Here is a 57,671-nt window from a genome sequence, read left to right as displayed (position 1 = left end):
TACCAAATTTAACAATATATTTTTAACATATAACGTAACTAAGGAAATTATATTATTTTTGGTGAAAAAATTTTCTTTTATGGAAAAATTTCTCCCGTTCACAATAAACGATCTCGCTAAAGTCACCAACCATAGAAGTGGAGAAATAAAATTTGGAGAAAAGATGCTCACAGTTCCTGTTGGAGCTAATCCTATCTCATATATCAAAAACACTGAGGCTAAATATGTTTTACTAGGAATTCCTGAAGATATTGGAATCAGAGCCAATTTTGGAAGACCGGGTGCTGCTTCTGCCTGGAACGAAGCCATCAAAAGCATTGCCAACATTCAGCACAATCGTTTTTGTAAAGGAAACCAAATTGTCGTTTTAGGACAAATCAATGTCATAGAAGAGATGAAAGAAGTAGAAAATCTAGACTTTCACAATATTGATGACCGGGTTAAGCTAAGCCAATTAGTTCAAAAAATAGACAAAGATGTTTCGCATATTATTTTTAGTATCGTTAAACTGGGTAAAATTCCAATTATCATTGGTGGCGGGCACAACAATGCTTATGGAAATATAAAAGGAACGGCACTTGCCAAAGGAAAACCCATAAACGCCATTAACTTTGATGCGCATTCTGATTTTAGAATTTTAGAAGGACGTCATAGCGGTAATGGTTTTTCGTATGCTTATGAAGAAGGTTTTTTGAAAAAATATTTTGTCTTTGGACTACACGAAAATTACACTTCCAAAAGTGTTTTAGATATTATCAAAAAAACCGAAGACCGAGTTCGTTATAACACCTATGACAGCATCAATATTCGAAAAGAAAAGAACTTCAATCAAGAAATGATTGACGCCTTAGAATTCATCAAAATGGAGTCTTTTGGAATTGAAGTCGATTTAGATGCCATTCCCAATATTGCCAGTAGCGCTATGACACTAAGCGGTTTTTCGGTAGAAGAGTTACGCCAATTTGTTTCCTTTTTTGCTAAAAATAAAAATGCCAGTTATTTACACATTTGCGAAGGAGCACCTGATTTAGACGTAGACAAAAACAACCATCTAATAGGAAAATTGATTGGTTACCTTATTACTGATTTTATAAAATCAAATTCAAATAAAAATAGCATTTAAACCGGATATAATTTTATAAAACATCTTTTATCGACACCCAATACAAGCAATAAATTAGCATCAAGAATAATAATACTATCTTTGCACCACTTATCGCTGTAACTATTACAGGATAATTAATACCAAACTTATGTTATTCGAAGATTTATCACTTTCAAAAAGTATCCAAAAAGCCGTATTTGAAGAAGGCTATACTAACCCTACTCCAATTCAAGAACAAGCCATTCCACTAGTATTAGCAGGAAATGATTTAATAGGCTGCGCACAAACAGGAACCGGAAAAACAGCCGCTTTTGCTATTCCAATAATCCATCAATTGCACCGCATTGTTGGTTCATCAAAAAAACCAAAACAAATTCGTGCCTTAGTAGTTACTCCTACAAGAGAATTAGCAGTACAAATAGGTCAAAGTTTTGAAACTTATGCCAAATATACTAACCTTACACAGTTAACCATTTTTGGTGGTGTTTCACAAAATCCGCAAGTGGACACACTTAAAAAGGGTATCGATATTTTAATTGCTACACCAGGAAGATTATTGGATTTACACAAACAAGGATTCATTGATTTAGACCATTTACATACATTAGTTTTAGACGAAGCGGATCAAATGCTGGATATGGGATTTGTAAACGATGTAAAGAAAATTGTGAAGTTGACTCCTAAAAACAGACAAACTTTATTTTTCTCGGCAACAATGCCAATTGCCATCAGAGAATTAGCCGAAATGTTTTTGACTAATCCTGAAACCGTAACTGTTTCTCCTGTTTCATCAACAGCAGAAAAGGTAGAACAACACGTTTATTTTGTAGAAAAAGGCGAAAAGAGAAACTTACTTTATACTTTACTGCAAAATGAAAATCTTAGTGATGTTTTAGTGTTTTCGAGAACTAAACACGGAGCGGATAATGTGGTGAAAGCATTACGCAAGAAAAACATTGCTGCCGAAGCCATTCACGGAGACAAATCGCAAAATGCCAGACAAAGAGTTCTGGATGCTTTTAAAAACAAAGAAGTAGGCGTTCTTGTTGCGACAGATATTGCTGCCCGTGGTATTGATATTGACCAATTGCCTTATGTTATCAATTTTGATTTACCTAACATCCCAGAAACTTACGTACACCGAATAGGAAGAACAGGACGTGCCGGAAATGGAGGAATTGCGATCTCTTTTTGTAGCAAAGACGAACATGGTTACTGGAAAGATATCCAAAAACTAATCAAGGTCGATGTAAAAACCATTACTGATCATCCTTATCCGTGGCACGCTGGAAGCCCCGATAAAATTGAGGAAAAACCTAAAAATTCAAATAGAAGTGGTGCTGCTCATAAATCGAGAAAATCTGAAGCTTCTAAACAAAATAAAAAACGTTGGTATTAACAACCAACGTTTTTTAAAAATTTTATTTCAATCGTAAACTGGTTCTAAAAACTATTTTACGATTGTTTTTTTTACATCAAAACTGATTCTTTAAGAAGAACAACCTCATTTATAGTCTTGAATAATTGTTTAGAATCAAAAGGCTTACTAATAATATCATCAAAACCTGCTGAGATTGCTTCTTCGGTCACTTCCTCTTTATCAAAAGCTGTTAAAGCTATTATAGCTGTTTTTATTTCTCTTTCACGAATTAATCGCGTGGTTTCAAAACCATTCATACCGGGCATATTAATATCCATTAATACCACATCAAAAGTTTCTGAATCTAACATTTCTAAAGCTTCTTTTCCAGAAGTTGCAGTTGAACATTTATAATTAAATTTTTCAATTGTCTTTCGGGTAATCAAAAGATTAATCGTATTATCATCCACAACTAAAATTTTAAAAAACTGACCCGAAGACATATCGACCTTAATATTATTGATTAATGAATTTGTTTTTACTATATCATTTTCAAAAGCAATAGTAAAATTAAAAGTAGTTCCTTTTCCTAATTCACTTTTTAGATAAATGGCACTATTAAACAATTGCAAAAGCTGTTTTACAATAGACAAACCAAGTCCTGTACCCTGATAATCAATTTCTTTTCGACTAACTTGAACAAATTTTTCGAATATTTTATCTTGATTTTCTTCTGCAATACCAACACCGGTATCCTTTATGCTAAATTCAATAAAATAAAGTTTGTCTTTAACGTCAACCAAATCAGCCTGAATAGTTACTTCTCCATCATGTGTAAACTTCAAGGCATTACTAACCAAATTAATAATAATTTGAGAAAACCGTAATTTATCCCCTATCAAGTATTCCGGAATGTTGGGATCTATTATGACATCAATGGTATTATTGTGTTTTTTAGCCAAAAATGATAATGAATTTTGAATCAGATCAATTTCATCACCAACATTAAAAGTCATTTTTTCAAGAACAATTCTGTTCTCTTCAATTTTATTAATTTGCAAAACATCATTTACTAATGCTAATAAGTATTTTGCAGAAAACTTAAGTGATTTTAAATGCGGACTATCAGTTAATTCTTTATGTTCATCCACTATCATATTAGTAATTCCAATTACTCCATACAATGGTGTTCTCAATTCATGAGTAATGGTAGATACAAACTGGGATTTTAACTTTGAGGCAACTTCTGCTTTTTCTTTTGCAAGTACTAACTCTTGGTTTTTATTTACTAATTCAAAATTTATTGCTTTCTTAAAATTATAATTTCGATAAAGTGAATAAATTAAAAGCAACAATATAATTAAACTAATAATCAACAAAACAGAAATGGTTTTGGTTTTTACTAAAACCTGAGATTGAAAATCATTTTCTGATTCAATTTCATCAATTTTTCTTTTATATTCATCAATTTCTATATTAATCCCAGCAATATTAGCTTTGTTCAACTTTACTGCGTCATCAATCTCGTGTTTGACTTTATGATATAAATTTAAATTAGTATAAGCGTTTTTATAATCGCCCTTTTTAAATAAAAACTGAGAATACTCTTCAATAGCACACGAATAATCCGACTTGTTACTAGCTGATTTCCCTAACGCTAAGGCTTTCAAAAAACAAGATTCCGCTTTCTTAAAATCGGATAAATAATTATAATATATGCCGTTAAGCATATTCAAAATCACTAAATTAGGCTGATTGTCAAACTCTTGATTTTTATTGACAAAATTCAAATAAGTTTTTCCTTTTTGAAATTCGTTATTATCAAAATAAGCCCAGGCCAAATTTAACTTAGTCCTGTAAACCTGCTTTAAATCAGCTTTTTTCTCACTTAATCCTAATGACTTTTGATAATAAAATATCCCTTTATCAAATTCCTTTTTTTCAAAACAATAAACATTTCCTAAGTTGTTGTATAGCCAATATTTTATGGTATCGTTAGCTGTTTTAGTGGCATAAATAAGCCCTTTTTTATAATAAAATATTGCTTTTTTAATTTCGTTAAGTTCCTCGTAATTCTCTGCAATAGTATTATAAGATTTAGCTACTAAAACATAATCATTAATATTAAAAGCATAGTGTAAAACAAGACGAGCCTTGGTTAAGGATGAGTCATATTTATAGTCACGCAAATATTGAGAGGCTTGTTTTGACAACAACAACATCTCTTTCTTTGAAGCCTGATTTTTTTCAATCGTTGGCTGACTCAAAAGAGGTAAGGTTAGTAATAAAAAAACAATACGTATCCAATACATAATCATAATATTCTTACCAAATATAAGAAAAAAAATAATCGATTATCAATCATTTTGTAAGTTAAATTACAAAAAAATCTTTTTACTATTACTCAACTAAAAAAGCAATTAACAATCTCCTGCCTAAAAAGTTAAACTGTTTTTAAATTATTCTGTTATTCCAATATAACTTCTTCATCCTGCTCTTCCCATTTCCCTATTACCGATGCCGCCAAGGCATTCCCTAAAACATTTGTAGCACTGCGAAACATATCACAAAAATGATCAATTGGTAATATCAAAGCAATTCCCTCAATCGGAATATCAAACATTCCGCAGGTTGCAGCCACAACCACCAAGCTCGCTCTTGGCACTCCTGCGATTCCTTTGCTGGTAAGCATCAACACTAAAAGCATCGTCATTTGAGTTCCTAAATCCAAATGAATGCCATAAGCCTGAGCAATAAAAATACTTGCAAAGGTCATATACATCATGCTTCCATCCAGATTAAAAGAATAGCCCAACGGTAACATGAATGAAACAATCCTGTCTTTTACACCAAAACGTTCTAGTTCTTCTGTAAGCTTAGGAAAAACAGCCTCACTACTTGTAGTTCCAAAGGCAATTATCAAAGGTCCAATAATTCTTTTAAGTAAAATTGTCATTCTACTTTTGAGAAAAACATAGCCAACTACTATCAATACAATCCAAATAGAAGAAATACCAATTAAGAAAGAACCAAAAAACTTAAAATAAGTAATTGCTAATTCCTGAAAATCCCTCACAGCAAATACACCTGTAATAGCACCAAAAACACCTATTGGAGCAAACTTCATGACGTAGTTGACCATCTTCAGTACAATATGGGAGGTTTTATCTAATGCACTGACAACCGGTTTTACATAGTCTCCCAAAGATGCCGCAGCTAAACCAAAGAAAATAGAGAAAATAACAATTTGTAAAATTTCATTGGTAGCCATTGCTTCAAAAATACTTTTAGGCACAATATGCTCTATAAAATTTTCGAAAGATATATTTTGTGTTTTTGCGGTTACTTCTGAAACAGAAGCCAAATCAATGTTTGACAAATTAAGTCCTACTCCGGGTTGGAGTACGTTTACAAAAAACATTCCCAATAATAAAGACAGGAATGAGGCCGTAAAAAACCACGCTAACGATTTTACTCCAATTCGCCCAACCGCCTTAACATCACCTAATTTTGCAATTCCAACAACCAAGGTGGTAAAAACCAAAGGAGAAATAATCATTTGAACCAACCGAATAAAAATGGTAGCCAGCATTTTTATTTTGCTGCTGAATGATTGAGCCGCATCTGCCGCAATTGAATTGTGAATAATAACTCCTAAAACGGCACCACAAAGCATTGCAATTAAAATTTGGAAAGTAAGATTTCCTAAAAGTGATGGTTTTGGGGTTCTGTTTTGCGTCATTTTATCTGGCTTTAAAGTTAAAATCTGGACAAAATGTACAAAAAAAAGGTGAGTATAATAAAAATTAATACTTCACCTTTTTATAATTATTATATTGTTAAAAAACAATATGATTATTTCGATAATATCGCTTATTAATATGTTTTATTTATCAAATAAAAATCAGCTAATACAATTGCTGCCATAGCTTCAACAATTGGCACTGCGCGAGGCACCACACAAGGATCATGACGACCTTTACCTGTCATCTCGGTAATATTTCCTTTATTATCTAATGATTCTTGTTTTTGCATGATAGTAGCCACAGGTTTAAAAGCTACACGAAAATAAATATCCATTCCGTTGCTTATTCCTCCTTGGATTCCACCAGAAAGATTAGTTCTTGTAGTACCATCAGCATTGTATAAATCATTATGCTGGCTTCCTTTCATTTTAGAACCCTCAAATCCACTTCCAAATTCAAAACCTTTTACCGCATTGATAGAAAGCATTGCTTTTCCTAATTCGGCATGTAATTTATCAAAAACTGGTTCTCCAAGTCCTACAGGTACATTTTGAATCACACAAGTAACTACACCACCTACAGTATCTCCTTCTTTACGAATTTGTTTAATGTAATCTTCCATTGTCGCTGCCATTTCTTCATCAGGACAACGCACCGGATTACTTTCTATTTTAGAAAAATCCAATTCCTGATAAGGCGTATCCAAAGAAAGAGGACCTACAGCCGAAACATAGGCATTTATCTTGATTTCAGATAGCATTTGTTTTGCAATTGCTCCCGCTACTACTCTACTTGCCGTTTCACGAGCTGAACTTCTTCCACCACCGCGATAATCTCTAAAACCGTATTTTTGATCATACACATAATCAGCATGACTAGGTCTGTAATTATCTTTTATATGCGAATAATCGTCTGACTTTTGATTGGTATTTGGAATGATAAAACCAATAGGAGTTCCTGTAGTTTTTCCTTCAAAAATTCCAGATAAAAACTGTACATCATCTGGTTCTTTTCGTTGGGTAACTATAGCTGATTGTCCCGGTTTTCTTCTTGACATTTCTAGTTGAATGGCATCAAAATCCAATGCAATTCCCGATGGGCAACCATCAATTATTCCTCCTAAAGCTTCACCATGTGATTCTCCAAAAGTAGTTATTCTAAATAGTGTTCCGTAGCTATTTCCCGCCATTATAATTAATTTTGAACAAAAGTACCATTTTAGTTTTAGCTTTAAAAATTAATGATTTAAAGATTTCAATCTTAGCTGAAAAATAGCCACTTTGTTTACAAACAACAACTCATTTGTTAACCTTATCTTTAAGATGAATTCACACTGAAAGACTTAATTTGCAAAACAACAAATTAGTAAATCAATTGAAAAAAAGAAAAGTTGAAGTAGTTGTAATCTCCGATGTTCACCTGGGAACTTATGGAAGTCATGCCAAAGAATTATACAACTATCTATCGTCTATAAAACCTGAAATTTTAGTATTGAATGGCGATATTATTGATATTTGGCAATTTAGAAAATCCTATTTCCCAAAATCTCATTTAAAAGTAATCCAAAAAATAATAAGCTTTGCTTCTAAGGGAACTAAAGTCTATTACATTACCGGAAATCACGATGAGATGCTTCGAAAATTTACCGAAATGAATATGGGGAATTTAGTCTTAGCCAATAAAGTGGTCTTAGAACTGGACGATAAGAAAGCTTGGATTTTCCACGGTGATGTTTTTGATGCATCAGTAAATCATGCCAAATGGATTGCAAAATTAGGTGGTTTAGGTTATGATTATTTAATTCTGATTAACCGTTTCTTTAACTGGTGTCTAAAAAAAATAGGCCGGGAACCTTATTCATTTTCTAAAAAAATAAAAGCCAGCGTTAAAAAAGCGGTGAAGCATATTTCGGATTTTGAAGAAACCGCTACCGAATTAGCCATCGAAAACAAATACGATTATGTATTATGTGGTCATATTCACGAACCAAAAATCATCAAAAAAGAGAATAAAAATGGTTCGACTATCTATTTGAATTCTGGAGATTGGGTAGAAAATTTAACTGCTTTAGAATACAATAGAAAAAAATGGAAATTATTTCGTTATCAAGAATCAAAATACATAGAAACCGAAAATCTTGAAGAGAAAGAAGAACTTACTGGAGAACAACTAATTGCCTCTATCATCCTTTCAAAATAAAGGAGATTAAGTGTCTTACATTTGATAAAATGTGGGAATTATATAAAAATATATAATTATATAGTAAACTTTCCGTTTGATATAAGTTGTAGATTTGTAAAACAACAAAACTTTATTTATGAAAAAAATCATTTTATCAGCTTTTATGCTAATGGGATTAGCATTCAGCACACAAGCACAAGAAATTTCAAAAAATGCTTTAGGTTTGCGTTTAGGAGACAATGACGGTTTTGGGGGTGAGATTTCATACCAAAGAGGATTGTCTGACAACAACCGTTTAGAATTAGATTTAGGATGGAGAAACAACAACAATGTTGATGCTTTCAAATTAACAGGTATTTACCAATGGGTTTGGAACATTGACGGAGGCTTCAACTGGTACGCTGGTGTTGGTGGAGGTTTAGGAAACTGGAACTATAAATACAACAACGTAAGTGATAGCGGAACTTTTGCTTTTGTAGCAGGTGACCTTGGTATCGAATACGGTTTTGACGAAGTTCCTATTTTACTTTCTTTAGACATCAGACCTGAATTGTATTTCAACTCTAATGATAATTTTAGAAATGACAACTTTGGTCCGGATATCGCTTTAGGAATTAGATACCAATTCTAAATTTAAAAAGAGTACATAAAAAAATGCCACTATTTCTAGTGGCATTTTCTATTTTACAATTATTTCTTTTTTCGAATTAATCTTAACTACACTATAAGGATACGTAATACTTTGTGTTAGCATAGCTCCTGCTTCGGGTGTGATTTCTTTTACTTTAATTACAATGTTTTTTTCGGTTTCTACAACACTATCAACCGTTATTCCATAACCTCCTGTGGGTTTTTCGCCCATATTCAATACTATAAAATTAGATTGCTGAACATCATTAGTGCTTATTTTACCTTTTAACTTTTCATCATTAAGCAACATTTTAATTTCTTTAGGTTCTGAAAGAATTTCATAGAAATTAATATTGGCTCCACCATCATTTTGCTGTAATAAAACTTCATACAATGGTTTATTAGTACTTCCTTTCTGTGTTGTACTACAAGAAAAAAGCACTAAAACTATCACTAATGAAAGGATGCTTTTTTTCATTTTTTTACAAATGTCAATTAAGAATTTAATCATTATGAGGTTTATTCAAATGTTTGGCTTTTTTGGTGTATTTCTTAATCGCTTTGTCGTAAATATCGATATACAAAGGCAAAATATGTTTAATATCGAACTTTTTAGCTACTGATAGAGCATTCTCTTTGAATTGAGCCAAAACAGTATCGTCTTTCAGGATTTTCAATGCGTTTTCGGCCATTTCATCAATATTACCTACTGCACTTAAATAACCTGAAACTCCTTCAAAATTTACTTCAGGCAATCCTCCTGAATTACTTGAAATAACCGGAACTCCCCAAGCCATAGCTTCCAGAGCAGCTAATCCAAAACTCTCGGTTTCTGATGGCAATAAAAACAAATCAGAATTACTTAAAATCTTATCAATTTCATTACTGTTTCCAAAGAAAATCACCTTATCTAATATACCTAATTCGTGGCATAACAATTCCGCTTTTTCCTTCTCTGGTCCATCTCCTACCATTAATAATTTGGCTGGGATTTCTTGTTGAATTTTATAAAATATTTTAATAATATCCGGAATTCGTTTTACTTTTCTAAAATTACTAATATGAGTTATGATTCGCTCTTCATTTTTAGCAATAAGCGAACGCTGACAAGGCATATTAAAGTCTTTCACATTTTTATCTAACTCAATAAAGTTCGGGATAACATGAATGTCTCTCTTAATTTTGAATAAATTATAAGTATCGTCTTTTAAACTTTGAGATACTGAAGTCACCACATCTGATTTGTTAATGCTAAAACTAACTGCAGGTTTGTAGTGTGGATGATTTCCTACCAAAGTGATATCCGTACCATGCAGTGTTGTAATCATAGGAATCTCAATTCCTTCATCTTTGAGCATTTGCTTAGCCATGTAACCAGCATAAGCATGAGGAATTGCATAGTGTACGTGCAACAAATCTATTTTATAGAGTTTTACCATATCGACTAGTTTGCTCGACAAGGCTAATTCATAAGGTTGATAATGAAACAATGGATATTCAGGAACATTTACTTCGTGATAATGCACATTAGGATTTAATAATGCCAAACGCACCGGTTGGCTATAAGTGATAAAGTGAACTTCATGTCCTAAACGAGCCAATTCTAAACCTAATTCCGTAGCGACAACACCACTTCCTCCAAAGGTTGGATAACAAACAATTGCTATTTTCATCTGTAATTTTTAATACGACTAAATTAATAAAAATAAGATTGTCTTTTCTTAAAAGAAAACTAAAACTGGCTTCCTATTTACTTGTTGCTGTAGTGTCTTCAATCGCCTCATAAATAACGGATTGAATATCTTCCCGAATATTTTCTTTTGATAATTTATTGGCCGATTCATTCGGAAAGGTTCTATTTGAAAGAAAAACATATACAATTTCCTTGTCCGGATCAGCCCAAGCCATCGTTCCTGTAAACCCCGTATGACCAAAACTAGTCATTGATGCACAGCCGCAAGTAGGACCTGAATCCCCTAATTGTGGTTTATCAAACCCAATGCCTCTCCTATTTCCCTGTGAACAATAATAGCAGTTATTAAAATCGTTAAATGTCTTTTCAGAGAAATATTCTTTCCCGCCATAATTTCCTTTTTGCAAATACAACTGCATCATTTTAGCCACATCCATACTATTCGAAAATAATCCTGCATGTCCACCAATTCCACCTTGCATGGCAGCTCCCAAATCATGCACATAACCTTGAACGATTTGGTGTCTGAAATAAGTATCCACTTCCGTAGGAACAATTTTGTTTTTATCTATTTTCCCTATTGGATTGTACATGGTATTATTTAAAGCCAACGGTTTAAAGAAATTTTCATAGCCCAGAACATCCAGTTTTTTTCCTGTTTCATGCTCTAAATAAGCTTTTAAAATCATGAAAGTAAAATCACTGTACTTATATTCCTTCTTGGGTAACAATTTACTATCAACAATAATTTTTAAAATAGTATCCTGATAATCTGTTCTTAGGTATAAACTATCTGCAATTTTTATAGAGAAATTTTCGCTGCTTACTTTACTATAATATTTATCTAATGGATTTCCGTTTTTATCAATGGTATTTTTATAAAATGGATACCAGGCTTGCAATCGGGCGTAATGCGACAACAGCTCTTTAAAATAAATATCTTTTTTATTCGAATTCTTAAAAACAGGCAACATCGAATCTAAGGTAGTTGCCATATTCAACTTTTTCTCATCATATGCTATCATTACATTCGGTAATGTTCCTATAATTTTAGACAACGAAGCCAAATCATAAATATCTGAATTAGAAACTTTTATTTCTTTGTCATAGGTATGATAACCAAATGATTTTTGATAAATCACCTTTCCTTTTCTAGCTACAAGAATTTGCATTCCGGGAGTCATTCTCCCGTTGATTGCTTTTTGTGCAATAGCATCTATTTTAGATAAAATCGATGGATTCATTCCGACATTTTCTGGTGCAGTAAAACCCAAAACATTTAATTTTTCGGTTGTTAATCCAAAATTTTCTTTATCACCAGAATAAGCAGTTACAGGTAACTTTCCTTTGGCAGCTATAGCTCCAAAAATCAATTCAGCTGAAACGACTTGGGCAACAGCACTATTTTGATAAGAAACAATTAATCCTTTTATAGCACTAAAATCCTTGATAGACAATAAAGAAGAAGGCGATGCAAATACATCTAAAATGACCTGATTGTTTTGAGCTAAAAATGCAATTTTATTTAATTCTTCTTCAGATAACTTTTGTTCAGTCCATAAAGTATTCGAAGAATGATAACCAATAATTACAGTTGAAAATCCTTTTAATTTTGCCTGTAAACTGTTTAATTTTTCATCATTAAATTCGGTTATTTCGGTATATTTTCTAAGTGTTTCTACAAAAGAATCATTAGAAGCATCTCCTAATTTCACATAAGCGATTTTCTGATTTTGAAGATTTTTTAATGGTAAAACCGAATTGGCATTTTTTAAAACCGCAATTGTATTTTCACACCATTCATATTGTAAAGCTTCCGTTTTTGCTGTATTCAAGTTTTCACACAACTGATTTAATTCGTCAACAGACAAATGTGGTACTTGAAATTCATCAGTTACAGCCTTGGTAGTTAGGGAATTTTTAGACACAGTGACTGCCTGCTTATTCTTTTTTGTTGTACTACAGGCAGCTACAAAAAAAAATAAGACATAAAGAAGTAAAATCCTGATGTCTATATTTTTCATAAAGAATATTTTATTTTTAAAAGAAACGACTGTGCCAGCTGTCCATTGCTGGTACTTCCCAAGACTCGTTGTATTCTTGAATATTGTTAATCAAGTTATTAAAAACAATCGTATTTTCAGTAACTGCTTTGTCTTTTACCATTTTTTTGAAATCAATCAATGGTTTATGAGCAATATGTTCTCCTAATTTAAAAGTTACATTCATTTTATCCAATAAATCAACCTGGTACTTTTGTTCTAATTTTTGAATAAAAACTACCGAAGCATCAATAGAACAACCTGTAGCAGCCTGAACTTCTTGATTTACGGCAATAATTATAAAACGATTGTATTTTAATTGACACGAAGCTTCTAAACTGGTACCGTGTGCAGCCCACCCATTAAGAAACGATTCTAAGTCGGCTTCGATTTCAGAAAATTCGGCATCCGAAAATTTTCTATTTGATTGATAAATCCAAATTCTGGATTCTTCCGGTAAATTTTCAAATGGAACGTACATAATATATTATTTTATTTTTATTAAACTTAAAATGAGGAAACCATACCAAATCCTAGTTGTTTTCCATCATAATAAGGAAGAAATACTGATTTTCTATTTTTATGTTTTTTAGATGAGAACAATTCGTTTACGGTAGGATACAACCAATAAGCTGCTTTTGCGCTAAGAATTCCAATACCTGCTCCTGCTACAACATCAGTTAACCAATGGCGATTATTATAGATTCTAAAAGCTCCTGTTCCAGCTGCAACGCCATATCCTGCAATTCCATACCATGGTGAAACATCTTTGTATTCCTGGTACATTAATTCAGCCCCCATAAAGGCTACTGCTGTATGTCCTGAAGGAAAAGAATCAAAACTGGAACCATCAGGTCTTTCTACCTTAGTTGTCTTTTTTAGAGTCCCTACGGTTATCCCCATAATTAAACTGGAAGTGGCAAGAATAATTGTTTTGTCTCTAAGATTATTTTTTCCCTTGATTCCCAAAGCACTTAAACCATATATGGATGCTACAGGTAAATACAGAGTAAAGTCATCTATAGTAAACTTTTTATCAATATTTTCATTAACCTCTTCTCTAATTTCTGAATTGACAGATTTTAAAAAATCACTTCCAAGACCTATTACTCCGTAAGTAATAAATACCGCAGGAATAATTAATTGTTTCTTATTGAATTGTAATTGTTCCTTAGGTTTTATCTCTAAAGTATCTGCTTTTTTTTCATCAGAATTAATTTGAGCTCGCATAACAAAACTCAAAAGTAATAGTAAAAAGAAAACAGATTTTTTTAAAATCATTTTTAGTTCTTTAATTAGAGACCAAATCTACAAATCCTGTGCATTAGCAATCAGTTCAGCGATATCCATCACTTTTACTTCGCCTTCTTTTTCTTTATTCTTAATCCCATCCGTCATCATCGTATTGCAAAACGGACAAGCAGTAGCTATAATTTCCGATTGACTAGCAAGGGCATCTTCGGTTCTTTCGATGTTTATTTCTTTATCTCCTTTTTCAGCATCTTTAAACATCTGAGCTCCTCCTGCTCCACAGCACAAACCATTAGCTTTAGAACGTTTCATTTCGACCAATTCTACATCTAATTTTTCAATTAAATCACGAGGTGCTTCATATACTTTATTGGCTCTTCCTAAATAACAAGGATCATGAAAAGTTATTTTTTTCCCTTTAAACTGACCACCTTCAATACTTAATCTTCCGTCATCCAATAAGGATTTTAAAAACTCTGTATGATGAACCACTTCATATTTGCCGCCTAATTCAGGATATTCGTTTTTTAATGTATTAAAACAATGTGGACAAGCGGTAACAATTTTTTTAGCTTCATAAGCATTAAGCACTTCGATATTCATCATGGCTTGCATTTGAAACAAAAACTCATTTCCAGCTCTTTTTGCGGGATCTCCAGTACAACTTTCTTCGGTACCTAAAACTGCAAACGAAACATTGGCACTATTTAGTATACGTACAAATGCTTTGGTAATTTTTTTGGCTCTATCATCAAAACTTCCTGCACAACCTACCCAAAATAAAACTTCCGGTTGCTTTCCTTGAGCCAGCATTTCTGCCATTGTAGGTACTATCAAATTTTCTGACATTGTTTTATCTTTTTTTCAAAAAGCTAAAAAGCAATTTGTAAGTGTTATTCATTTTATTAAACTAAATCAACAATTAGATTAGTTTTCGTTCTTCCAATTCAATCGATCTTGCTGATTGTATGGCCAAGGTGCTCCATTGTTTTCTACATTAGTCATCATGGAATTCAAAGGCATTGGTGCAGCACTTTGCTCCATTACTAAATAACGACGCATATCCATAATAATAGACAACGGACTAATACTAACCGGACATTCCTCAACACATGCATTACAAGAAGTACATGCCCAAAGTTCTTCGGGAGTAATATAATCATTCAATAATGACTTATTATCCGGTACAAAAACACCTTTATTGGTATCAATATTTTTACCCACTTCCTCCATTCTGTCACGGGTATCCATCATAATTTTTCGAGGTGATAATTTCTTACCCGTTACATTAGCCGGGCAAACAGAGGTACATCTTCCACATTCAGTACAAGTATAAGCATTAAGCAATTGTACCCAATTTAAGTCTTGTATATCACTGGCTCCAAATTTTGCATGAACTTCTCCTTCCGGAGCAGCAGGAGCAGCAAATGGATCTACATTAGGATCCATCATCATTTTAACTTCTTTGGTAACAGAAGCTAAATTATCAAACTCTCCCAGCGGATTTAAATTAGCAAAATAAGTATTTGGGAAAGCTAATAAAATATGAAGGTGCTTTGAGAAGTACAAATAGTTCATGAATACTAAAATCCCAGCAATATGCAACCACCAAAAAATTTCGTAAAACAAGGCTACCAAATTACTGTTTGTTCCATTAAATAAAGGTTCCAGAAACTGGCTTACAGGAAAAGAACCTGCTGTTATAAAATGGGAGTAACCTCCGGGAACATTTTGCAAATGCAAATCGGAAGCATTCATAAACAGAAACAAGAACATTAATGTGGTTTCAAAATACAGGATATAGTTAGCATCCTTTTTAGGAAATCCATTCAAATCAGAATTTATAAAACGCTTTAGTTTTACTATATTCCTTCTAATCCAAAATACGGTTACCGCAACAATAACCAATAAAGCTAATATTTCGAAAGAAGCAATTAATACATTGTAAAAACCACCTAAAAAAGGAGCAAAAATTCGATGTGTACCAAATAATCCATCGATGATGATTTCCAGTAATTCGATATTGATAATTATAAAACCTGCATAAACAATGATGTGAAGCACACCAGCTATAGGTCTTCTAACCATTTTTGATTGCCCCAAAGCAATCATAGCCATATTTTTCCATCTTTGATTTGGATTGTCTTTTCGATTTACATCAATACCTAAATTGATATTTCTGTAGATTTTTTTGATATTGGAAATGAAATATCCAAAACCAATAATTAAAACGATTGCAAATAATATATTATCTAAATAACTCATATCATGTTATTTTTTAACTTTTGAAATGCTGTCATTAGGTGTTTTATAGGGCTTGTTTTTCTTTCCAAAAAGAGAAACATTAACATATCTTGTAGGATACAAACGAACATCTTGAAGCAGTAATTCTAACTCTTTAGAAGTTTTTGATAAATTATTATAAAACACATCGTCTTTTAATAATTTACCCATACTTCCATTTCCTGCTTCTAAACCAGTCATAATTCCGTTTACTTTTGTCAAAGTAGTATTTAAACTTTTAACTGTTTTTCCTAAATCGGCTTTGTTTAAAGAATCTGAGATTTTTGAAAAGTTACTTGATACCTTATTAAAATTAGAAACAGCCCCGTTAATTTGAGCTTTGTTATCTGCCAACATTGAGTTTACCCCAGCAGAAGCCTGATGAAATTGCTCCATTGTTTTGCTCAATTCAGCCAAACTTTTCTTTAAATCTTCCTGAGTTTTTTTATTAAGGACATTATTAATACCACTAATAAGGTTGTCGGCATTAGCTAATACTTTTTCTATTTTATCCTGAAGGGGAACTAATTTTTTACTTAACGATTCGGTCATTCCTAATTGCACATTTGCTTTTAGATGATCTCCTTGTTCTACAATATTCTTGTCTGAAAAATTAGGTAGAATAGCAATTTGTTTTCCACCTATAAATCCCGGTTCGTAGATAGTCGCAACACTTGATTTTGCAATTGGAAAATCGGTATTGATTTGCAATTCAACTAATAAGCTACCCGTATTAGGATTGATGCTGATTTTTTCGATTTTACCAATAACCAAACCGTTTAAAGTTACAGGAGCAGATGGTGCTAAACCTTCTACACTATCATATTCTACATATAATGTGGTATAACTGTTAAAAAGGTCCTTTCCTTTTAAAAAACTATAGCCCCAAATAAATAATAATATCGATGCAATTACTAAAATCGCAGTTTTAATCTCTCTTGTTAATTTCAAAATATAAGTATTTAGTGCAAATTTAGTATAAATATTAGAACTTGGCGTTATTTAATTGCGTCTTGAACATCGATTTTATTACCGTTTTTATAAGCAACTAAAAAAGCAGAATTAAAGCCTTTGGCTTTAGCCTCATCTAAAAGTTTTTTGGAAACCTCATAATCAGTGGTTTCCCCATAAAAATACTTATAATTTCCACCTGCAGGCTCCATAGACACATTTTTTAAACCTTTGAATCTTTTAGAATCCAAGTCTAATTTTTTAGCCGTAACTGCAAGTTGAACCTTAAAAACGACATCTGAATTCGCTTGACTTTTAGGTTCATCAGAATCTAATTTTTCTTTAGCAGCATCTTCTGTTTTTTCAATCATTCTTTGTGAAGGTTTTACATCCACACCTGATTCACCCCCAAAATATTCGTTTTTATAACTAACAATCGCACTGGCAATAGCTCTGGCAATATCATTTTGACCTTCTTCAGAATCTAAAATATTCCCTTCATCATAATTAGATATAAATCCCATTTCTATCAAAACCCTTGGCATATAAGCTTTATGCAATACCATATAAGGTGCTTGCTTTACTCCGCCGCCTCTTATTTTTTTTCCTAAAGTAGCAAATTGATCTTCTACCTTACTAGCCAAAGAAATACTATTATCCAAATACTCTTCTTGCATCAACGTAAAACCAATCATGGTTTCCGGTGAATTGGGATCAAAACCTTCGTATTTTGTTTTATAATCTTTCTCCAAAGTAATTACTGAGTTCTCCTTTTTAGCCGCTTCTAAGTTTGAAGCCACTTTAGTCATCCCCATCACATAAGTCTCGGTTCCGTCTGCAACTGTGTTTCTATTAGCATTACAGTGAATAGAAACAAAAATATTAGCATTAGCTCTATTGGCAATATTGGCTCTTTCGACCAAATCAATAAAAACATCTGTTTTTCGGGTATATATAACCTCTATTTTAGAATTTGCTTCTAAAATTTTCCCCACTTTTAAAACCACAGCCAAGGCAATATTTTTTTCGACATGTCCATTATAATTAGCTCCAAAATCGTGCGCACCATGACCTGCATCAAGAGTTACCTTAAAAACATCCGATTGACTGTAAGCTGAATTACAAACTACCATTACTAAGAATGATAATACTGTAGTTGTTTTTCTAATTTTATCTATTAATTCCAAAATATTTTTATTTTTTACTCATTAAATTCCTAAACAACATCATCGTTATTCCTAAAGCTATTCTTCATTAGTATTAACAATAAATGCTTTTAAATATCCTGCACTCCTGGCTTCTAACTGCTTTTTTTTAGCTTCCTCAAAACTTGAAGTTCCTCCATACATATATCTATAAAGGTTATTTAAAAAAACATAAGATACATTTTCTAAGCCTTTAAAATTACTCGGTTGTAATTTTATTTTTTTCGGACTTGCCAAAAGCTGTACTTTATAGATTAAATCAGCTGAATCAGTTTTTTTTACTGATACTTCATTAGTTTTTTTCTTAGTTGAATCTTTTTTCTCTTTATAATCATATTTTGAATCACTAGTTTCAAAATATTGGCTTTTATAATCTAAAATAGCATCAGCAATTTGTTCTGCCATTTTTGTTTGTCCTTCTTCCGAATCCAAAAAGCTTCCTTCCGATTTATTAGACAAAAACCCCAATTCAATCAAAACACTAGGCATATAAGCTGCATCCAATACCCATAAAGGCTGTTGCTTCACTCCTCTTGATCCTCTTTTTATTTTTTTTGTAAAATTACCTTGAATTCTTGATGCCAAAGCAATACTGTTATTTAGATTTTCTTCCTGAATCATAGTCAATCCTATCAATGTTTCTGGCTTTTTAGGGTCAAAACCCTGATATTTTGTCTTATAATCTTTCTCTAGCAAAATAACCGAATTCTCTTTTTTAGCTACTTCTAAATTCATGTCATGTCTGGACAAACCCATAACAAAAGTTTCTGTACCATTTGGCCCTTCATTTTTAACTGAATTGCAATGTATAGATACAAATAAATCGGCATTGGCTTTATTAGCAACTTTAGGTCTATCCACTAATTCGATAAATACATCTGAAGTTCGGGTGTATATGACTTTTACACCATGTGCTTTTTCTAAAAATTCTCCAACCTTTAAAACTGTTTTAAGCGCGATTTCTTTTTCCACAAAGCCGTGATAAGAATTCCCGGGATCTTTTCCTCCGTGACCTGCATCGAGAATGACTTTAAAAACCTTATTATTCTGGGAAAAAACTGAACTAAATCCAAACAACATTAAAATTGCCATTAAAACAAAGTTCTTATAATTGGATTTCATTTTTAAAAGTTAATTTAATTAAAAACACTATGCTTAGAAATTTTGTATTTGACTATTTTTGACGAAAAATAATCTGTAAGTTTGACACTTCAAAAAACAAGCCATAATTTTACAAAAATAGCATTTATACCTTTGCATACAAACTTATTTCATATCGTTTTATTATCATTTTTCCTAACATTTGGGATGTCTAACATATATTCACAAGATATCTCTAAAAAAACGAAAACTATCTCGGCTAAGCCATCAAAAAAAGAGGCTAAAACTACTGTTACTGATACTCTAAAAAAAGAAAATGACAGTATAAAAACAGATAGCATAAAACCTAAAAAAGCATTTCTGGAAGGAAAAGTTAAATATAAGGCCGATCAATATGCTAAGATTGACCAAAAGAAGAAATTAATCACCTTGTATGACAATGCAGAACTTTATTACCAGGATATCGAATTAAAATCAGGTAAAATTGTATTGGACTACGAAAAAAACGAGGTTTACGCTGGAAGAATTAAAGATTCAACCGGGAAATTCACTCAATATCCGAACTTCAAGCAAGGTACCAATGTTATAGAACCGGACTCGATTCGTTTTAATTTTAAAACAAAAAAAGCGTTGATTTGGAATTCCAGAACCGATCAAGGTGAATTTAATGTAAAAGCAGCTATTACAAAAAAAGAAAACGATTCGGTTTACTTTTTAAAAGGTGCTCGTTTTACAACATCTACCAATAAAGAAAATCCAGAATATTATTTCCAAACGAGTAAAGTGAAATTTATTCCTGGCAAAAAAGTAATCACAGGATTAACACATTTAGTTATTGCTGACGTTCCTACTCCTATTGCACTTCCTTTTGCTTTTTTTCCAATGAGCAAAGAAACAAGTGTATCAGGATTGATTTTACCCAGCTATAATGATTCGAATACCAGAGGTTTTTCGTTGCAAAACGGAGGATATTATTTTGCTTTGAGCGATCATTATGACTTAACGGTATTAGGAGATTATTATACCAATGGTAGTTACGGAATGCGATTTGAATCCGCTTATGCTACTCGCTATAAATTTAGAGGAAATGTAAACTTTCGTTTTGAAAACCTAATCAATAGTGAAAGGGGATATCCTGACTATTCGAGACAAAACATTTACAACATTCAATGGTCGCACTCAAGAGACTCTAAAGCCAATCCTAATTCGAGTTTCTCGGCATCGGTTAACTTAGGGAGTAGTAAGTATTTCAAGCAGTCTATCAACCAATCTAATAATGGTTCAACTCTAAACAACACCCTGAGTTCTTCTGTTTCTTATTCAAAAACATTTAATATCATTCCTCAAGCGCGTTTGTCATTGTCTGCAACTCATTCGCAAAATACACAAACAGAGTCCATCAATATGACCTTGCCTACTTTGCAATTTAGCTTGGACAGAATATATCCATTTGTTGGAAAAGATGGTGTAAAAAAAGGATTCTTTAAAAACATCAATTTACAATACAATCTGAACGGTAGAAATTACATCAACACAACGGATTCTTTATTTTTCAAACCCGGAATGTTTAAAGATGCTCAAGTTGGTTTCCAACATAGTATTCCTTTAAGTACTAACTTTAAATTATTCAAATATTTTAGTGCTTCAACATCGGTAAATTACGAAGAGATTTGGTATTTAAAAACCATCAAAAGAGCTTATGATACTGAAAAAAGTGCTGTAGTGGATCAAACTGTAAACGGATTTGATGCTTTTAGAACTTATAATTTATCTGCCAGTTTAGGAACTACCATTTATGGAACTTTCAATTTTGGTGACGATAAAAAAATACAGGCTATCAGGCACGTCATGAGACCATCGATTTCTTATGGCTATACTCCAAGTTTTGAAAAATATTACGACACCTACTCCTCTGACGCAAGTGGAAGAATGGACAAACAATATACTCGTTTTGAAGGCGGTATGTTTGGTTCACCGGGTTTGAGTAATTCGAACACAATGGGAATCAGCATCAGCAATACCTTTGAAGCCAAAGTAAGAGATGCCGATTCTACAAAAACAGAACCGAAGAAAGTAATGCTGTTAAACAACTTAAATCTATCTACAAGCTACAATCTTGATGCCGATGGAGTTACAGCACTGGCTTGGTCTCCTGTGAGAGTAAGTACCGGAGCGCAATTTTTCGAAAATAAATTGAATGCCAACTTTGCTACTACCTTAGATCCTTATGCCATTGATAATTCAGGGCAAAGAATCAACAAATACAACATTAACAATGGTGGAAGCTTGTTTAGAATGACAAGTGCCAACATTACTTTAAACTACGCGCTGTCCAGCAAAGACAAAGATGACAAGAAGAACAAAACCAAAGACACACAAACCACGAGGAACGGAGGTCGGGAAGATGACCTTTTTGGAACTGGCAGCGATATAAATGACAACAGAAAGAGTCAATTTGATGGTAGCGAAGAAGAAGGCGAAGATACTATTTCTGAGTTTTTCAATTCAAAAATTCCCTGGGACATGACTTTTGCTTATTCTTTTACCTACGGAAATAACAATCGGGAAAAGCAAATTACAGGAAACTCTATAATGATATCGGCTAATACTGATTTGACTCCTAAATGGAAAGTAGGCGTTTCTACAGGATATGATTTTGTACAAAAAGGAGTTACTTACACCCAATTGCGATTTGAACGTGATTTATCAAGTTGGAGAATGTCCTTAAACTGGATGCCTTTCGGTAACAATGCCAACTGGAATTTCTTCATCGGAATTAAATCCGGTATCCTAAGTGATATCAAATGGGAAAAACGTAATTATCCGAATCGTTAATATTTTTATTTACACATTTTTTTGTTTCATCTTAAATTTACAGCAACATGAAGAAAGTAATTTTTACAGAAAAAGCACCAGCTCCTATCGGACCTTATAACCAAGCCATACTTACAGGAAACACCTTATACACTTCAGGACAAATTGCTATCAATCCAGCTGACGGAACTTTAATTACAACTAGTATAGAAGCCGAAACAACGCAGGTTATGGAAAACCTAAAAGCAGTGCTAGAAGCCGCGGGAATGACATTTGAAAACGTTGTAAAATCAACTATTTTCATCATGAACATGAATGATTTTGGAAATATCAATACCATTTACGGATCTTATTTTAACGAAAAAACCGCTCCAGCACGTGAAACGGTTCAAGTGGCATGCTTGCCAAAAAATGTAAATGTTGAGATTTCTATGGTAGCAGTGTTATAGCACTCAATAACAATTGTGCCGAAGCTTCGTTAGTGGCTATTGGCACATTGTGCACATCACATACACGAAGCAACATATTAATATCTACTTCATGTGCATGGCTAGCCAATGGATCTTTAAAGAATAAAACCATTTTGGTTTTTCCTTCTGCTACACGGGCTGCAATTTGCGCATCACCTCCCATAGGACCTGAAAGCATTTTTTTTACTTTAAAACCCGCTTTCTCGGCTTTTCCTCCAGTAGTTCCTGTAGCAATAAGCTTGATTTTTTCTTGTCTCAACAGTTCAATGTTCTTGTTCAAGAATTGAACCATATCTACTTTTTTTCCATCATGGGCAATAATAGCTATTTCCATAATCTTATTTATTAGCAACATGATAAGAAATAAGACCATCTATAGGTCTTCTCAAAACGTTTCCTAATTGCAAGTTGTATTTATCAAAAGCATGTTGCAATTCATCTTTTAAATAATAAGCAATCGAACCTACAAAATGCACAGGTACTTCTTTGCAATTATCATATTGCATTACATAATTTTTCACAAAAGACTTCATCCCTTTGCGAATAATTTTTTGACAAAATTCAGTTTCCTTATGTTGAATCAGAAACTTAGCAAAAGTGGCTAAATAAGCATTCGGATTATCTTCTTTGTATAATTTATTTTTGATAAAATCAGGGTCTACACTAAATTCTTTTTCAAATTCAACCGCTAATTCCTTAGGCATTTTATTAAAATAATACTTTCTAATTAACTCTTTTCCGTAAACATTACCACTAGAATCATCCATTACAATATAACCTAATGATTGTACTTTTTGGTGCAATTGAGTTCCGTCAAAATAACTACAGTTAGAACCTGTACCTAAAATACAAACAATAGCTTTTTGATCTTTTGGAGTAGTTGCATAAACAGCTGCATAAGTATCTTCTTCCACTACAATTTTTGCATTAGGAAAATAATCTTGAAAAACGGTAGTCAAATTAATTTTCATTCTATCAGTTCCGCAACCAGCACCGTAAAAAAACAAATGAGTAGCTGTCTTTTTGCTTTGTTGGATATCAAAACGATCGTCCAAACGTGCAATAATTTGATCTCCTTCAAGGATTTCCGGATTCAAACCTAAGGTTTGTGTAGTAAACAATATTTTTCCTTCATCGTCTATCGCAATCCAATCGGCTTTGGTAGAACCACTATCAACTATTAATTTCATTTTGTTTCAGTTTTTAGATTAGTTTTTCTTTAATTTAAAATGTGGTTTTCACATTAATCAAAGAGGTAATAAAATAAGAAAATCCCGTTACTTTGAAATAACGGGATTTTCTAAAATTATAAAATATTATTTCAATCCAGCGATATGCACAGATAAATCAATTAATTTACTAGAGTATCCATACTCATTATCATACCAAGATACCAATTTGAAGAAAGTTGAATTCAAACCAATTCCTGCAGTAGCATCAATGATTGAAGTTCTTTTGTCAGAGATAAAATCTTGAGATACAACAGCATCTTCAGTATATCCCATAATTCCTTTCATTGTAGTTTCAGAAGCATTTTTCAAAACAGCCATAATTTCTTCATAAGAAGTTTCTTTAGCTACTTTTACAGTTAAATCTACTGTAGAAACGTCAGCAGTAGGAACACGGAAAGCCATACCTGTTAATTTTCCATTCAAGTCAGGAATAACTTTTCCAACCGCTTTTGCAGCACCTGTAGAAGATGGGATGATGTTGATGCTAGCAGCACGTCCACCTCTCCAGTCTTTTCTAGAAGGACCATCAGCAGTCATTTGAGTTGAAGTTGTAGCGTGAACAGTAGTCATTAAAGCTTCAACAATTCCAAAATTATCGTGAATAACTTTAGCTAAAGGAGCTAAACAGTTTGTAGTACAAGATGCGTTAGAAACAACTAAATCAGAAGCTTTTGCAGTTTCGTGGTTTACTCCCATTACAAACATTGGAGCATCAGCAGAAGGAGCAGAGATAATTACTTTTTTAGCACCACCTTTGATGTGCTCATTAGCAGTTTCAATAGTTGTGAAGATACCAGTACATTCAGCAACTACATCAACATCAACTTCGTTCCATTTCAAATCAGCTGGATTTCTTTCAGCAGTGATACGAATGTTTCTTCCGTTTACGTATAATTTTCCTTCTTTTACTTCAACATCTCCATCAAAACGACCGTGAACAGAATCATATTTTAATAAGTAAGCTAAGTGATCTACATCTAATAAGTCGTTGATTGCAACTACTTCTACATTGTCTCTGTTGAAAGACTCTCTAAAAACAATTCTTCCGATTCTACCGAAACCGTTTATTCCTAATTTTACTTTTGACATTTCTTTTCTTTATTTATTTATTGTTTATTATTCGATTTGAAAAATTTTCGCAAATTTAATGATTAATTCTACTACAATTTTTTTTAAGTTGTTATAATATCAGAAACCCTTAATAATTCTCTATCAATTTCTGACTTTCCTTTTATAGCTTGTACTAATGGAGTAAGATTTACGGTATCATTTTTCAATCCTACCATGAAATTTGAAACTCCATCTAATAAAGACTCTACTGCTTTAACACCTAAACGGCTAGCCAAAACTCTATCAAAGCAAGAAGGTGAACCACCACGTTGCATGTGCCCTAATACCGATACACGAACATCGTATTCAGGTAAATTACTCTCTACATAATCCTTTAATTCAAATACGTTTTTACCAATTTTATCGCCTTCGGCAATAACCACTATACTTGATGATTTTCCGGAAGCCTTACTTTTTTGAAGTGATTCTAACAAACGGTCTAATCCTAAATCTTCTTCAGGAATCAATATTTCTTCTGCTCCAGCTCCAATTCCGGCATTCAAAGCAATATGACCGGCATCTCTACCCATTACCTCAACAAAGAATAAACGGTTGTGAGAACTGGCTGTATCTCTAATTTTATCAATACAATCTACAACTGTATTTAAAGCAGTATCATAACCTAGTGTATGGCTTGTACCGTAAATATCATTATCGATAGTTCCTGGAATTCCCATTACCGGGAAATTATATTCGGCATTAAACATCAAAGCTCCTGTAAAACTTCCATCTCCTCCGATAACTACTAAGGCTTCAATTCCTTCTTTAACTAAATTCTCATGAGCTTTTTTTCTACCTTCAGGAGTTCTAAATTCTGCTGAACGTGCCGATTTTAAAATTGTTCCTCCTTTATTGATAATATTATTTACGCTTCTAGGTCCCATTTCAATGAAGTCACCTTCAATCATTCCTTGGTATCCTCTGTAAATCCCAACACATTCTATATTATGATAAGCACAAGTTCGAACAACTGAGCGTATGGCAGCATTCATCCCCGGGGAATCTCCACCAGAGGTAAGAACACCTATTTTTTTTATTAGTTTTTGCATTGTTTTTAGTTTTGAAAGGTAAAATTAAGAAACATTAATCACTTTAAAAGGGTATGCCTTGTTATTTTAACTAATTGCCTAAAATTCAAACGTTTTCGTTAATAAGTTTCACAAAAAACAAAAAAACACAGTTTTTTTTTGACAGAAATCGATTTTTAGAGAATTTAACTAAGAATAACTTATTATTGACGTTAAAATAACAATTATACGAAACAAGTTCAGATTCTAAAAAAGTACTTTTAAGTTAAGAGTATTCGATTCCTCAAAAATTAATCTTCATCCGTTTTTATGGCTTCAGTATTATTTTTTGAATCTTCTTTTTTAGGAGATTTGCTTTTATTGAAATTAATGTATTCTGGTGCTACATTAGAATCTTGGAAATATTCATTTGTAGTGTCTACTTTTTGAATTTTATATTTCTTAAATATTTTATTAACCAATTCTCTAAAAGTATCAAAATCAACTTCATAAGTAACCCCTAATCCTTGGGTGTAACCAATTCCTTGCCCAATATAATTAATATCGTTTTCTCTGTTAAACAGCCTTAAATTCATCGTTCCGTCCTGGTTCACTCTATATTGAACCTCAACATCCCCAACAACTGCCGATTCATTAATTCCTCCAAATGGAACCCCCACTTTTCCATTAATTGTAATTCGCTCATTGATTTTTGACGAAATAGTGGCCACTACTCTACCATCCGTTTCCTTACCAATTCTTTTATCTGGAGAAACATAATTCAAACCTACCTTAAATCTATCATTATCTGTTTTTAGGATATCTCCTAACAAACTAGAAGCGGTTTCAAATAAACTTCCTGAAAAATCAGATTGATTCACCCCTTCCGGACTTAAGAACCCTCCTGAAGAAAGTAAATACAAGGCCTGTGTTTGCCTTACATCTTTATCGTATAATTTATATTGAATTTCTGATTTTAAAACATTACTCACCGTTGGGAACTCAATATTAAAATCCGGATCCGGACTGGCCAAATCTCCTTGAATTCCAATAATTACATTCACCGGCACTTTTCTGTTAAATGAAGAGTTATCCAATAAAACGGCTGGATTAGCAATGGTTTTATAAACGGCCTGCAAGTTCAACTGTGCTCGCATTGGATTCCCTTCCCAAGAAATAGAACCTCCTTTTTTAACGTCAAACTTCTTATCAATTAATCCGCCGTATTTAAAATTATAGGTTCCTTCATATGCCTGGAAATCTCCCCACATTTGAAACTTTCCTAAGGTGTTAATTTTAAACAAAAGCGAACCATAACCTCTACCGCGCATTCCATGACCTGAATTTCGATCTAATATTACTTCTACTTCAGCATCAGGCGTAATGTCTAAATCAAATTCTAATTCGAGTCCGTTATATTTTCGGCTATTTTCAACAATACCCATTTTTTTATTATACTTTTCTTTAGGTGTAACAAAATGGATAAATGAATTTTCACCTACGCTCTCAGCATAATTAATTGGAATTTTAACATCAGTTCCTTTTTCTGATTTCGCATCTATTTTTATAAATAATGAGTTTGTAGGACCTTTGATAGTAGCATTTCCATTGATAAATGCCGTTCCATAATAAGCTGCATCTTCAGAATCTTTGGTATCTAAAGCAACTAATCTTCTTGAAGCAATTGCAAAATCTAATTTCCAATCTGAAAAATTATTGTGTTGAATACTACCGTTCAACAAACCTTTGGTATTGAATTTCGAATCGGTAATGGTATTATTTCTAAACAAAAACGTCTCATCAACTAAATCAACTATTGAACGATCACTCAATTGATAATCGACATTTAAATACGGAATAGTCAATCCTGCTTTGTCTACAAATAATCGACCACTTATTTTAGGCTTATTTACATCGCCAGTTACAATCGAATTTCCTGTTACAAAACCTCGAACATTAGACAAAACATTGCCTCCTAAAGAACCAAAAACTCCCAGATTAAATTTATCTAATTTCAGCTTTAAGTCAAGAATAGTCTTTTTATTAACGATTTCAAAACTTCCGTTAGCATTAAAAGATTCCAAATTGTCATTTTGCAAATAAGAATCAATCGTAAATTTATCCAGACTTTGATTTCCTTCGATATTGAATTTTAAAACCCCTAAATCGGTTTTATTGATATTCAATTTATCAATTACTAATGAAGCTGTAGGTTTATAGACTTGGTTATTTTGTTTAAAATTAATGGCACCATTTACATTTCCCCTAAAAACAAACTTGCTGCTTAAAGGCGTAATCTTATACAAATCGACATCTTTAAAACTGAGCTCTAAATCCTTATTTAAATTATCCTTGATTGTTCCATTTAAAGCCACCGATTGGTTTTCATGAGACAATACGATATTATCAAAATTGAAATTCTTAAAGATTTTATCAAAAACTATTTTATTATCATAACTGTCTTTTTGATTCAAATACCATAAGTTTTCTTTGAATTTCATCTCCGATTTACTGATACCCACCACATTGTTATTATTCTTATCAATAGTGTGAAATAAGTTCAGGTTGAAATAATCCTCCCCTTTTTCGCCTCCTTTAAACTCTGAACGAAATAGTAAAGTATCCTTTGTGGTAATATTAATCAAACTAAAATCGTGAATTTTATAATAAGGCGTTTTGATACTATCTAACTCAACAAAAGCATTAAACAATGGGTTTTTGTTATCAATAGCAACCCTAATATTATCGAAGGTATTTTTAGCATATACAATTTTAGGCGAATTAAAATTCATCTTAAATTCCTGATTATCCGATTTGATATTTCCTTTCAAAACCGTATTAGTTGCCAGAGCTATTTCAGGAAATAAAATTTCAACTATCTTGCTGTAAACCGTGAAATTAAATTTTAAAAACTGTCCTTTATTTACCTTTTCCGGTTTAAAATTGGTGTACAAACTACCCAACGAGTTTCTTGTCAATTTGCCCAATTGACTAAACTGAAAACGCCCTACAACTTTTCCATCGATGATATCAGGAGAATTTATGGTTAACGTACGAATTCTATTTTCATCAAAAGTCGAATTGATATTGAAATCATCAAAACTATAGGTATCTTTTACATTTTGATAAGATGTCTGTTTTATATAAACATTTCCTTGTAAATTTTCAATCGAATTTCCTGTAACTTGTACTAGTACATCTCCTTTAAAATGAGAAACACTATCTTTTACTAATTTCAATTTACTCAAATCAGCATGAGCTACATTAATATGGAAATCGTATTTATTTTCTTTGGCACTTAAATCGACCAACCCATCAAAATCCATTTCTAAATTAGAATCAACTACTGAAATTTGTCCTTTATAATAAGGCAATTTAAAATTCCCATTTACAGTAATATTATTATAAGTATAATTTTTATAATCCATTTTACTTATAACTCCATTCAATTGCGTATTCAAATATTTCTCAGTAAATCCTTTTCCATCTACATCAATATCCATACTTACCCTTCCTAAATCATCACGACTTAAAAAAGTTCCAATATCAAAATTTTCTAAAACAACATTTCCGGTATAAGCCGCCTTATCAATAACATCAATATTAGTCATTTCAAATTTTGATTGCAATTTTCCTAATTGTGAAATTACATTCAAATCGGTATCAATGGTCGTTGCTGTAAGTTGGGTATTTCCTTTTATCGAAAAATTGCCTAGCGTTTTTAATTCTACAGGTAATTTCTTTCCAAGAACATTGGGTAGCATAACCACCAGATTATCATAACTGGAATTGATTCTCGTAAAATCGCCATCCATATAAAATCGTTGATGGTCTTTTCCAAAAATATTTTTGAAATTAATAGCACCATACATACGTGATTTTCTGGAATCAACAAGTTTTAAATTACTTATATATAAATCATTCAACGTTCCTTTTATATCAGTACTATTAATGTAAAAAAACTGATTAACACCTAAGCCTTTATAAAAATAGCGAATATCATTTGTTGCAATCGAAGCGGAATGGAGCTTAACATCAAACTTTACTCTATCATTAAAACGAGCAAAATCCTGAATTTTATAATTCATCGTAACCTCAGCTTTAATTTTAGATTCAGGTGTTTTTAAATCTAAATTTTCAAGTTTTATTTTTTTCTTGGTATAACTAAAAACAGCGCTTAAGTCTTCAATAAACAAACCTCTATGGTCTAAAAGTGATAATTTATTTATTGTTGCATTAACATCTGGACCATGCAGCTTAAAATCAGTCAATTCGATATTTACATTTTTAAAATCAACATCTTTAGGATTGGCTTTATTTTCATCAGTCATTATAAAATGTCCGTGGGCGATATAAGCCTTGTCTGATTTTAATAGAAAATGTTTTCCTGTAGCCGACGGTTTATCAGAGCCAAAAGCATCAATAAAAATATCAATATTAGTTTTCTTTTCGTTTTTGTATGTTTTTAAATCAAATAAAACGCCATCCAAACGAACGGTATTAAACAACAAATCGCCATTTAAAAATCCGTTAAGATCAAAAATATTGGTATTCAAAATTTTGGAATAAATCAAAGTATCCTTGTGATGATCTAAAATCAATACATTTTGAATTTTAACACCACCAAAAACAGATATCTTAGCCTTATCAATATTGATATTAGTGCCAAAATCATTATTAACACGATTCATCAAATACTTACCCACTTTAGTCTGGACTGTAGGTAATGATAAAGCAATACCAAGCACTAATAATAATAGGATTAGTCCAAGTAGGAAGTATTTAGGTTTTAACCCAAAAAATAGCATGCAGCAACAAACTATAAATATTGCCTCAGCAAATACTGTTATTTCGCTCTGAACAAAAGGCAATGAGAAAAGTATTCCTAGCACTAATAAAAGTAGGATTAGTTTAAATAGGAAATGTAAAATTATTTTGCTGACTTTTTTGATATCTTTTACTGTTATATTCTTTTTCTTAAAAAACTATTTTACTGGTGAAACGGCAGTACCTTTAATAAAAATTCTTTAATTTTGGCTGCGCCGTAAAATTAAATAAAATATAATCGGTTTCTAAAGATAATTCAAAATTTGTGCCTTTTTATGCTAAATCCAGAGGTTTTTATTCTTGCTATTGAAAGTTCCTGCGATGATACTGCAGCAGCTGTTTTATGTAACGACAAAGTGCTTTCAAATGTTGTGGCAAATCAATTAATTCACACACAATATGGCGGAGTCGTTCCTGAATTAGCTTCGCGTGCTCATCAGCAAAATATTGTCCCCGTAATTGATGCCGCTTTGAAAAAAGCCAATATCCAAAAAGAACAGTTGTCAGCCATTGCTTTTACGCAAGGTCCCGGCTTAATGGGGTCTTTGCTTGTGGGAAGCTCTTTTGCTAAATCGACAGCATTGGCTTTAGGAATTCCGCTTATTGCAGTAAACCACATGCACGCCCACATTTTAGCCCATTTTATTGACGAAGAAGGTTTTGAAAAACCAGAATTTCCTTTTTTAGCCTTGACTATTAGCGGTGGACATACTCAAATTGTAAAAGTCAACGATTTTTTTGACATGCAAATAATTGGAGAAACTACTGATGATGCCGTAGGAGAAGCTTTTGACAAAAGCGCTAAAATCCTGGGACTTCCCTACCCTGGCGGTCCTTTAGTAGATAAATATGCTCAATTAGGAAATCCAAAAGCCTTCCCTTTTACCAAACCAAAAGTTCCGGGACTGGATTTTAGTTTTTCAGGTCTAAAAACGGCAATCTTATATTTCATTCAAAAGAAAAAAATAGAGAATCCGAATTTTATTGATGAAAACATCAACGATATTTGCGCTTCTATCCAATATACCATTATTCAAATATTAATGGATAAATTAAAATTAGCGGTACAAGAAACGGGAATTAAACAAATTGCCATCGGTGGAGGTGTTTCAGCTAATTCCGGAATTAGAAATACCCTCAAAGAAGCCGAACAAAAATACGGTTGGAAAACATTTGTCCCTAAATTTGAATACACCACCGATAATGCTGCCATGATAGGAATTGTAGGTTATCAAAAGTTCTTATCCCAAAATTTCGAAAACGCTTCAGTAGTTTCTAAAGCACGAATTCAATTCTAAACTATGCAATTATTTTACAATCCAAATATTGACGAACAAACTGAAATCTTTTTCTTTGACAAAGAAGAAAGCAAACACATTATCAAAGTCTTACGAAAAAAAGACGGTGATATTTTATTTGTAACCAATGGCTTAGGCTACATTTTTGAATGCGAAATCACCTTAGCTTCAGATAATAAATGCACGGTAAAGATTAATGCTTTTGAGAAAAAAGAAACCCCAAAATTTCATTTGCATCTAGCCGTTGCTCCAACAAAAATGAACGACCGCTACGAATGGTTTTTAGAAAAAGCAACCGAAATTGGTGTTCAGGAAATCACGCCCATCATTTGTGATCGTTCCGAAAGAAAGGTTATTAACAAAGAACGATTTGAAAAAATTATCCTGTCTGCATTGAAACAGTGCAACGAACCTTACTTACCAAAATTGAACGAAGCAGTTAGTTTTAAAGAATTTGTAACTCAAAAAAACAAAGGCACATTATTAATTGCCCATTGTGAAGAAACCGATAAAAAAACATTAAAATCGGTTTTAAAAGCCAACGAAGACATTACTTTGCTTATTGGACCCGAAGGCGATTTTTCAGTTAAAGAAATCGCATTGGCATTAGAGAACAATTATATTCCTGTTTCTTTAGGCAACACCAGATTAAGAACTGAAACAGCAGCGTTAGTAGCTTGCCATAGTGTGGTATTTTTTAATGAATAAGTCATTGCGAGGAACGAAGCAATCTTACGATATTAAAAACAAATGAGATTGCTTCGTTCCTCGCAATGACTAAACACAGCATGGGACTAAGGACTAATCACTAAGGACTAAAAAATGAAAAAAATATATCTTGTTTTACTATTGATTTCTTTCGCTTCTTTTTCCCAGGAAATTGCCTTGGTAAAATACAGCGGTGGTGGCGATTGGTATGCCAATCCTACTTCGCTGCCCAATTTAATTCGTTTTTGCAACAACCATATCAACACGACTATTAATCCAAAACCCGCCACGGTAGAACCCAGTAGTCCTGATTTATTTTCCTATCCTTTTATTCACATGACAGGACACGGAAATGTTGTTTTTAGTGAATCGGATGTGAGTAATCTTCAAAAATATTTAAAAGGCGGTGGTTTTTTACATATTGATGACAATTACGGAATGGATCAATACATTCGAAAAGAAATTAAAAAAATATTCCCTAACAAGGAATTGATTGAAATCCCTGCTAGTCATGCTATCTTTCTAAAACCCTATCTTTTCACCAATGGTTTACCAAAAATTCACGAACACGATGGCAAACGTCCACAAGCTTTTGGCATTTTCGCAGACAATAGATTAGTGCTTTTATATACTTATGAATGTGATTTAGGTGATGGCTGGGAGGATCCAGAAGTCCATAACGATCCCATCGAAGTACGCGAAAAAGCATTGAAAATGGGGGCTAATATTATAAACTATATTTTTAATAACTAATTCAAGTGCAACTAAAACACGAAGAAAATCAGTTTAAACAAACGCAGTTTCCTATTACGCTCGTTTGTGACAATATCTATTTCCAACAAAACATTGGTTCGCTTTTCAGAATTGGAGAAGCTTTCGGAATTGAGAAAATTATTTTCTTAGGAAAAGACATCCCTCTAAATCCCCGAAAAATAAATAAAACGTCCAGAAGTACCCATTTACATGTTCCTTATACCGTAATTGAAGAAAACGACGTTTTGATTAATTACTTACAAGAGAATAATTATGAAATAATTTCGTTAGAAATAGCTGCAACCAGCAAAGCATTAAAAGAAGTTGTATTACCTTCCAATAAAAAAATAGCACTTGTAATTGGAAGCGAAATCAATGGCGTAAACGAAGCTCTTTTGGCAATTTCAAACCAAATTGTACACATCAACATGTTTGGTCAAAACAGCAGTATGAATGTAGTTCAGGCTGCAAGCATTGCGCTTTATGAATTTACTTCAAAAATGATTTGAGTTTCTTTATCTTTATAAACTAAAACACTGCTATGATTACATCAAAAACGATATCCAACGGAATCCTTCGCGCTTTACTAACCGTAGTTATTGTCGGTTTAATTTCGCTTTTTCTATATCAAATCAGCACAGTTCTAACTTATTTGGTAGTTTCAATGATTCTTACTATGATTGGAAAACCTATTTTAAATTTCTTTAAAAAGCGATTAAAATTCAGCCATATCCTCGCTACAGTAACTACAATATTTATTTTTGTATTGATTATTCTTGGATTTATTTTGATGTTTGTTCCTTTGGTTTCTTCGCAAGGACAAAATTTATCGCTGCTTAATACCGCTGCAATAGAAAAAAACATTACCGAATTAGTGAACCAAATCAAGGTCTTTCTAGATTCTCATAATATAGATTCTTCCAAAGTATTAAAAGAAGCTAATATTTCCTCAAAGATCAACTTTACTTTTATCCCTGATTTTTTGAATAGCATTTTAGGAACAATTAGTAGCCTTGGTGTGGGCTTAGGTTCGGTATTATTTATTACTTTTTTCTTTTTAAAAGACAGAGTACTCTTTTTACGTGGAGCTAAAAAACTAATCCCGGATAGTTATGAAGAGCAATTTTTAAACTCTTTCGAAAAAATCAACGATTTACTTTCCCGTTATTTCATTGGATTATTATTGCAATTGTTTATTGTATTCGTTTTATATCTGATTGTTTTAATCATTTTTGGAATTCCCAATGCACTTATTATTGCTTTTTTATGCGCCGTATTGAATATCATTCCTTACATCGGTCCATTGATTGCTTCTGTATTGGCGGCTTTATTGACCATGTTGAGTAACTTAGGAAATGACTTCCAATCTGAAATTTTACCTACAACTATTTATGTATTAATCGGTTTTTGGATTGTTCAAATTGTAGACAATAATGTTTCGCAACCCGTTATTTTCTCAAAAAGTGTCAGTTCTCATCCTTTGGAAATCTTTCTTGTAATTTTAATTGCGGGCTTTCTTTCGGGAATATTAGGGATGATTATTGCTGTTCCGTTGTACACAATTCTGAAAGTGATAGGAAAAGAATTCCTTCCAGAAAACAAAATCATTCAATTGCTAACTAAAGATATTTAGGTTTGGATTTTACAATTTTACAACCCCAAATTCAAGAATTTATTGAAAACCAAATAGGGAACTCCATTTCGAAATTAGCCCTCCAAAAAAATCCATTTCCTGATATCGAATGGATTCGGATTTTGAATCAAATTGAAGCGAAAACAAAAGCTAAAGACAAATTACCTACTTGGTTTAACACTAGAAATATTATTTATCCCAGTAAAATTTCGGTCGAACAAACCTCTTCCGAACCAACGGCTTTATACAAAACCAGCATTCTTTCTGGAGAATCCTTAATCGATCTCACTGGCGGTTTTGGCGTGGATGATTCTTTTTTTGCTGCCAAAATCAAATCGGTAGTCCATTGCGAAATTAATCCTGAACTATCTGAAATTGTAAAACACAATTTCGAACAGCTGAATATTAAAAATATCGAATGCCATGCTGGTGACAGCTTTGAAACCTTAAAAACACTCCACCGAAAATGGGATTGGATTTACATTGATCCTTCGAGACGAAATGATGCCAAAGGTAAAGTTTTTATGCTCAAAGATTGTTTGCCTAATGTTCCCGAAAATCTAAATTTTTATTTCGAAAATTCGGATGCTATCTTAATCAAAACCGCTCCTTTATTAGATCTTTCGGCAGGATTATCCGAACTGAAAAACGTAAAATCCATTCATATTGTAGCTCTGGAAAACGAAGTAAAAGAGCTTCTATGGGAATTGCACAAAGATTATGCGGGCGAAATCACTTTGAAAACAGTCAACATCAACAAAGGTGTTATTGATACTTTTGAATTTTTAATGAATCAAGAATCGGTATTTCCTGATTATAGTTTACCTAAAAAATATTTGTACGAACCCAATAGTGCCATCATGAAATCGGGCGGATTTGACGAAGTATCCGTAAATTATAATATTAGTAAACTTCACAAACATTCGCATTTGTACACCGCTGATGAAATCCTATCGTTTCCGGGTAGAATTTTCGAAATCAAAGCTGCTTTTCCGTACAACAAAATCGAAATGAAAAACTTTTTAAGTGGAAAACAAGCCAATATAACTACTCGGAATTTCCCTGCAACAGTTGAAAACATCCGGAAAAAATGGAAAATAAAAGAAGGAGGAAATCTTTATACTTTTTTCACTACTGATGTAAATAATAATAAAATAGTATTAATTTGCGCCAAAATAAACTAAAATGAAAAAACTATTACTTACTGCCTTATTCTTATTATCCCTATCTACTTTTGCGCAAACTTCTTGCGACTATGCCACTAACGTAACTGATTCTATTGGAACTTATAAAATAACCAAGGAATATCTTATTTCTGAGAAAATTTTTGCAGGTACATCCAGCTATATTTTTTACACTTTGTCTATGACTGATGGTCTACCAACGCTTAATGTACAACTCATCCAAAAAAGTAAAGGTTTTATTAAAGCCAATTGTTTTGATAAAAACTCTAAATTATATTTACAGCTAAACAACGGAAAAGTAATCACTCTGGTGCATACTACTCTGGAATATTGTGGTAGCATGATCAGAGACGAAAAAGGGTTTGATAACCGCGTAATTGTTGGAAACTTCATGTTCATGAAAGGCACATTGGAAGACTTAAAAAGTTCCCCACTTTCATTAATGCGAATAAAATATTTATCGGATACCGAAGATTATATTATCAAAAAACAACTGGTTTCGGAATTAACTGGAAAAACCTATCAACCGGAAACTTATTTTATCAATAATTTAAAATGCATCGAAAACTAAACCAATAGTCGACTGTTTTTTATTTGATTTATCATAAAAAGTCAACACTTTCAAAGTTTAATTAGTCTCTAATAAACTGAAAGTGTTGACTTTTTTTATATTAAAACATTATTGTCCCTTAAAAAATAAGCCTTAACCCAATATTTATAGCGTTTAATGATAGGTCGCTCCGCTGGAGCTTTATTTTAACTAATAATCACCGTCTTCTACAAACATTTCGCTCCTAACGGAGCTGTTTTAGTCCCGTCGGGAAATACTGTTTGTAGAAAAAATGGATTGTCAAAAAAAGCTCCAGCGGAGCGAGCTATTTTATTCAAAGAATTTAATCTGAGAATTATGGCATCAGAACTAATTACACTTCCATTTTTCATTGGCAACCTTATCCGTCAAAGCCGATTTCAAATTATAATGCCACCATTCTGAATCAAAAGAATTAAAGCCGTTTTCTATCATAATACTTTTAAGTAGAATTCGATTATCTTTTACTTTTTGAGATAGATTTTCATAGGCATGACTGGCTTCGATTCCGAAAAAATCAAATTTAGTTCCCATATCTAATTCTCTTCCTCTTTTGTTTACCAATGTAATATCTACTGCTCCTCCCCGATTATGAATGGAACCTTTGGCAGGATCAGCCACATATTCTGGATTAGAAACTATTGCCCACATCTTTTTTTGAATATCTAACGGACGATAACAATCGAAAAGCTTAATTCGGTAGCCTTTTTTTATAAATTCCTGATTCGCTACAACTAAAGCTTTAACAGTTTTTAATCGCAGGTAGCATTCGGCACAATCATAAACTTTAGCTTTCAGGAAATTGTCATCGGTGGCATATTTCATGTCATACACAAAATCAGAACTGTAGTTTTTTAGATTTACAAAGGTAGTATCATCAAGCACTACAGCATTTTCTTTCTTAGCAACAGCTACTGAACTTTGTGATTTACAGGATACAAATACAACTAAAAAAAGCAATAGTGTAATCGTTTTAAGAAAATGAGTCATCTGTAGTTTTTATTTGTTTAAGCTTTATAACGGATATAATTTCTTCAAAAATAAAGTTTTATTCCATTTCGAATAAGAACAAATGTACAAAACTCTAATTCAAAATGCTGCTATTTCCGTGACTCAACCGTCCTTAGCTTCCGCAGTCGACTGTCAAATGTTTGAAGAATGCGTAAAAAGAAAATCTGTTTGATCCGCCGCGGCGGAGAGTTATTTTCTTTTAGACTCGAGCCAAAGGCGAACAGAGCGAAGCTAATTCGAAAACTAATTTGACCGACGAGGAAGCGTAAGACTTGAAATCGAAGATTCATGAATACCGAAAAACAATAAGAACGCATGAATATTTTTTTGTTTCTTTTTTGATCAAGCAAAAAAGAAAATTAGTAAATCTAATTTTTCACTTTTAATAAAAACGTCAATGGTAGTGTTTTTTTGTGTAGTAAAACAAAAATGTATCGAGAACCTTTTTTATACAAATTTCATTAGGCTATTAAATTTAAAAATGTACTTTTATTTTTTGTTTCAAAAAAAGCAATTATACTTTTACCAATAAAATTAAAACAACTTTAAAATGATTGTAGATTCATTAAATAATGCTGCGAAATACTATGGTTTACACCCTGCATTCGAAAAGGCATTTCAATTTTTAAATGAAAACGACTTAGCTAATCTGGCTGATGGCGTAACCCAATATTCAGATGATTTAAAAATTATCGTTAATTCTGGAAATGGAAATTCAAAAGAACAAAGTTTAGTTCATTTTGAATGTCATGATAAAAATATCGACATACAGGTTTGTGTGGCGGGACCAGAAACTTATGCCTGGAAACCTAGAGAAAAATGTGTGAGCCCAAATGGTGACTATAGTGACGAAAAAGACGTTCGTTTTTTCTTTGACCAACCCGATATGTTTTTTGAGTTAAATCCGAAACAATTCACCATCTTGTTTCCTGAAGATGTTCATGCAGCTATGATTAGCAATGGGAAAATTAAAAAAATCGTTATCAAGGTTAAAATATAAAACCACAACATCGTAAGAACAATAAAACTACTTTTTCAGGTAGTTTTATTGTTTTATAGACTTCTTCATACTAGCTATTGGGTGTAATAAAAACGTCAATTAGTTAAAAAAAGAATACAAATGACTCTTAAAAAAAAGTCTGTGTTAAATCTTCAGTCCACTATTCTTAAAATATTAGGATTATCTCTATAGAATCACTTTATTTGAGCCCTCTATTAGAACTAACTTATAACCACTATATGAAATCCTATTCTATACAAGAAATAAACGAGGTCCTTAAAGGCGTTATTTCTGGCAATACATCGCAAAAAATCACTGCTGCTGAGCAACTTGAAGCTGCTTCTGATTCTGAAATTTCTTTTATTGGAAACAAAAAATACGAAAAACTTTGGGCTACATCTAAAGCCAGTGTTGCAGTTGTTAATGAAGATATATCCATTGAACCAGGCGAGAATAGAGCTTTCATAAAAGTAAAAAATGCCGATTTAGCGATGTCGCAAATATTAGAACTTTTTGCGCCACCTCTGCCTCAATTTTTTGTAGATATTCATCCCAATGCAGTTGTTGATAAAACAGCTAGTATTGGTGCGGGAACAAAAATTGGTTCAGGAACTTATATTGGTCCTAATGTAAAAATTGGAGAAAACAGCACTATTTATCCTAATGTGACTATTCTTGACGAATCTACTATTGGAAAAAACACCATAATTTGGTCGGGAACGGTAGTAAGAGAACGTTGTCATATTGGTAATGCGTGTATTATCCATCCTAATGCTACCATTGGAGCAGATGGTTTTGGATTCCGTCCTTGTCCTGAAAAAGGCTTGGTAAAAATTCCACAAATTGGAAATGTAATCATTGGAAATAATGTCGAAATTGGTGCAAACAGTTGTATTGACAGAGGAAAATTCAGTTCTACGGTTTTAGGTGATGGTTGCAAAATTGACAATTTAGTTCAAATAGGACACAACAGTAAGCTAGGAAAGTTTTGTATTATGGCTGGAAACAGCGGTTTAGCAGGTTCTGTAACTCTAGGAAATGGTGTTATCATTGGAGGAAGTGCTTCGATAAAAGATCATACTACTATTGGAGACGGTGCTATTGTTGGTGCTGGTTCAGGAGTTACTTGTGATATTCCTGCCGGAAAAACCATGTTAGGCTACCCTGCTGTTGAAGCCCGTGATGCATTAAAACAATGGGCAATTCTAAAAAGACTCGTTAACGATTCTAAGAAATAATTTTTTTTTATTTTTATTTTTTTTTACCGCAGATTCGCAAATTTAAAACTTTGTGAATCTGCGGTTCTTTTTTTATCATCTTCACTTACACTTAGCTTCTCAAAATCCTTCGACAAGCTCAGGATGACACACTAAGTTTCACAATGTTTTTTTTAATGTTTAATCGGCGTTAATTGGCTAAATCTGTTTCATCTGCTTGTCGGCAGACAGGTCCGTGTTCCAAATAATACCCAACTGTCGTATTAAGCATAAAAAATATTTCTTTTTCCTATAAAAATGGATTAATGGTTTTGTATTTTAGCCATCAATTTTCTTGCAATTACAAATACCATGGATTTAAACTTCAACAAAAACGAAGATCACAATAAACTTTTACTTTCTGATTTGAGACAAAAATTCTCTAAAATAAAATTAGGAGGAGGCGAAAAACGCATTCAAAAATTGCATAGCGAAGGCAAAATGACTGCTCGTGAACGTATCGATTATTTATTGGATACCAAAGCCGAAAGTATTGAAATTGGTGCACTCGTAGGAGAAGGAATGTACAAGGAACACGGCGGTTGTCCTTCGGGAGGTGTTGTGGTGAAAATAGGTTATATCAAAGGGAAACAATGTATTGTTGTTGCCAATGATGCTACTGTAAAAGCGGGTGCCTGGTTTCCTATTACCGCTAAGAAAAACCTACGCGCACAGGAAATCGCGATGGAAAACAAAATTCCCATTATTTATTTGGTAGACAGTGCCGGAGTTTATTTGCCGTTGCAAGACGAAATTTTCCCGGACAAAGAACATTTTGGGCGTATTTTTAGAAATAATGCTATTATGAGCAGCATGGGAATTACCCAAATTTCGGCTATTATGGGTAGTTGTGTTGCCGGTGGTGCTTATCTGCCTATCATGAGTGACGAAGCCATAATTGTTGACAAAACGGGGAGTATCTTTTTGGCCGGAAGCTATTTGGTAAAAGCGGCCATTGGCGAAAATATAGATAACGAAACCCTGGGTGGAGCAACTACACATTGCGAAATCTCAGGTGTGACTGATTATAAAGCCAAAGACGACAAAGACGCCTTAGACAAAATAAAAAACATCGTCGATAAAATTGGGGATTACACCAAAGCGGGATTCAACCGCATCAAAGCTGTAAAACCAACCTTAGACGAAAAAGAAATATACGGCTTATTGCCAAAAGCCCGCACCGAACAATACGATATGATGGAAATCATCAATCGTATGGTGGATAATTCTGAATTTGAAGCCTACAAAGACGGTTACGGACAAACCATTATCACGGGGTACGCACGCATTGACGGCTGGGCAGTGGGAATCGTAGCCAACCAACGCAAAGTAATCAAAACCAAAAAAGGTGAAATGCAATTTGGCGGTGTCATCTACTCCGATAGTGCCGATAAAGCCACTCGTTTTATTGCCAACTGCAACCAGAAAAAAATCCCTTTGGTTTTCCTCCAAGACGTTACCGGATTTATGGTGGGTTCTAAGTCAGAACAAGGCGGAATCATCAAAGACGGCGCTAAAATGGTCAATGCTGTGAGTAACTCAGTCGTTCCAAAATTTACCGTGATTGTTGGGAATTCCTATGGCGCCGGTAACTACGCCATGTGTGGCAAAGCCTATGATCCTAGATTAATTGTAGCCTGGCCAAGTGCCGAATTAGCTGTTATGGGTGGCACTCAAGCAGCGAAAGTATTGGCACAAATAGAAGCTTCTTCGATGAAAGCCAAAGGAGAAATCGTTGATGAAGCCAAAGAAGCCGAATTATTTGCCAAAATAAAAGCACGCTATGACGAACAAACCTCTCCTTATTATGCCGCTTCCCGCTTGTGGACTGATGCCATCATCGATCCATTAGATACCCGAAAATGGATTTCTATGGGTATCGAAGCCGCTAACCACGCTCCTATTGAAAAAGCATTCAATCTGGGTGTGATTCAGGTTTAGCTTTTTTAGCACACTGATTTAACGAATAAAACAGATTCACACCAATTTCTCTTAAGACTTAGAGAATCTTGGTGTGGTTCTTTGCGTGCTTTGTTATACAACTTTTTTTTATTTTTTTGGAGCAGATAATTTTATTTCCATAAAAACTTCCCTCCCGCTATCCGCTACAATCTTTGCTGTTGGCTATCGCCACAGCAAAGGATTTTCGCTGCTATCGGGGCTAGGGAAAAACGCATTATTCCCATAATTACTTCTATGTTTTTTTGTAGTTTTTTTCTATATATTTGAATTCTAACTAAAAGAGATTTTTTCAGACTTATTTACCAAAAATTGGATTGATAAGTCAGACTTATTCAAACCTATAAACTAGTTATTTATATGCCATTATAAACGACACACAATAGACAACGATGAAAGAGCTAAAAGGTAAAAACGAGTTTACAGCAGACACAATTAAAAAGCTTGAGGATTTAATCACCCTTCGCATCAAAACTCCGCCTTCTGGACAAAAATCAATTCGACAAAAAATGCGAAATCTTGGCTTTTACGGAAAAGACGATTGGGGTATAACTAATTTTCAAATTAGCGACCTTCATTCGCTGATTAAAACAGGACTAATAAAAATTATTAGTGAAAATTTTAAACCTAGTTCTGCATCAACAATAGTTACAAAACCAATTCCGACAGCAAAACCTAAAACACCAAAATCTTCTCCGAAAAGTTCAACCAACATTGACAAAATCCTTGAAAGTTTTAAAGCTAATTGTTTTGACCCCAAACTTGATTCAGAAGTTAAAATTGATGATAATCCGGGTAATTACATTCTCTGTTTACGTAAAAATGCAAAGCTTCCAACCATTCCCATTTCACCAACTTTGACAAAATTCGAAGGACTAAATGTAATTTACACAGGAATTGCTGGCAGTAGCCTAAGAACACGTGACTTTAAACAACATTTCAAAGGCAATAATGCTGGACGTTCTACTTTAAGAAAAAGCTTAGGAGTTTTGTTTGGCTACAAACTTATACCAAGAGACAAAGAACCTAATACAGGCAAGACAAAATTTAACATGAAAGATGAACAAGAATTATCTGAATGGATGCTTACAAACCTTATTATGTTTTTCTTGCCAACAGCAAACTTTAACAACATTGAAATAAAACTAATAAACCTGTTCAATCCACCGCTAAACATAAAAGATAACCATAATAACATTAACGCAGACTTTAGACGACTACTATCAAGTTTAAGAACAAAGAAAAGCTAATAACAGATTGTGGGCACAAGCGAGACGCTTGCGCTAGCATCCTAAAAAACAATCCAACTCCGCTAGCGCAAGTGTCAAAAACGTAAAATTAAAATAGTTATTTTAGATCTCTAATATTCTAAATTAATAATTTGTATTTTTAGTGCTAATCGGGTTTAAAGACAATCAATAGTATCCATTATGGACATTTTAGAACAAATCACAACTAAAGGATTAACAATCGCTAAAGCGAATGGTCTTTTAGACTTAGCCGAAAACTACACAATCCCGCATGATGAAGACAAGCTAAAAGCGTTTATAAAAACTCAAGCATACGATTTATCCAAATTCTCAACCTTAGAACATTTCTTTAGCCAGGAAAATTTATTCATAAGAGCATTTGTATATACCTATGGAAAAGGATTTGAGTTTACTCTTGCCTATATGATTGGGGAGCCTTTAGAAAGAATAGCTTATAATTTTGATGATTGTATGACCAGCAATGGATTGAAAGGATTACCAAATGAGATTAGAAAAATTGCCGAAAGCAAAATTTATATCATCAGAGAGATGTTTACAGAAATGTTTGAAATGACTAGAGATAAGCAATCCCAACTTACAGAAGCTGGAATAACATTCGAGGATTGTATTATCAAAATTTTGAATGAGGCGTTTTTTATAGGACGAAGAATAGCTATTTCCATAGAGTTAGATTCTAAAATGACCATTCAACTGGAAGCTGAAACAGAAGATTCAAAATATGATTATGATAACTACGACAACAGATATTCGCTATAAAGACCAACAACATAAACAATCAAACCAAAAAACAACCAAAATGAATAAAATCTTATCTATCTTATTTTTTTTACTTTTGACTGCGATTAGCTTTGCACAAACCGAAAAACCTTTTTATAAAACAGCCGTAAACGACTTCGAAAAAAACTACAATTCAGATAATTATGAAGCTGTTTTTTCAGGATTTTCAGTCGAAATGCAAAACGCCTTACCTCTTGACAAAACAAAGGATTTCTTGTTAGGATTAAAACAACAAGCCGGAAAAATTACCCAAAGAGAATTTCTGAAATACGAACAAAGCTATGCTTCGTATAAAACCAATTTTGAAAAAGCCTTATTCATACTTAATATTTCGGTAGACAACAATTCTAAAATTAATGGGCTCTTTTTAAAGCCTTTTGAAAACAGCACTTTGCCCAACATAGAACGAAACAAAACCAAACTTATCTTACCTTTTAGAGAGCAATGGACGGTATTATGGGGTGGCGATACAAAAGAGTTGAATTATCACGTTGAAAACCAGGCTCAAAAAAATGCTTTTGACATGCTAATTACAAACGATAAAGGAAAATCATTTAAAACTGACGGAAAAACAAATGAAGATTATTACGCTTTTGGAAAAGATTTAATTGCTCCCTGTGATGGCGAAATTGTTCTGGTTGTTGATGGTGTAAAAGACAATATTCCCGGAGTTTTAAATCCAGTTTATCTTCCTGGAAATACTGTAATTATTAAATCACCAAATAATGAATTCTTGTTTTTTGCACATTTCAAACAACATTCAATCGTTGTCAAACAAGGGCAAAAAATCAAACAAGGACAATTACTGGGATTATGTGGGAATTCTGGAAATTCCACAGAAGCTCATTTGCATTTTCACCTACAAAATATAGAAGACATGAATACGGCTATAGGAATTAAATGCTATTTTGATACTCTTCAAGTAAACGGGCAAACTAAAACGGATTATTCTCCAATACAAAAAGACCGAATTAATATCATCAAAAAATAACTGACAACTAAATAAAATTAGCCTACAAATATTCGCGAAAATAAATCTGGGAACATCAGTGGGGGAAAATTAATAAAGAAATCATGCTCATATTTCCCTAAAAACCACAGTAGAATTATGTCCGCCAAAGCCAAAAGCATTGCTCATCGCTGTATGTATGTTTTTCTGTAAAGGTTCATTGATGACGATTTGAATATTTTTAGGAATTTCGGAATCAATATTTTCGATGTTGATGGTGGGTGGAATTATATTTTCGTTTATTGATTTTATTGCCAAAATCGCTTCGATGGCTCCTGCTGCTCCCAGCAAATGTCCCGTCATCGATTTACTGGAACTTACCCACAAATTTTTTGACCCTTTGAAGGTTTTATCAACCGCTTTCAATTCGGCAATATCTCCAACGGGGGTTGAAGTGGCATGTAAATTCAAATAATCCAATTGTGAAATATTAAGTTTTGCTTCTTCGAGAGCCAGCTGCATCGCTTTGGCAGCACCCAAACCTTCAGGATGTGGTGATGTCATATGATAGGCATCTGCAGTCATTGCCGCTCCGGCTAATTCGGCATAAATTTTAGCACCACGTTTTTTGGCGTGTTCATATTCTTCCAAAATCAATGCTCCAGCACCTTCTCCCATCACAAAGCCATCACGGTCTCTATCAAAAGGACGACTGGCTGTAAGCGGATCATTATTTCTGGCTGACATTGCTTTCATCGCAGAAAAACCACCAACCGATGCCGCAGTAATAGGTGCTTCTGAACCACCGGTTACAAATACTTTGGCTTTGCCAAGACGGATATAATTAAAGGCATCCATAATGGCGGTATTGGAAGTAGCGCAAGCAGAAACCGTGGTATAATTAATCCCTTGCAAACCAAATTTCATAGAAATCATTCCGGAAGCCATATTCACAATCAATCGGGGTACAAAAAACGGACTGAACCGTGGAATGTAATTTCCAGTTACATAATTTTCAACTTCAGACTCAAAAGTTTCCATTCCGCCTTGTCCCACTCCCCAAATTACGCCAATATCGAAAGGATCCATTGTGGAAATATCTAGCCCAGAATCTTCCAAAGCCTGTGATGCACTGTACAACGCATATTGTGTAAACAAATCACTGCGTTTTATTTCATTTCGATCCAGATATTTTTGAGGTTCAAAATCCTTTATTTCGGCAGCAATTTGAGTACGAAATTTTGAAGCATCAAAACGGGTGATGATACCCGTACTGCTTTTCCCTTCAAGGCTATTTTTCCAAAAAGTAGCCACATCATTTCCCAACGGATTGATAGTTCCTAAACCTGTAATTACAACTCGTTTCATTTTATTTTTTTGAAATTAAAAGGTGTACTAATTTTTCAACAAATGGTGAAATAATTAAAATGGCCGGAATAACAATTAAATAAGCAATCAGCCATGATTTTAGCCAAATAGCTAAGTGCAGATGAGCCCACCCAAGGTTTACTGTTATCAAAGAGAAAGAAATAATTCCCGTTGTAACGATGCCCATTATCAATGCAAATGTGATTTTCTGTTTCATAAGATTGTGTTTTTAAATACTTGATTTTTGTGTTATGAATTTATTTCCTGAGTTCTTGTCTGGTTCATTAATTGAAGCGCATCTTCTGGCGAAGACAGGTACAAACGATACATATCTTCGGTTTGTCCAACCCTGATTTCATATTCATTTTGTTCTAGTCCTGCAATAAACTGTTCCGCTACTGCGAGAGGCGAAATACCGTTTTTACCTCCAATAGGTGCAGAAAACTCAGTATCTACCAAAGGTGGCATCAATTCAAAAACTGCTACATTTGTTTCCTGTTGCAATGCCAGACGCAAGGATTGTGTATAAGAATGTAAAGCGGCTTTACTGGCAGAATAAGTAACCAAACTTCCCGGAACAAATGCTACAACAGAAGATACATTTACGATAGCAGCTGCTTCCTGTTTTTTCAACAGCGGCAGTAGTTTTTCATTTAATCGAATAACAGAAAGATAATTGGTTAGCATTTCATCTTCTGCTTTATCATAAGCATTTGCATTTTCGGCTGCTATGTCATATACCAAAGCACGACCGGCATTGTTGATTATCATATTGAGGTTTGGAAAATCGCTGTTGATTTGTTCTACCAGACGCTCCACATCTTCAGAATTACTTACATCCGATACAATGGCAGTTACATTTTTTAGCTTTGCCGCAGCTTGATTGAGGCGTTCTTCATTACGTCCTGTAATGATGACGTGGTTTCCTTTTTCAGATAATAATTTGGCAATTTCAAAGCCAATACCTGCGCTTCCTCCTGAAATTAAAACGGTGTTGTTTGTTGTTTTCATTTTATTAACTGTTTTAAAATATACCGGTTGGTATATTTTTGATTAAAAAATTTTATTTTACTATTTCTTCATTTATAATTTTAACGATTCTGTCTAAAGCCAAATACAAATTATCCGGTTTGTTTGCCATTTTAGAAAGCAAAATACCACCTTCAATCAGCATTATAAATGTATTAGCGTAATCGTTAGGATTAATTCCGTTGTTAAACTCTTTTTTTTCAATTCCTAATTTAATTATTTTTTCCACTTTTTTAGCCCAATGCACAAACGAATGTTGCACTGTGGTTTTCATATAAGGCAACGCATCATCTACTTCAGTAGCAGAATTAAGTAATGGACATCCTCCTTTTTCGAACATTGAAGACCAATTATTTCGATAAAAATCAGTAAACGCAATAAGTTGCTTGTAAGCATTATTTTCAGCTGAAATAGCCGCATCTACCTTCTTTGCTAATTCTCCTGAACTATACTTGAATACTGCAATAACAACCTCTTCTTTATTTTTAAAATTCCCATATATACTTCCTTTTGTAAGGCCAGTTGCAGCTGTAATATCAGATAGAGACGTTCCGGCATATCCATTTTTATTAAAAAGGGAAGCTGTTTTTTCTATGATGAATTGACGTGTTTGTTCTGCTTTTGACATTTTAAAAAGATAATAATACTAATTTATTGGACAAAGATACGTAAAAATACCGAACGGTATATTATTTCTTAAAATTATTTTATATCGATTACCCAAAACCAATCTACTTACTTTTGAAAAACCAATCTAAATGTAACCCGACTAATTAAAATAAAGGAAAGATACTGTCTTATACCGTTTTCAAAGCTTCAACTAAGCCATCAATATCTTCTTTGCTATTATAATGACTAAAAGAAATACGCAAACTTGGTTTTCTGACCAAATCATCCGAAAGTATTTCGGCTAATACATGCGAAGGTCTGATACTTCCACTCTGGCAAGCACTTCCTCTGGAAACTGCTATTCCGCGCATATCCAAATGAAATAAAATCATAGCTGTTTTTTCTTCCGAAAAAGGCAACAACACATTCACAATATTATAAAAACCATCACTAGTTCCATTGATTTCAAAACCTGGAAAGTTTTTTTCTAATTGCTCAATCAAATAGTTTTTGATAGCAGTAATATGCTCTTTTTCTTGCTCTAAATTGGCACAAGAAATCTCTAAAGCCTTTGCCATTCCAGCAATTTGATGTACGGCTTCGGTTCCTGCGCGCAATCCTTTTTCTTGTTCGCCACCAAAAAATAGGGGTTGCAAGCCCGAATTTTTTCGAACAAAAGCAAATCCTACACCTTTAGGTCCGTGAAATTTATGCGCACTAGCCAAAACAAAGTCAACAGCTATAGCTTGTAAATCCAGTTTCATTTTCCCCATCGATTGCACCGTATCCGAATGGAATAAAGCATTATATTGTTTGCAAATTACACCTACCCGTTCAAGGTCTAAAACGGTCCCTATCTCGTTATTAACGTGCATCAAACTCACCAATGTTTTTACATCTTCTGAAAGTAAAGTCGATAAATGAGTCAAATTAATTTCTCCATTAGGTAACAAATCCACATAATCTATCTGGATTGAAAATTCTCTTTGCAAGGCAGTAATCGCGAATAAAACGGCGTGATGCTCAATCTTACTACTAATGATTCTTTTTACTTTTAAATCCTGAACCGCCGAACGCAAAATCCAGTTGTTAGCTTCAGTTCCTCCCGAGGTAAAAATAATTTCCTGAGCGCTAACATTCAGTTGCTTGGCAATGGATTTTCGGGAAAGTTCGAGTCTATTTTTAGCATTTCGACCAAAACTGTGGGTTGAAGAAGGATTTCCATAATCTTCCGTCATAACTTTAGTCATTTCTTGAATAACTTCAGGTCGGATTGCGGTAGTAGATGCGTTATCGAGGTATATTTTTTTCATTGTTGCAAAGTTATAAAATATCAATTATCAAAAGCCTAATACCATTTGTCATTTTTTGCCTATTTTTGTCAAAATTTTTAAGATGAAAAAAGCCTTAAGCCTACTGGTTTTATTAGCATTATTGAATGCCTGTGATGATGGAAACCTTACTCAGGAAGATATTAGCTTCGACAAAGTGGCTACTCAAAGTTGTAGCACCAATCATATTATCTACAAACTAAAAGAAAAAGAAGCCTTACTTCTTGAAATTCCAGAAAGTACTTTTACCAGCGAACCTACTGCTGTTGATGCTCCTATCGAATTAAATATCAGTACAACTAGTAACAGAGTGGTTTATCGTTTTTACAACGGAACTGTAGCAACTGATAACATTTGCGAAACTATAGCTCCTGCAACTCCTGGTATTACTGACCAATGGACGGCTACCGATGGTAAAATACAAATTGTAACTACAGCTATTAAAACGACTGATGCCACAACTAACAGTACTAAAATTACAGGATACAATCATAATATTGTTTTTAAAAACGTAACTTTTGCAAAAGCCAATGGAACGCAGGTGTATGAAACTTTCCCTTTTGGCGATTACACTACTCCGGCTACTAATTTGCCTTTTAATTTTGATGCAACCCTTGAAAAGTGTACTACTTCTAATGATGTATATAACTTTAATACAAGTGAAGCTTTAATCTTAAAAATCGATCCTAATTTAATTTTAAATCAGGCAACAGCACTCAATAGCCCAAGAACAGGACTTATAGGAACCAGTACAAATGCATTCACCTATCGCTTATTTTCAAATTTATTAACCTCTGCTTATTTTTGCAACAGCACCACACCTACAACACCTGCTGTTACCCAAGAATGGAATGGTGTAACGGGAGTGAGTGGCGTAAGCGGAATTATTGAAGTTACCACAACTACCAATGGACCAAATAGTTTTAAACACACCATAGTGCTTAAAAAAGTTTCTTTACAAAAAGGAAATAGCAATTTTACTCTTGGAGATAGTTTTACTTACGGAGAGCTATTTACAACTAATTAGAATTTGACTAAAGAAAGAATCTTAAATACAAAAACGCTCATTTGAACATTCAAATGAGCGTTTTTGTATAGCTTAACTTTTTTCTACTTCTTACTTTGCTTGATAAAAACCTCGGTGGCTCCCTGACCGTATTTTTGATAATTGGCTTCTTGAAAATCAATATTTTCATAACGCCCTAATAAAAAATCAAGTTCCGCTTTCAATATGCCTTCTCCAACACCATGTATAAAAACAATTTTAGGAATGCGATTTCTAATGGCAAATTCAATATGCCTTTGTGCCGTTTCAGCCTGTAAGGTCAAAATATCATAATTAGACATTCCGTTTTTATTTTTGACTAATTTTTCAATGTGTAAATCAAATTCCGGAACGCCCATTTCATGTTTGTCTTTTTTCTCTTTCACAAAACTTCTTGGCTTTGGAACTGCTTTTTCCTTCTTAATTTCGTCTATATTAATCCTTCTAATAGAATCCATTAAATTACTGGTATCGTTTAGCTTAACCAACTCATTTGCTGAAAAATTCATTACAAAACCTTCATCGGTTTCAATAGTAACCTCTTTGTCTTTTACAGCCAATACTACTCCATTGATAGCATCATCGAGTACCGAAACTTTATCTCCTTTACTAAACATCTTCTTCTTCTTTTTCTTGATTCTTACTTGGTGTTTTAGCACTTAATTGCATCATTCCAAACATAAAAACAGCCATTGCAATTACAGTAACATAAACATTTTTATCAGCTGCTGTTTGCTCATAAAAAGCAACTGCAATAGCAACTAGCATTATCGGAATAACTATTTTTTTCATTTTTAATGGTATCAGCTTTCAAAAGTAAGAAATTTAAAATTGTCGTTTTAATAAAGTGGATTGTAATTCGACAAAATCAACTTCGAAAACCATAAAAAACATTTTACAAAAAATAGAACTACAGCATGAAAGCATGGCTGTTCTTGTCCTTTTATTCAAAATAGTTCAATATATTTGTTTAAAATTAGCAACACCATTAGAATCAAGTAGTGTTTTTTCTACTAACAATACAATCCAAAAGTCATGACAAAGGATCTAATTATAAAAAATATTGACTCTTTAAAAAGCCATTTATCCATCAGTTACGGAATAAAAACTAAAATAGAAAAATTCACTGAAAAATTATTCTATACTTTATTTGACATGAATGCTTCATTGACAGAAAGCATTGATGAACTCGAAGGTTTATTTAAAGATATTTCAAGAGTAGCCTGCAAAAAACCAGAAGTTACTTGTGAATCTATGTGGGATAGTTTCCTCGAAAAATTACCCGCTGTGCTTGAAAAATTAAATCAAGACGCTGCTTATATCTTAGAAAACGACCCTGCATCCAATAGCATTGAAGAAGTATATTTAGCTTATCCAGGGTTTTATGCTATTGCCATTTATCGTCTAAGTCACGAACTCTACAATCTGGATTTAATGCTTTTTTCGAGATTAATGAGTGAATATGCACATAAAACAACAGGAACCGATATTAATGCGGGAGCTCAAATTGATTCGCCTTTTTTTATTGATCATGCCACTGGAATTGTTATAGGAGAAACCACTGTTATTGAAAAAAACGTAAAAATATACCAGGGAGTTACGCTTGGAGCTTTGAGTGTAAGTAAAGACATGAAAAACGTCAAAAGACATCCTACAGTAGAGAAAAATGTTTGTATTTATGCCAATGCTACTATTCTGGGAGGCGAAACCATTATCGGGAAGGATAGTATTGTAGGAGGAAATGCCTGGGTAACCAAGTCGGTTCCTGCAAAATCGATTGTCATGAACACCACAACTACTGAAGTAAAAGTAAAAGAAATTAAATAATATGAAGCCTCAAAAATTAGTTGACTTAATAGGAAATACTCCGCTTGTAGAAACAGTCAATTTAGTCCAAAATAAGAACGTAAAACTACTTTTAAAACTAGAAGGAAACAATCCCGGTGGCAGTGTCAAAGACAGAGCCGCTTATTATATGATTAAAGGCGCATTAGATCGCGGTGAAATCAAAAAAGGAGACAAATTAATTGAAGCTACCAGTGGAAACACAGGTATTGCTTTAGCCATGATTGCACAATTACTAGGAATCGAAATAGAATTAGTCCTTCCTGAAGACTCTACCAAAGAACGCACCCAAACCATGCGTGCCTATGGTGCAACCGTGATTTTGACTTCTGCTAAAGAAGGAATCATTGGCTCCAGAGATTATGCGGATAAAAAAGTAGCCGAAGGTGGTTATATCATGTTGAATCAATTTGCTAATGACGACAACTGGAAAGCCCATTACCTCACAACTGGTCCTGAAATTTGGAACGATACCGAAGGTAGTGTAACGCATTTTGTTTCAGCCATGGGGACAACAGGAACTATAATGGGAACTTCAACCTACTTAAAAGAAAAAAATCCTGCTATTCAAATTATTGGAGCGCAACCAAGCGATGGTTCTCAAATTCCGGGTATTCGTAAATGGCCACAAGAATATTTGCCTAAAATTTTTAATGCTTCGAAAGTAGATCGTACTATTGATGTAAGTGAAAAAGAAGCTCGTGAAATGACCAAACGATTGGCTTTAGAAGAAGGCGTTTTTGCAGGAATGAGTAGCGGTGGTGCTGTTGCCGTAGCTGTGAAATTAGCCGAAGAATTAGAATCAGGTGTCATTGTTGCTATTATTTGCGACAGAGGAGATCGTTATTTATCTTCTGATTTATTTGATTAATTCTTATATAATGCCGTTTGGTATAAATTCATAAAAAAGGCTCGTTTTAAATAAAAAACGAGCCTTTTAGTTCAAAAAACATCTTTAAACTAACGCAGCCGATGTTGTAATTGTGGTGTTGAATAATTTAGAAATCGGACAATTATGTTCTGCTTTAGTCACCAATTCTTGAAAAACAGCATCCGAAATTCCTTTTATCTTAGCACTTACAGTCAAATTAGATTCTGTAATTGTACCCTCTACTAAATTAATAACACATTTGGTTTCTATACTTTCAATATCAAATCCTGCTTCTGTAATATAAGCCGATAATTGCATCGTAAAACAACCCGAATGTGCCGCTGCAACCAATTCTTCAGGGTTTGTCCCTACTCCTTCTTCAAAACGGGAATGAAAGGAATATTGTGTATTTTCTAATGTTTTACTTTGGGTTGTAAGAACTCCAGTTCCTTCTTTTAGAGAACCTTTCCAGACTGCGGTCGCATTTCTTTTCATAGTTTATTTTAATATTTAAAATTATACACTTCGAATTTTTTTTTAACTCGCTCTAAGTTAATATTTTTTCCTTAAAAATTTTCAGCAAACCGTTTTTAATTGAAAAAGAAAACCAACCCAAATAGAATGGGTTGGCTTTGTGTTAAAATTAATTATAAGTAGAACTTATTCTTTGATTAATTTGATTGTTTTTTTATTAATACCTTGATTAATTACCACGACATATACTCCTGTTGGGAATTCTTTTCCAAAAATAATGGATTCCTCTTTATTTTTTTGAATATGTCTCAGCATTTTACCTGATATATCATAAATTACTACATCTATTTTTTCATTACTATCACTATCAACTGACAATGTAAACTGATAATTTGATGGATTAGGATAAGCAATAACATCAAATTTATCAACTGTTACCTCTAGAGATGATTTCTGAGCAATAGTACTAACATCATCTATGCGATTATTACAATTTTTAATCTTTAGTGTAGTAGTGGCTATACCAGAGCAAGTACCATTGCTGAAACTATAGGTCACCGTATATGTTCCCGTTGAACTGGTTTCAAGATTGATACTTCCTGTTGAAGGATTGATACTCAAACCAGATGGAGATGAAGTATAAGTACCACTTTCCTGACCTGTCCTTGTTACATTTACTGAACCCGATTTACAGAACGGACTACCACTATAACTGATGCTTGTTGTTGGTAATACACTTACCGTTAAAGTTCCTGATGATGACATAACAGGACTACCACAACCTGTAGTTACAGTATATCTAATAAATGTAGTTCCTGCATTCACCGCTGTTACTACCCCTGTACTTGCATTCACAGTTGCTACAGCTGTATTTGTACTACTCCAGCTTCCTCCTGTAGTACCACTACTTGTGTAGGTAGCTGTTACTCCTTTACAAAGTGATGTAGTACCACTTACTGTTCCTGCGGTAACATTAGGACTTACCGTTACACTTACTGCTGTTCTTGCACTTTCACAAGCGCCCGAGGTAGTACTTACATAATAAGTTTTAGAACTCAATACAGTGGAACTTGTCAATGCAGCTCCTCCACTTACTGTATCATACCATTTATAGATACCACTACCATTTGGCAATGATGCCACTGTTGCTGAACTACAGAAGTTCTGTGCTGCTACTGATGGAGCAGTTACTGTTGTTATAGTAACATTTACCGCTGTTCTTGCACTTTCACAACCACCTGATGTATTGCTTACATAGTAGGTACCTGTGCTTAAAATAGTAGAACTGCTAAGTTCCGTGCCGTTATTTGCTTTAGCATACCATTTATATGCCCCACCACCATTGGGCAGTGAAGCAACAGTTGCTGAATTACAGAAGTTTTGTGTTGCAACAACAGCTACTGTTGGAACCAAAATAACTACGTTGGTAGTTGCTGTCCCAGAACATCCACCACTGCTGAAGTTGTAGGTCACGGAATAGGTACCGGCCAAACTGGCTCCAAGATCAATTGATCCGGTTGAACTGTTAATGCTCAATCCGGCAGATGACGAATAAACACCTCCTGCCGGTCCAGTCCTTGTTACAAAAGCAGTACCGGTTGAGCAATAAGGACTGCCACTATAACTGATATTCACTATTGGTCCTGCATTTATTGCAACATCAGCACCATTATCAGTACCAACAAAAGCTGGTGAACTACTCGTTATGCGTATTTTATATCCGCTACCTGCCACCGTATTAGAAGGAATCGTTACATTAATTACACCCACTGACGCATTGCCAGACAATGTACCAATGTTTACAGGACTTGCAAAACTTCCGAGAGCGTTACTTAATTGAGCCGTAAAAGTATTCCCTCCCCCGATATCAGTGGCAGTATACGGAAGATTAAAACTGCTTCCAGCACATACAACAGTACTCACACTACCTGTCTTTATTTGCTCACCGGGCTGTTGAAAACCCTGCGTTATCATTGCAGAAGCAGTATTCAGCGAAGGAATAATCGTTTCACCAATACTAAAGGTGATTTGACTGTTTCCTCCCGTTAAGGTTCCTCCGGCATTGGAGACGAGCTTGCGGCTAATGCTTTGGGCATTTGCATTACTGACAATTGCCAGTAATGCAAATAATATGATTCTATTTTTCATTTTTTTATTTTTTAAAATCATCATGCATCTACTTAAATTCGTAAATAACAATAATACCAGGTGCTCCAACACCACCACTATTTGCCGTATTAGTACTATTGCTAATTCTACAAGTTGTACCCCCGGAACCGCCCGCACCGTAATTACGACCGGGACTACCTGCAGTAGAATTATTCGCCATTAATCCTACATTATTTGCACCTCCTCCAAAAATTGAAGATCCTCCTATACCGCTAACCGATATCCCTACAATGAAATTACCATGTCCTCCTGGTTGGCCTGTTGACATAAAATCTCCGCCTGTACCACCGCTACCACCACTACCACCTGCTGCAAACGTGTAATCAGAACTAGAAGAAGCACCACCTCCTAAACCTCCTGGTGCTGTTATACTGCCTCCATTGAAGGTAGAAGCTGCTCCATTACCACCTGTTGTCCCAGAAGCAGCACTACCTCCTACCCCTACAGAGTAAGTGTAACTTGAGGTAGGACTTACTATTAACTTGCGGGTATAAGCACCACCACCACCACCACCACCAGCAGAACCAGTACCATTACTACTACTTGCAGAAGCTGCACCGCCACCGGCACCACCACCACCAACTAATTCAACGATAATTGCCGTTACCCCAGCTGGCGTAGTATAAGTACCACTTCCAGAAGTTAATACTTGCACACTTGCAGGTCCTGAGGTTCCCCATACAGGGGCTCCTGTCCCAGTACTTCTTAAATACTGTCCTGATGTGCCAGCTGCTGTATATGCGTGTGCACTACCAGTTCCGTAACCAACTCCTCCATTAGTAGGAGTCGCTGTAGAATTTGTCCCTCCATTTGCAACAGGCAATACACCTGTAACCCCAGTCGTTAAAGGCAAGCCTGTCAAATTAGTAGCCACTCCAGATGCTGGTGTACCTAGTACAGCTCCACTTGGAATAGTCACTGTTCCTGTAAATGTTGGCGATGCCAATGGAGCTGCTCCAAGACTTGCTAAAGTCGGTAAAACTTGATCACCTGTGTTTGTTCCACTTAAATTAGTTGCAGAAATGGCTCCCGTAAATACTTGACCTGATATATTCGCTTTTAAAGCATCTGCAGCTGTTACAAATGCTGTAGTTGCTAAAGCTGTTGTACTATTTCCTGCTGTTTGAGTAGTTGCAATAGTACCTGTAGGTAATGTTGGCGTTCCTGTAAAAGTAGGTGAAGCTAATGGAGCTGCTCCAAGACTTGCTAAAGTTGGTAAAACTTGGTCACCAGTGTTGCTTCCGCTTAAATTAGTTGCAGAAATGGCTCCCGTAAATACTTGACCTGATATGTTTGCTCTTAAAGCGTCTTGTGAATCAACATAAGTTTTATCTGCTTTTGTAGCGTCTTGTGAATCAACATAAGTTATATCTGCTTTTGTAGCGTCTTGTGAATCAACATAAGTTATATCTGCTTTTGTAGCGTCTTGTGAATCAACATAAGTTTTATCTGCTTTTGTAGCGTCTTGTGAATCAACATAAGTTTTATCTGCTTTTGTAGCGTCTTGTGAATCAACATAAGTTATATCTGCTTT

51 protein-coding genes are annotated in these 57,671 nt (G+C 33.7%); 22 read left to right on the top strand and 29 right to left on the bottom strand.

The window, feature by feature from the left end:
• The first annotated feature begins 79 nt into the window (after window positions 1-79).
• Together GTZ96_RS01555 and GTZ96_RS01550 are read left to right on the top strand one after the other, a co-directional pair.
• Window positions 80-1,123, top strand: coding sequence for a formimidoylglutamase (locus GTZ96_RS01555; RefSeq protein WP_161640832.1), 1,044 nt, complete (start codon window positions 80-82; stop codon window positions 1,121-1,123).
• 130 nt (window positions 1,124-1,253) lie between these two features.
• Window positions 1,254-2,504: a DEAD/DEAH box helicase gene (locus GTZ96_RS01550; RefSeq protein ID WP_161640831.1), complete on the top strand. Its 1,251-nt coding sequence runs from the start codon at window positions 1,254-1,256 to the stop codon at window positions 2,502-2,504.
• A 71-nt stretch (window positions 2,505-2,575) separates the two neighbouring features.
• Here the strand turns inward: GTZ96_RS01550 and GTZ96_RS01545 are convergent, their stop codons facing one another.
• The 3 genes from GTZ96_RS01545 to aroC form a co-directional block, all read right to left on the bottom strand.
• A complete protein-coding gene (locus tag GTZ96_RS01545; RefSeq protein ID WP_161640830.1) occupies window positions 2,576-4,777 on the bottom strand; it encodes a response regulator in 2,202 nt (733 codons plus the stop codon).
• A 155-nt stretch (window positions 4,778-4,932) separates the two neighbouring features.
• The gene (locus tag GTZ96_RS01540; protein WP_161640829.1) at window positions 4,933-6,207 is read right to left on the bottom strand and encodes a dicarboxylate/amino acid:cation symporter; all 1,275 of its coding nucleotides are present in this window, start codon (window positions 6,205-6,207) and stop codon (window positions 4,933-4,935) included.
• A 134-nt stretch (window positions 6,208-6,341) separates the two neighbouring features.
• Window positions 6,342-7,400 carry a chorismate synthase gene (aroC, locus tag GTZ96_RS01535; protein WP_161640828.1) on the bottom strand — a complete coding sequence of 353 codons (1,059 nt, stop codon included), beginning with the start codon at window positions 7,398-7,400 and terminating at the stop codon, window positions 6,342-6,344.
• A gap of 185 nt (window positions 7,401-7,585) precedes the next feature.
• Between aroC and GTZ96_RS01530 the strand changes: the two genes are divergently transcribed.
• The gene (locus tag GTZ96_RS01530; protein WP_161640976.1) at window positions 7,586-8,410 is read left to right on the top strand and encodes a UDP-2,3-diacylglucosamine diphosphatase; all 825 of its coding nucleotides are present in this window, start codon (window positions 7,586-7,588) and stop codon (window positions 8,408-8,410) included.
• Window positions 8,411-8,528: 118 nt separating this feature from the next.
• The gene (locus GTZ96_RS01525; RefSeq protein WP_161640827.1) at window positions 8,529-9,023 is read left to right on the top strand and encodes a porin family protein; all 495 of its coding nucleotides are present in this window, start codon (window positions 8,529-8,531) and stop codon (window positions 9,021-9,023) included.
• 48 nt (window positions 9,024-9,071) lie between these two features.
• Here GTZ96_RS01525 and GTZ96_RS01520 read toward each other — a convergent pair whose 3' ends face one another.
• The 10 genes from GTZ96_RS01520 to GTZ96_RS01475 form a co-directional block, all read right to left on the bottom strand.
• Window positions 9,072-9,500: a protease complex subunit PrcB family protein gene (locus GTZ96_RS01520; protein ID WP_161640826.1), complete on the bottom strand. Its 429-nt coding sequence runs from the start codon at window positions 9,498-9,500 to the stop codon at window positions 9,072-9,074.
• Between the two features lie 25 nt (window positions 9,501-9,525).
• Entirely contained in the window at window positions 9,526-10,695 is a 1,170-nt protein-coding gene (bshA, locus tag GTZ96_RS01515; RefSeq protein WP_161640825.1) for an N-acetyl-alpha-D-glucosaminyl L-malate synthase BshA, read from the bottom strand.
• A gap of 73 nt (window positions 10,696-10,768) precedes the next feature.
• On the bottom strand, window positions 10,769-12,739 hold the full coding sequence (locus GTZ96_RS01510; protein WP_161640824.1) for a serine hydrolase domain-containing protein: 1,971 nt from the start codon (window positions 12,737-12,739) through the stop codon (window positions 10,769-10,771).
• Between the two features lie 16 nt (window positions 12,740-12,755).
• Entirely contained in the window at window positions 12,756-13,238 is a 483-nt protein-coding gene (locus GTZ96_RS01505; RefSeq protein WP_161640823.1) for an ABC transporter ATPase, read from the bottom strand.
• 26 nt (window positions 13,239-13,264) lie between these two features.
• A complete protein-coding gene (locus tag GTZ96_RS01500; protein WP_235972824.1) occupies window positions 13,265-14,038 on the bottom strand; it encodes a phosphatase PAP2 family protein in 774 nt (257 codons plus the stop codon).
• Window positions 14,039-14,065: 27 nt separating this feature from the next.
• The gene (locus GTZ96_RS01495; RefSeq protein ID WP_161640822.1) at window positions 14,066-14,857 is read right to left on the bottom strand and encodes a (Fe-S)-binding protein; all 792 of its coding nucleotides are present in this window, start codon (window positions 14,855-14,857) and stop codon (window positions 14,066-14,068) included.
• Window positions 14,858-14,935: 78 nt separating this feature from the next.
• Window positions 14,936-16,273 carry a (Fe-S)-binding protein gene (locus tag GTZ96_RS01490; protein WP_161640821.1) on the bottom strand — a complete coding sequence of 446 codons (1,338 nt, stop codon included), beginning with the start codon at window positions 16,271-16,273 and terminating at the stop codon, window positions 14,936-14,938.
• 6 nt (window positions 16,274-16,279) lie between these two features.
• On the bottom strand, window positions 16,280-17,242 hold the full coding sequence (locus tag GTZ96_RS01485; RefSeq protein WP_161640820.1) for an MlaD family protein: 963 nt from the start codon (window positions 17,240-17,242) through the stop codon (window positions 16,280-16,282).
• A 47-nt stretch (window positions 17,243-17,289) separates the two neighbouring features.
• Window positions 17,290-18,375, bottom strand: a complete 1,086-nt coding sequence (locus GTZ96_RS01480) for an N-acetylmuramoyl-L-alanine amidase family protein (protein WP_161640974.1) — start codon at window positions 18,373-18,375, stop codon at window positions 17,290-17,292.
• A 111-nt stretch (window positions 18,376-18,486) separates the two neighbouring features.
• A complete protein-coding gene (locus GTZ96_RS01475; protein ID WP_161640819.1) occupies window positions 18,487-19,569 on the bottom strand; it encodes an N-acetylmuramoyl-L-alanine amidase family protein in 1,083 nt (360 codons plus the stop codon).
• Between the two features lie 81 nt (window positions 19,570-19,650).
• On the opposite strand from GTZ96_RS01475, the gene GTZ96_RS01470 reads away from it, so the two are divergent.
• A complete protein-coding gene (locus GTZ96_RS01470; RefSeq protein ID WP_161640818.1) occupies window positions 19,651-22,383 on the top strand; it encodes a putative LPS assembly protein LptD in 2,733 nt (910 codons plus the stop codon).
• A 47-nt stretch (window positions 22,384-22,430) separates the two neighbouring features.
• Window positions 22,431-22,811 (top strand): RidA family protein, encoded by a 381-nt coding sequence (locus GTZ96_RS01465; RefSeq protein ID WP_161640817.1) that lies wholly within the window; start codon window positions 22,431-22,433, stop codon window positions 22,809-22,811.
• On the opposite strand, the gene GTZ96_RS01460 is transcribed toward GTZ96_RS01465, so the two are convergent.
• From GTZ96_RS01460 to GTZ96_RS01440, 5 genes are all read right to left on the bottom strand, one after another.
• Window positions 22,792-23,166: a methylglyoxal synthase gene (locus tag GTZ96_RS01460; protein WP_161640816.1), complete on the bottom strand. Its 375-nt coding sequence runs from the start codon at window positions 23,164-23,166 to the stop codon at window positions 22,792-22,794. The two genes, GTZ96_RS01465 and GTZ96_RS01460, sit on opposite strands and share 20 nt — an antisense overlap.
• Window positions 23,167-23,170: 4 nt before the next feature.
• Window positions 23,171-24,022: an N-acetylglucosamine kinase gene (locus GTZ96_RS01455; RefSeq protein WP_161640815.1), complete on the bottom strand. Its 852-nt coding sequence runs from the start codon at window positions 24,020-24,022 to the stop codon at window positions 23,171-23,173.
• 126 nt (window positions 24,023-24,148) lie between these two features.
• Window positions 24,149-25,153: a type I glyceraldehyde-3-phosphate dehydrogenase gene (gap, locus tag GTZ96_RS01450; protein WP_161640814.1), complete on the bottom strand. Its 1,005-nt coding sequence runs from the start codon at window positions 25,151-25,153 to the stop codon at window positions 24,149-24,151.
• Window positions 25,154-25,236: 83 nt separating this feature from the next.
• Entirely contained in the window at window positions 25,237-26,223 is a 987-nt protein-coding gene (gene pfkA / locus GTZ96_RS01445) for a 6-phosphofructokinase (protein ID WP_161640813.1), read from the bottom strand.
• 269 nt (window positions 26,224-26,492) lie between these two features.
• On the bottom strand, window positions 26,493-30,989 hold the full coding sequence (locus tag GTZ96_RS01440) for a translocation/assembly module TamB domain-containing protein (RefSeq protein ID WP_161640973.1): 4,497 nt from the start codon (window positions 30,987-30,989) through the stop codon (window positions 26,493-26,495).
• 294 nt (window positions 30,990-31,283) lie between these two features.
• Between GTZ96_RS01440 and tsaD the strand changes: the two genes are divergently transcribed.
• The 7 genes from tsaD to GTZ96_RS01405 all read left to right on the top strand — a co-directional run bounded on the left by tsaD (window position 31,284) and on the right by GTZ96_RS01405 (window position 37,155).
• Entirely contained in the window at window positions 31,284-32,306 is a 1,023-nt protein-coding gene (gene tsaD / locus GTZ96_RS01435) for a tRNA (adenosine(37)-N6)-threonylcarbamoyltransferase complex transferase subunit TsaD (RefSeq protein ID WP_161640812.1), read from the top strand.
• A 3-nt stretch (window positions 32,307-32,309) separates the two neighbouring features.
• Complete coding sequence (locus GTZ96_RS01430; protein WP_161640811.1) at window positions 32,310-33,014, top strand: 16S rRNA (uracil(1498)-N(3))-methyltransferase; 705 nt, start codon at window positions 32,310-32,312, stop codon at window positions 33,012-33,014.
• 114 nt (window positions 33,015-33,128) lie between these two features.
• The gene (locus GTZ96_RS01425; protein ID WP_161640810.1) at window positions 33,129-33,767 is read left to right on the top strand and encodes a DUF4159 domain-containing protein; all 639 of its coding nucleotides are present in this window, start codon (window positions 33,129-33,131) and stop codon (window positions 33,765-33,767) included.
• A 5-nt stretch (window positions 33,768-33,772) separates the two neighbouring features.
• Window positions 33,773-34,276, top strand: a complete 504-nt coding sequence (locus GTZ96_RS01420; protein ID WP_161640809.1) for a TrmH family RNA methyltransferase — start codon at window positions 33,773-33,775, stop codon at window positions 34,274-34,276.
• A 32-nt stretch (window positions 34,277-34,308) separates the two neighbouring features.
• Complete coding sequence (locus GTZ96_RS01415; protein WP_161640808.1) at window positions 34,309-35,400, top strand: AI-2E family transporter; 1,092 nt, start codon at window positions 34,309-34,311, stop codon at window positions 35,398-35,400.
• A gap of 2 nt (window positions 35,401-35,402) precedes the next feature.
• The gene (locus tag GTZ96_RS01410) at window positions 35,403-36,584 is read left to right on the top strand and encodes a class I SAM-dependent methyltransferase (protein WP_161640807.1); all 1,182 of its coding nucleotides are present in this window, start codon (window positions 35,403-35,405) and stop codon (window positions 36,582-36,584) included.
• Between the two features lies 1 nt (window position 36,585).
• The gene (locus tag GTZ96_RS01405) at window positions 36,586-37,155 is read left to right on the top strand and encodes a hypothetical protein (protein WP_161640806.1); all 570 of its coding nucleotides are present in this window, start codon (window positions 36,586-36,588) and stop codon (window positions 37,153-37,155) included.
• 348 nt (window positions 37,156-37,503) lie between these two features.
• On the opposite strand, the gene GTZ96_RS01400 is transcribed toward GTZ96_RS01405, so the two are convergent.
• The gene (locus GTZ96_RS01400) at window positions 37,504-38,163 is read right to left on the bottom strand and encodes a M15 family metallopeptidase (protein WP_161640805.1); all 660 of its coding nucleotides are present in this window, start codon (window positions 38,161-38,163) and stop codon (window positions 37,504-37,506) included.
• A gap of 571 nt (window positions 38,164-38,734) precedes the next feature.
• Here GTZ96_RS01400 and GTZ96_RS01395 point away from each other — a divergent pair.
• The 6 genes from GTZ96_RS01395 (at window position 38,735) to GTZ96_RS01370 (ending at window position 45,438) form a co-directional block, all read left to right on the top strand.
• Window positions 38,735-39,184, top strand: coding sequence for a YhcH/YjgK/YiaL family protein (locus GTZ96_RS01395; protein WP_161640804.1), 450 nt, complete (start codon window positions 38,735-38,737; stop codon window positions 39,182-39,184).
• A gap of 239 nt (window positions 39,185-39,423) precedes the next feature.
• The gene (gene lpxD, locus GTZ96_RS01390) at window positions 39,424-40,422 is read left to right on the top strand and encodes a UDP-3-O-(3-hydroxymyristoyl)glucosamine N-acyltransferase (RefSeq protein ID WP_161640803.1); all 999 of its coding nucleotides are present in this window, start codon (window positions 39,424-39,426) and stop codon (window positions 40,420-40,422) included.
• A 330-nt stretch (window positions 40,423-40,752) separates the two neighbouring features.
• A complete protein-coding gene (locus GTZ96_RS01385; protein ID WP_161640802.1) occupies window positions 40,753-42,381 on the top strand; it encodes an acyl-CoA carboxylase subunit beta in 1,629 nt (542 codons plus the stop codon).
• 410 nt (window positions 42,382-42,791) lie between these two features.
• Complete coding sequence (locus GTZ96_RS01380; RefSeq protein ID WP_161640801.1) at window positions 42,792-43,649, top strand: GIY-YIG nuclease family protein; 858 nt, start codon at window positions 42,792-42,794, stop codon at window positions 43,647-43,649.
• Between the two features lie 180 nt (window positions 43,650-43,829).
• Entirely contained in the window at window positions 43,830-44,426 is a 597-nt protein-coding gene (locus GTZ96_RS01375) for a hypothetical protein (protein WP_161640800.1), read from the top strand.
• A 40-nt stretch (window positions 44,427-44,466) separates the two neighbouring features.
• A complete protein-coding gene (locus GTZ96_RS01370; protein WP_161640972.1) occupies window positions 44,467-45,438 on the top strand; it encodes a peptidoglycan DD-metalloendopeptidase family protein in 972 nt (323 codons plus the stop codon).
• A gap of 87 nt (window positions 45,439-45,525) precedes the next feature.
• Here the strand turns inward: GTZ96_RS01370 and fabF are convergent, their stop codons facing one another.
• The 5 genes from fabF to GTZ96_RS01345 all read right to left on the bottom strand — a co-directional run bounded on the left by fabF (window position 45,526) and on the right by GTZ96_RS01345 (window position 49,715).
• Window positions 45,526-46,764 (bottom strand): beta-ketoacyl-ACP synthase II, encoded by a 1,239-nt coding sequence (gene fabF / locus GTZ96_RS01365; RefSeq protein WP_161640799.1) that lies wholly within the window; start codon window positions 46,762-46,764, stop codon window positions 45,526-45,528.
• Between the two features lies 1 nt (window position 46,765).
• A complete protein-coding gene (locus GTZ96_RS01360) occupies window positions 46,766-46,981 on the bottom strand; it encodes a DUF2798 domain-containing protein (protein WP_161640798.1) in 216 nt (71 codons plus the stop codon).
• Window positions 46,982-47,013: 32 nt separating this feature from the next.
• Window positions 47,014-47,775: an SDR family oxidoreductase gene (locus GTZ96_RS01355; protein WP_161640797.1), complete on the bottom strand. Its 762-nt coding sequence runs from the start codon at window positions 47,773-47,775 to the stop codon at window positions 47,014-47,016.
• A 52-nt stretch (window positions 47,776-47,827) separates the two neighbouring features.
• On the bottom strand, window positions 47,828-48,421 hold the full coding sequence (locus tag GTZ96_RS01350; protein WP_161640796.1) for a TetR/AcrR family transcriptional regulator: 594 nt from the start codon (window positions 48,419-48,421) through the stop codon (window positions 47,828-47,830).
• Window positions 48,422-48,590: 169 nt separating this feature from the next.
• A complete protein-coding gene (locus GTZ96_RS01345) occupies window positions 48,591-49,715 on the bottom strand; it encodes a cysteine desulfurase family protein (protein WP_161640795.1) in 1,125 nt (374 codons plus the stop codon).
• Between the two features lie 82 nt (window positions 49,716-49,797).
• Between GTZ96_RS01345 and GTZ96_RS01340 the strand changes: the two genes are divergently transcribed.
• The gene (locus GTZ96_RS01340; protein ID WP_161640794.1) at window positions 49,798-50,760 is read left to right on the top strand and encodes a hypothetical protein; all 963 of its coding nucleotides are present in this window, start codon (window positions 49,798-49,800) and stop codon (window positions 50,758-50,760) included.
• Between the two features lie 83 nt (window positions 50,761-50,843).
• Here the strand turns inward: GTZ96_RS01340 and GTZ96_RS01335 are convergent, their stop codons facing one another.
• Both GTZ96_RS01335 and GTZ96_RS01330 read right to left on the bottom strand, forming a co-directional pair.
• Window positions 50,844-51,395: a Smr/MutS family protein gene (locus tag GTZ96_RS01335; protein ID WP_161640793.1), complete on the bottom strand. Its 552-nt coding sequence runs from the start codon at window positions 51,393-51,395 to the stop codon at window positions 50,844-50,846.
• Window positions 51,388-51,570, bottom strand: a complete 183-nt coding sequence (locus tag GTZ96_RS01330) for a hypothetical protein (RefSeq protein WP_161640792.1) — start codon at window positions 51,568-51,570, stop codon at window positions 51,388-51,390. Before GTZ96_RS01330 ends, GTZ96_RS01335 begins: the two co-directional genes overlap by 8 nt.
• A gap of 243 nt (window positions 51,571-51,813) precedes the next feature.
• Between GTZ96_RS01330 and epsC the strand changes: the two genes are divergently transcribed.
• Window positions 51,814-52,605: a serine O-acetyltransferase EpsC gene (epsC, locus tag GTZ96_RS01325; protein ID WP_161640791.1), complete on the top strand. Its 792-nt coding sequence runs from the start codon at window positions 51,814-51,816 to the stop codon at window positions 52,603-52,605.
• Window position 52,606: 1 nt separating this feature from the next.
• Entirely contained in the window at window positions 52,607-53,494 is an 888-nt protein-coding gene (cysM, locus tag GTZ96_RS01320) for a cysteine synthase CysM (protein ID WP_161640790.1), read from the top strand.
• Window positions 53,495-53,578: 84 nt separating this feature from the next.
• Here cysM and GTZ96_RS01315 read toward each other — a convergent pair whose 3' ends face one another.
• The 3 genes from GTZ96_RS01315 to GTZ96_RS01305 form a co-directional block, all read right to left on the bottom strand.
• A complete protein-coding gene (locus GTZ96_RS01315) occupies window positions 53,579-53,989 on the bottom strand; it encodes an OsmC family peroxiredoxin (protein ID WP_161640789.1) in 411 nt (136 codons plus the stop codon).
• Between the two features lie 165 nt (window positions 53,990-54,154).
• The gene (locus GTZ96_RS01310; protein ID WP_181033118.1) at window positions 54,155-56,116 is read right to left on the bottom strand and encodes an Ig-like domain-containing protein; all 1,962 of its coding nucleotides are present in this window, start codon (window positions 56,114-56,116) and stop codon (window positions 54,155-54,157) included.
• Between the two features lie 28 nt (window positions 56,117-56,144).
• Window positions 56,145-57,671: glycine-rich domain-containing protein (locus GTZ96_RS01305; protein ID WP_161640787.1), on the bottom strand; the 1,527-nt coding region annotated here is incomplete at its 5' end.

This window comes from Flavobacterium undicola, assembly GCF_009909155.2.
In the GTDB taxonomy this organism is placed as follows: Bacteria; Bacteroidota; Bacteroidia; order Flavobacteriales; family Flavobacteriaceae; genus Flavobacterium; species Flavobacterium undicola.
This window is presented reverse-complemented; position numbering and strand designations above follow the sequence as displayed.

Coding starts and splice junctions, on each gene's coding strand:
- epsC (WP_161640791.1), top strand. CDS start 51,814: ATGACAAAGGATCTAATTATAAAAAATATTGACTCTTTAAAAAGCCAT.
- bshA (WP_161640825.1), bottom strand. CDS start 10,695: ATGAAAATAGCAATTGTTTGTTATCCAACCTTTGGAGGAAGTGGTGTT.
- GTZ96_RS01490 (WP_161640821.1), bottom strand. CDS start 16,273: ATGAGTTATTTAGATAATATATTATTTGCAATCGTTTTAATTATTGGT.
- tsaD (WP_161640812.1), top strand. CDS start 31,284: ATGCTAAATCCAGAGGTTTTTATTCTTGCTATTGAAAGTTCCTGCGAT.
- GTZ96_RS01525 (WP_161640827.1), top strand. CDS start 8,529: ATGAAAAAAATCATTTTATCAGCTTTTATGCTAATGGGATTAGCATTC.
- GTZ96_RS01385 (WP_161640802.1), top strand. CDS start 40,753: ATGGATTTAAACTTCAACAAAAACGAAGATCACAATAAACTTTTACTT.
- GTZ96_RS01545 (WP_161640830.1), bottom strand. CDS start 4,777: ATGTATTGGATACGTATTGTTTTTTTATTACTAACCTTACCTCTTTTG.
- GTZ96_RS01520 (WP_161640826.1), bottom strand. CDS start 9,500: ATGAAAAAAAGCATCCTTTCATTAGTGATAGTTTTAGTGCTTTTTTCT.
- GTZ96_RS01500 (WP_235972824.1), bottom strand. CDS start 14,038: ATGATTTTAAAAAAATCTGTTTTCTTTTTACTATTACTTTTGAGTTTT.
- GTZ96_RS01455 (WP_161640815.1), bottom strand. CDS start 24,022: ATGAAATTAATAGTTGATAGTGGTTCTACCAAAGCCGATTGGATTGCG.
- GTZ96_RS01350 (WP_161640796.1), bottom strand. CDS start 48,421: ATGTCAAAAGCAGAACAAACACGTCAATTCATCATAGAAAAAACAGCT.
- GTZ96_RS01475 (WP_161640819.1), bottom strand. CDS start 19,569: ATGAAATCCAATTATAAGAACTTTGTTTTAATGGCAATTTTAATGTTG.
- GTZ96_RS01430 (WP_161640811.1), top strand. CDS start 32,310: ATGCAATTATTTTACAATCCAAATATTGACGAACAAACTGAAATCTTT.
- GTZ96_RS01480 (WP_161640974.1), bottom strand. CDS start 18,375: ATGGTAGTTTGTAATTCAGCTTACAGTCAATCGGATGTTTTTAAGGTA.
- pfkA (WP_161640813.1), bottom strand. CDS start 26,223: ATGCAAAAACTAATAAAAAAAATAGGTGTTCTTACCTCTGGTGGAGAT.
- GTZ96_RS01330 (WP_161640792.1), bottom strand. CDS start 51,570: ATGAAAAAAATAGTTATTCCGATAATGCTAGTTGCTATTGCAGTTGCT.
- GTZ96_RS01375 (WP_161640800.1), top strand. CDS start 43,830: ATGGACATTTTAGAACAAATCACAACTAAAGGATTAACAATCGCTAAA.
- GTZ96_RS01400 (WP_161640805.1), bottom strand. CDS start 38,163: ATGACTCATTTTCTTAAAACGATTACACTATTGCTTTTTTTAGTTGTA.
- lpxD (WP_161640803.1), top strand. CDS start 39,424: ATGAAATCCTATTCTATACAAGAAATAAACGAGGTCCTTAAAGGCGTT.
- GTZ96_RS01405 (WP_161640806.1), top strand. CDS start 36,586: ATGAAAAAACTATTACTTACTGCCTTATTCTTATTATCCCTATCTACT.
- GTZ96_RS01340 (WP_161640794.1), top strand. CDS start 49,798: ATGAAAAAAGCCTTAAGCCTACTGGTTTTATTAGCATTATTGAATGCC.
- GTZ96_RS01550 (WP_161640831.1), top strand. CDS start 1,254: ATGTTATTCGAAGATTTATCACTTTCAAAAAGTATCCAAAAAGCCGTA.
- gap (WP_161640814.1), bottom strand. CDS start 25,153: ATGTCAAAAGTAAAATTAGGAATAAACGGTTTCGGTAGAATCGGAAGA.
- GTZ96_RS01495 (WP_161640822.1), bottom strand. CDS start 14,857: ATGTCAGAAAATTTGATAGTACCTACAATGGCAGAAATGCTGGCTCAA.
- GTZ96_RS01425 (WP_161640810.1), top strand. CDS start 33,129: ATGAAAAAAATATATCTTGTTTTACTATTGATTTCTTTCGCTTCTTTT.
- GTZ96_RS01315 (WP_161640789.1), bottom strand. CDS start 53,989: ATGAAAAGAAATGCGACCGCAGTCTGGAAAGGTTCTCTAAAAGAAGGA.
- GTZ96_RS01345 (WP_161640795.1), bottom strand. CDS start 49,715: ATGAAAAAAATATACCTCGATAACGCATCTACTACCGCAATCCGACCT.
- GTZ96_RS01555 (WP_161640832.1), top strand. CDS start 80: ATGGAAAAATTTCTCCCGTTCACAATAAACGATCTCGCTAAAGTCACC.
- fabF (WP_161640799.1), bottom strand. CDS start 46,764: ATGAAACGAGTTGTAATTACAGGTTTAGGAACTATCAATCCGTTGGGA.
- aroC (WP_161640828.1), bottom strand. CDS start 7,400: ATGGCGGGAAATAGCTACGGAACACTATTTAGAATAACTACTTTTGGA.
- GTZ96_RS01510 (WP_161640824.1), bottom strand. CDS start 12,739: ATGAAAAATATAGACATCAGGATTTTACTTCTTTATGTCTTATTTTTT.
- GTZ96_RS01460 (WP_161640816.1), bottom strand. CDS start 23,166: ATGGAAATAGCTATTATTGCCCATGATGGAAAAAAAGTAGATATGGTT.
- GTZ96_RS01440 (WP_161640973.1), bottom strand. CDS start 30,989: ATGCTATTTTTTGGGTTAAAACCTAAATACTTCCTACTTGGACTAATC.
- cysM (WP_161640790.1), top strand. CDS start 52,607: ATGAAGCCTCAAAAATTAGTTGACTTAATAGGAAATACTCCGCTTGTA.
- GTZ96_RS01355 (WP_161640797.1), bottom strand. CDS start 47,775: ATGAAAACAACAAACAACACCGTTTTAATTTCAGGAGGAAGCGCAGGT.
- GTZ96_RS01415 (WP_161640808.1), top strand. CDS start 34,309: ATGATTACATCAAAAACGATATCCAACGGAATCCTTCGCGCTTTACTA.
- GTZ96_RS01395 (WP_161640804.1), top strand. CDS start 38,735: ATGATTGTAGATTCATTAAATAATGCTGCGAAATACTATGGTTTACAC.
- GTZ96_RS01310 (WP_181033118.1), bottom strand. CDS start 56,116: ATGAAAAATAGAATCATATTATTTGCATTACTGGCAATTGTCAGTAAT.
- GTZ96_RS01505 (WP_161640823.1), bottom strand. CDS start 13,238: ATGTACGTTCCATTTGAAAATTTACCGGAAGAATCCAGAATTTGGATT.
- GTZ96_RS01370 (WP_161640972.1), top strand. CDS start 44,467: ATGAATAAAATCTTATCTATCTTATTTTTTTTACTTTTGACTGCGATT.
- GTZ96_RS01540 (WP_161640829.1), bottom strand. CDS start 6,207: ATGACGCAAAACAGAACCCCAAAACCATCACTTTTAGGAAATCTTACT.
- GTZ96_RS01360 (WP_161640798.1), bottom strand. CDS start 46,981: ATGAAACAGAAAATCACATTTGCATTGATAATGGGCATCGTTACAACG.
- GTZ96_RS01465 (WP_161640817.1), top strand. CDS start 22,431: ATGAAGAAAGTAATTTTTACAGAAAAAGCACCAGCTCCTATCGGACCT.
- GTZ96_RS01380 (WP_161640801.1), top strand. CDS start 42,792: ATGAAAGAGCTAAAAGGTAAAAACGAGTTTACAGCAGACACAATTAAA.
- GTZ96_RS01335 (WP_161640793.1), bottom strand. CDS start 51,395: ATGTTTAGTAAAGGAGATAAAGTTTCGGTACTCGATGATGCTATCAAT.